Source organism: Maribacter sp. 2-571 (genome assembly GCF_050589625.1).
Classification (GTDB): Bacteria; Bacteroidota; Bacteroidia; order Flavobacteriales; family Flavobacteriaceae; genus Pelagihabitans.
The window spans coordinates 57,672-115,342 of sequence record NZ_JBNGOP010000003.1 but is presented as its reverse complement, the minus strand read 5'-3'; the positions used below and the strand labels follow the sequence as shown (position 1 = coordinate 115,342).

General features: G+C 44.5%; 43 protein-coding genes (2 of these 43 cut by a window edge). 11 read left to right on the top strand and 32 right to left on the bottom strand.

Annotation, left to right across the window (positions count from 1 at the left end):
- Nucleotides 1–2,045, top strand: the 3' portion of a protein-coding gene (locus ACRD7P_RS03100) for a sialate O-acetylesterase (RefSeq protein ID WP_430906032.1). Its footprint begins 1,027 nt before the window's first position; 2,045 of the gene's 3,072 nt are visible here — the last part of the coding sequence; the start codon falls outside the window, past its left edge; the stop codon is at nt 2,043–2,045.
- A gap of 222 nt (nt 2,046–2,267) precedes the next feature.
- On the top strand, nt 2,268–5,864 hold the full coding sequence (locus tag ACRD7P_RS03095; RefSeq protein ID WP_430906031.1) for a phytase: 3,597 nt from the start codon (nt 2,268–2,270) through the stop codon (nt 5,862–5,864).
- Between the two features lie 496 nt (nt 5,865–6,360).
- On the opposite strand, the gene ACRD7P_RS03090 is transcribed toward ACRD7P_RS03095, so the two are convergent.
- From ACRD7P_RS03090 to mutY, 14 genes are all read right to left on the bottom strand, one after another.
- Nucleotides 6,361–7,131, bottom strand: coding sequence for a glycoside hydrolase family 16 protein (locus ACRD7P_RS03090; RefSeq protein ID WP_430906030.1), 771 nt, complete (start codon nt 7,129–7,131; stop codon nt 6,361–6,363).
- Between the two features lie 28 nt (nt 7,132–7,159).
- Nucleotides 7,160–9,268 (bottom strand): glycoside hydrolase family 16 protein, encoded by a 2,109-nt coding sequence (locus tag ACRD7P_RS03085; protein ID WP_430906029.1) that lies wholly within the window; start codon nt 9,266–9,268, stop codon nt 7,160–7,162.
- 11 nt (nt 9,269–9,279) lie between these two features.
- Entirely contained in the window at nt 9,280–11,415 is a 2,136-nt protein-coding gene (locus tag ACRD7P_RS03080) for a hypothetical protein (protein ID WP_430906028.1), read from the bottom strand.
- Between the two features lie 115 nt (nt 11,416–11,530).
- Nucleotides 11,531–12,982 (bottom strand): RagB/SusD family nutrient uptake outer membrane protein, encoded by a 1,452-nt coding sequence (locus ACRD7P_RS03075; RefSeq protein ID WP_430906027.1) that lies wholly within the window; start codon nt 12,980–12,982, stop codon nt 11,531–11,533.
- Nucleotides 12,983–13,016: 34 nt separating this feature from the next.
- Nucleotides 13,017–16,082 carry a SusC/RagA family TonB-linked outer membrane protein gene (locus ACRD7P_RS03070; protein ID WP_430906026.1) on the bottom strand — a complete coding sequence of 1,022 codons (3,066 nt, stop codon included), beginning with the start codon at nt 16,080–16,082 and terminating at the stop codon, nt 13,017–13,019.
- A 240-nt stretch (nt 16,083–16,322) separates the two neighbouring features.
- Complete coding sequence (locus ACRD7P_RS03065) at nt 16,323–19,124, bottom strand: triple tyrosine motif-containing protein (protein ID WP_430906025.1); 2,802 nt, start codon at nt 19,122–19,124, stop codon at nt 16,323–16,325.
- Between the two features lie 363 nt (nt 19,125–19,487).
- The gene (locus ACRD7P_RS03060) at nt 19,488–20,120 is read right to left on the bottom strand and encodes a hypothetical protein (protein WP_430906024.1); all 633 of its coding nucleotides are present in this window, start codon (nt 20,118–20,120) and stop codon (nt 19,488–19,490) included.
- 808 nt (nt 20,121–20,928) lie between these two features.
- Nucleotides 20,929–21,342: a c-type cytochrome gene (locus ACRD7P_RS03055; protein ID WP_430906023.1), complete on the bottom strand. Its 414-nt coding sequence runs from the start codon at nt 21,340–21,342 to the stop codon at nt 20,929–20,931.
- A 213-nt stretch (nt 21,343–21,555) separates the two neighbouring features.
- A complete protein-coding gene (locus ACRD7P_RS03050) occupies nt 21,556–22,062 on the bottom strand; it encodes a hypothetical protein (protein ID WP_430906022.1) in 507 nt (168 codons plus the stop codon).
- Nucleotides 22,063–22,395: 333 nt separating this feature from the next.
- Entirely contained in the window at nt 22,396–22,932 is a 537-nt protein-coding gene (locus ACRD7P_RS03045; RefSeq protein ID WP_430906021.1) for a hypothetical protein, read from the bottom strand.
- Nucleotides 22,920–23,474 carry a gliding motility lipoprotein GldD gene (gene gldD / locus ACRD7P_RS03040; protein WP_430906020.1) on the bottom strand — a complete coding sequence of 185 codons (555 nt, stop codon included), beginning with the start codon at nt 23,472–23,474 and terminating at the stop codon, nt 22,920–22,922. The genes ACRD7P_RS03045 and gldD overlap by 13 nt, the downstream gene beginning before the upstream one ends.
- Entirely contained in the window at nt 23,464–24,792 is a 1,329-nt protein-coding gene (locus ACRD7P_RS03035; protein ID WP_430906019.1) for a gliding motility-associated protein GldE, read from the bottom strand. Before ACRD7P_RS03035 ends, gldD begins: the two co-directional genes overlap by 11 nt.
- Nucleotides 24,793–24,813: 21 nt before the next feature.
- Nucleotides 24,814–25,287, bottom strand: a complete 474-nt coding sequence (locus ACRD7P_RS03030) for a single-stranded DNA-binding protein (RefSeq protein WP_430906018.1) — start codon at nt 25,285–25,287, stop codon at nt 24,814–24,816.
- A 75-nt stretch (nt 25,288–25,362) separates the two neighbouring features.
- Nucleotides 25,363–26,412 (bottom strand): A/G-specific adenine glycosylase, encoded by a 1,050-nt coding sequence (gene mutY, locus ACRD7P_RS03025; RefSeq protein ID WP_430906017.1) that lies wholly within the window; start codon nt 26,410–26,412, stop codon nt 25,363–25,365.
- Between the two features lie 120 nt (nt 26,413–26,532).
- Here mutY and ACRD7P_RS03020 point away from each other — a divergent pair, with 120 nt between their 5' ends.
- From ACRD7P_RS03020 to ACRD7P_RS03010, 3 genes are all read left to right on the top strand, one after another.
- Nucleotides 26,533–26,823: an HU family DNA-binding protein gene (locus ACRD7P_RS03020; protein WP_430906016.1), complete on the top strand. Its 291-nt coding sequence runs from the start codon at nt 26,533–26,535 to the stop codon at nt 26,821–26,823.
- A 273-nt stretch (nt 26,824–27,096) separates the two neighbouring features.
- Complete coding sequence (locus tag ACRD7P_RS03015; RefSeq protein ID WP_430906015.1) at nt 27,097–28,644, top strand: Rne/Rng family ribonuclease; 1,548 nt, start codon at nt 27,097–27,099, stop codon at nt 28,642–28,644.
- A 311-nt stretch (nt 28,645–28,955) separates the two neighbouring features.
- Nucleotides 28,956–29,384: a regulatory protein RecX gene (locus ACRD7P_RS03010; protein ID WP_430906183.1), complete on the top strand. Its 429-nt coding sequence runs from the start codon at nt 28,956–28,958 to the stop codon at nt 29,382–29,384.
- On the opposite strand, the gene ACRD7P_RS03005 is transcribed toward ACRD7P_RS03010, so the two are convergent.
- The 6 genes from ACRD7P_RS03005 to bioA form a co-directional block, all read right to left on the bottom strand.
- Nucleotides 29,381–30,235 (bottom strand): cupin-like domain-containing protein, encoded by an 855-nt coding sequence (locus tag ACRD7P_RS03005; protein ID WP_430906014.1) that lies wholly within the window; start codon nt 30,233–30,235, stop codon nt 29,381–29,383. The genes ACRD7P_RS03010 and ACRD7P_RS03005 overlap by 4 nt on opposite strands.
- Before the next feature lie 77 nt (nt 30,236–30,312).
- A complete protein-coding gene (bioB, locus tag ACRD7P_RS03000) occupies nt 30,313–31,407 on the bottom strand; it encodes a biotin synthase BioB (RefSeq protein ID WP_430906013.1) in 1,095 nt (364 codons plus the stop codon).
- A gap of 217 nt (nt 31,408–31,624) precedes the next feature.
- Nucleotides 31,625–33,061, bottom strand: coding sequence for a flotillin family protein (locus ACRD7P_RS02995; RefSeq protein ID WP_430906012.1), 1,437 nt, complete (start codon nt 33,059–33,061; stop codon nt 31,625–31,627).
- A 5-nt stretch (nt 33,062–33,066) separates the two neighbouring features.
- Entirely contained in the window at nt 33,067–33,648 is a 582-nt protein-coding gene (locus tag ACRD7P_RS02990) for a hypothetical protein (protein WP_430906011.1), read from the bottom strand.
- A 61-nt stretch (nt 33,649–33,709) separates the two neighbouring features.
- Complete coding sequence (locus ACRD7P_RS02985; RefSeq protein WP_430906010.1) at nt 33,710–34,930, bottom strand: beta-ketoacyl synthase N-terminal-like domain-containing protein; 1,221 nt, start codon at nt 34,928–34,930, stop codon at nt 33,710–33,712.
- A 24-nt stretch (nt 34,931–34,954) separates the two neighbouring features.
- Entirely contained in the window at nt 34,955–36,223 is a 1,269-nt protein-coding gene (bioA, locus tag ACRD7P_RS02980; protein ID WP_430906009.1) for an adenosylmethionine--8-amino-7-oxononanoate transaminase, read from the bottom strand.
- Between the two features lie 79 nt (nt 36,224–36,302).
- Between bioA and ACRD7P_RS02975 the strand changes: the two genes are divergently transcribed.
- Nucleotides 36,303–37,787: an ArnT family glycosyltransferase gene (locus ACRD7P_RS02975; protein WP_430906008.1), complete on the top strand. Its 1,485-nt coding sequence runs from the start codon at nt 36,303–36,305 to the stop codon at nt 37,785–37,787.
- On the opposite strand, the gene bioD is transcribed toward ACRD7P_RS02975, so the two are convergent.
- The 12 genes from bioD to ACRD7P_RS02915 form a co-directional block, all read right to left on the bottom strand.
- The gene (gene bioD / locus ACRD7P_RS02970) at nt 37,773–38,390 is read right to left on the bottom strand and encodes a dethiobiotin synthase (RefSeq protein WP_430906007.1); all 618 of its coding nucleotides are present in this window, start codon (nt 38,388–38,390) and stop codon (nt 37,773–37,775) included. The genes ACRD7P_RS02975 and bioD overlap by 15 nt on opposite strands.
- A 1-nt stretch (nt 38,391) precedes the next feature.
- Nucleotides 38,392–38,775 carry a DUF2007 domain-containing protein gene (locus ACRD7P_RS02965; RefSeq protein WP_430906006.1) on the bottom strand — a complete coding sequence of 128 codons (384 nt, stop codon included), beginning with the start codon at nt 38,773–38,775 and terminating at the stop codon, nt 38,392–38,394.
- Nucleotides 38,772–39,938: an aminotransferase class I/II-fold pyridoxal phosphate-dependent enzyme gene (locus ACRD7P_RS02960; protein WP_430906005.1), complete on the bottom strand. Its 1,167-nt coding sequence runs from the start codon at nt 39,936–39,938 to the stop codon at nt 38,772–38,774. The genes ACRD7P_RS02965 and ACRD7P_RS02960 overlap by 4 nt, the downstream gene beginning before the upstream one ends.
- Nucleotides 39,939–39,994: 56 nt before the next feature.
- Nucleotides 39,995–40,555, bottom strand: coding sequence for a hypothetical protein (locus ACRD7P_RS02955; protein WP_430906004.1), 561 nt, complete (start codon nt 40,553–40,555; stop codon nt 39,995–39,997).
- A 10-nt stretch (nt 40,556–40,565) separates the two neighbouring features.
- Nucleotides 40,566–41,147, bottom strand: a complete 582-nt coding sequence (locus ACRD7P_RS02950) for a hypothetical protein (protein ID WP_430906003.1) — start codon at nt 41,145–41,147, stop codon at nt 40,566–40,568.
- Nucleotides 41,148–41,427: 280 nt separating this feature from the next.
- Nucleotides 41,428–41,940, bottom strand: coding sequence for a hypothetical protein (locus ACRD7P_RS02945; protein WP_430906002.1), 513 nt, complete (start codon nt 41,938–41,940; stop codon nt 41,428–41,430).
- Between the two features lie 68 nt (nt 41,941–42,008).
- Nucleotides 42,009–42,287 (bottom strand): FoF1 ATP synthase subunit delta/epsilon, encoded by a 279-nt coding sequence (locus ACRD7P_RS02940; RefSeq protein WP_430906001.1) that lies wholly within the window; start codon nt 42,285–42,287, stop codon nt 42,009–42,011.
- 57 nt (nt 42,288–42,344) lie between these two features.
- A complete protein-coding gene (atpD, locus tag ACRD7P_RS02935) occupies nt 42,345–43,853 on the bottom strand; it encodes a F0F1 ATP synthase subunit beta (RefSeq protein WP_430906000.1) in 1,509 nt (502 codons plus the stop codon).
- 461 nt (nt 43,854–44,314) lie between these two features.
- Entirely contained in the window at nt 44,315–47,119 is a 2,805-nt protein-coding gene (locus ACRD7P_RS02930) for a TonB-dependent receptor (RefSeq protein ID WP_430905999.1), read from the bottom strand.
- A 198-nt stretch (nt 47,120–47,317) separates the two neighbouring features.
- Nucleotides 47,318–49,165, bottom strand: a complete 1,848-nt coding sequence (gene glmS, locus ACRD7P_RS02925; RefSeq protein ID WP_430905998.1) for a glutamine--fructose-6-phosphate transaminase (isomerizing) — start codon at nt 49,163–49,165, stop codon at nt 47,318–47,320.
- 169 nt (nt 49,166–49,334) lie between these two features.
- Nucleotides 49,335–51,191: a DUF4270 family protein gene (locus ACRD7P_RS02920; RefSeq protein ID WP_430905997.1), complete on the bottom strand. Its 1,857-nt coding sequence runs from the start codon at nt 51,189–51,191 to the stop codon at nt 49,335–49,337.
- Nucleotides 51,192–51,196: 5 nt separating this feature from the next.
- Nucleotides 51,197–52,006 carry a glycogen/starch synthase gene (locus ACRD7P_RS02915; RefSeq protein WP_430905996.1) on the bottom strand — a complete coding sequence of 270 codons (810 nt, stop codon included), beginning with the start codon at nt 52,004–52,006 and terminating at the stop codon, nt 51,197–51,199.
- Between the two features lie 104 nt (nt 52,007–52,110).
- Between ACRD7P_RS02915 and panC the strand changes: the two genes are divergently transcribed.
- The 5 genes from panC to radA all read left to right on the top strand — a co-directional run.
- On the top strand, nt 52,111–52,956 hold the full coding sequence (panC, locus tag ACRD7P_RS02910; RefSeq protein ID WP_430905995.1) for a pantoate--beta-alanine ligase: 846 nt from the start codon (nt 52,111–52,113) through the stop codon (nt 52,954–52,956).
- 14 nt (nt 52,957–52,970) lie between these two features.
- A complete protein-coding gene (gene panD / locus ACRD7P_RS02905; RefSeq protein ID WP_430905994.1) occupies nt 52,971–53,321 on the top strand; it encodes an aspartate 1-decarboxylase in 351 nt (116 codons plus the stop codon).
- A 593-nt stretch (nt 53,322–53,914) separates the two neighbouring features.
- Nucleotides 53,915–54,880 (top strand): lysylphosphatidylglycerol synthase transmembrane domain-containing protein, encoded by a 966-nt coding sequence (locus ACRD7P_RS02900; protein ID WP_430905993.1) that lies wholly within the window; start codon nt 53,915–53,917, stop codon nt 54,878–54,880.
- Between the two features lie 27 nt (nt 54,881–54,907).
- Nucleotides 54,908–56,047, top strand: a complete 1,140-nt coding sequence (locus ACRD7P_RS02895; protein ID WP_430905991.1) for an alpha/beta hydrolase — start codon at nt 54,908–54,910, stop codon at nt 56,045–56,047.
- Between the two features lie 288 nt (nt 56,048–56,335).
- Nucleotides 56,336–57,671 carry the 5' portion of a DNA repair protein RadA gene (gene radA / locus ACRD7P_RS02890; RefSeq protein ID WP_430905990.1) on the top strand. 26 nt of this gene lie beyond the right edge of the window, so only the first 1,336 of its 1,362 coding nucleotides appear in the window; its start codon is at nt 56,336–56,338; the stop codon falls past the right edge of the window.

Genomic DNA, 57,671 nt, shown 5'->3' with positions numbered 1-57,671 from the left:
ATATCACCGATTTGAAGGCCACCTATACCGAAAGTGGTGTAACCTTAAACTGGAGCGATGTTGCAGGGGAAACAGGCTATCGGGTTCGTCGGTTTAGAGGGGATGATGTGGACAATATTGGCGACGTTGCAGCAAACACGCTTACATTTACCGACACAAATCCAGAACCTAATGCCGAGTATACGTATGTTGTAAGACCCATGTTAAATGAGGTAGCCGTGGCGACATCCAACAAGCAAACGATCACCATCCCGTCAAAAGACGAAGATGACACCGAAACAGGCGGTATAAGGGTATTGCCACCTCGCAACGATATTCCCAGATCAAATGAATATCAGGTATTTGTTTCGGTCAATGAAAATGGCCCTTACGAAGAGGCGCATGTACATCATACCCTTGCGAAGAACAACACCATCAAACCTGGATATTCAAATACGGGTGACCACTTCTTACGGGGGTATAAGATGGGTTATGTGAATTTTGAGTTTGGTGATCAAGGAGCATGGGTGAAAGTTGTGAAGAAAAATGGCAATATTTCAAACCTGGAAGTTCGTCCCAGTAAAAAAGGAGCAGCGGTCAAGTACGTAACCGAAAACGACAAGCGTGTCGCCAAGATACGCGTGCAAGCCCCTACCACTGCATATCTGAAAACAGCTTATCTTTCCGTAGTGCCACTGTCCGGAGGAAAGGCACAATTAGAAAATACCCTTGGTATTTTTGCCAATCCGTTCATCGACGCCCCCACGAACAATCTCGTTGTAGTACAACCTGGTACCGGCATGCCCAAAGCGTCCAATCTCACTGCGGGGCAAACGGTAGTTTTTAAACCTGGGACACATAATATGGGACTCAATTACAAGGTAAAGGATGGCGTAAACTACTACTTTGCCAACGGTGCTTTTGTGAAAGGTACGTTTGAAAAAGAGGTGGAATACAACAACATAAGAGTTTTTGGCTTGGGGATCCTTTCAGGTGCACATTTACCCAGGTTTATCAACGGAACAAAACAAGCGCAAGCTGCAATTAAATGGTTAAGAGGCAGTAGCAATCTAAAGATCGAGGATATTACCATTGAAGACCCCTCGCACCATTCCTTGACCATTGGTGACGGTTCTGCCGCTGCACCTAATGAAATACGACGGGTTAAGATCATGAGTTGGCGCCCCAATGGAGATGGGATACATGTATCGGGTTATGCCTTGGTCGAAGACTGTTTCACCCGTACACAAGATGATGGTTACTATGTTGCCAGCTCTATGGACGACGTTACGATACGGCGCATTTCATCATGGAATGACGGGAATGGTTCTGCCTTTATTTTTACCGCTTACGCGGGCGGAAAAAATTGTGTTGTTCGTGATGCCGATATCCTTTACCATCGCGGCAACGTAAACAATACATCGGGCGGAAATGTCATTGATTTGCAAGGCCTGAAATCCGACGCTGTTATCGAAAATATTCTGTTGGAAAATATACGGGTAGAGGACAAAGACCTAAATAAACGACTTTTTGACCTGAAGATGCAACCAGGCAAAAATTCGGGTGAGCGCTTGGTAAGTGCAAAATTCAGGAATATCACATTTAGGAACTGGACCGTGGCGGCCGATGGAGGACTTAAAAGCAGGTTCTTAGGGTATAGCAATACCATTTTCCCCCAGAACATCACCTTTGATTGTGTTTCCATTGGTGGCCAGGAATTAACCGACCTGAAGAACTGGACCAAAAAAGACCTCAAGTTAAACGAAATACAATTTATGGGTTGCAATGGCAATGGTAGTACGAGACTGCAAGCAGATAATGTGGCGGCCAAGGACAAGGAGTTACAACTATATCCAAATCCGGCCCAAAGCACCGTGACCTTGGACAGCCAAGAAGACATTCTTTATGTGAATGTTTATACGCTTTCGGGAGCATTGCTGAAACAGATTACCACCTTCGAAGACAGGAGTATCGATGTGTCCGAGTTGAAAGATGGCACTTACATACTGTCCGTTGTCTACGTAAATGGCCATAAGCAAAGCGGCAAAATCATCATACGGCATTAAACAATACAATAGGGGGTGGTGAACTATCGTTTACCGCCCCATTTTTGTTTTTATCGATAAAGAGCCCCCTAAATAGTTGTTGAAATATCAAACCAAGATAGTTTTTCAATAGCTTCTATAGACCTTTCATTTTGCGCTTTCTGACATAGCCCCCACCCGGATATTCCGCATTATGGTTACCTAAATACTATTAAATACGTTCCTTCTTAATCCTATAAAATCATGAATACGAAAAATACACTCCCCATTTTACTGTTTCTATTGCTATTTACGTCCCGCAATGCACTTGCGCAAAACATTCCAGTGATACGTCCAACCATAACCTCGGAACCCATGTTGGGAAATGGGGATAAGGCAGATGACCCCTGTATCTGGATCCACCCCTATACACCAAGCAAAAGTGTGGTCTTAGGAGTGAATAAAAGTAAAACGGACGTCGGCGGCATCTACGCCTTTAAATTGGATGGGAAATCTGTAAGGCAAAACACTTGGCAAGAAGGAATCAATCTTTTTGAAAAAGGCGAACGCTATAACAACATTGATATCAAATACAACTTTGATACCGGTCAGCAACTTTGGGATATTGTATGCGTTTCAAACAGATCGGATGAGGAAATAGATGTTTTTAAGGTCAACAAGAATACCAGTGGCGATTTTGTTACCCTAGAAAAAGTCGGTGAAATAGCGCTGGGAAATGGCTTCTTGTCCGGAGGCGATGCCCCCTATGGCCTGGCCATGTTCCATAACAAAGCCAAAGACATCCATTACGTTATTGTTAGTGATAAGGCGGGAAAAGTAGCGCAATATCGATTGGAACCCAACCTGTCAGGTGCGGAAGAAGACCGTATCAAAGGGGTACGGGTAACAACGGTAATAGATGTTAGTGGCAACGGAACTGAAGTTGAGGGAATTGTGGCGGATGACGAGAAAAACGTCATCTATATCGCCGCTGAGGACAAAGGTATTTATCGGTACCCTACCAACGGCGACGGTGTACTTATGAATGAAAGAGTGACCGTCGCTACCGTCTCCGGTAATGCCAACCTTGCTGCAGATGTGGAGGGGTTAACGTTGTATTACGGAAACTCGGGAAATGGATATTTAATAGCATCGGTCCAGGGAAAAAATCAGTACGCGGTTTTCGAAAGAGCCTTTGCAGATAGTCAGGCAAAAAACAAATACCTCAAAAGCTTTGCACTGACCGATGTTCAAAATACAGATGGCATTGATGTCACCAACGTGAATTTAGGAGGCGATTTCGCGAAAGGCATGTTTTTGGCCCACGATGGAGTGGCAAATCAAATTTCACGTTACAAATTTGTAAAATGGGATGCCATAGCAAACGCCGGTAATACGCCTTTGAACATACAAACCGATTACGACCCAAGATCAAGCGATTCCAATGCCACAGGAAATGCGACGGACAAAATACATGTAAATCAAGTAGGTTACGAAACCTTACATCCCAAAGACTTTAGGACCAATTTTTCAGCGGCTTCTTTCCAGTTATTGGATACTGATAACAACGTAGTGTTTACGGGAAACATGTCTGATTCCAAATACGATAAATACGCCAATGAAAACGTCTTCAAAGGTGATTTTTCAGATTTTACCACCCCTGGTAGGTACAGGGTCAAGGTAAATGAACAAACCTCTCCTGCTTTTGTTATTGGTGATCGAGTGTACCAGGAGTTGTTCCGTACTTCGTTAAGGGGGATCTATTCCAGCCGTTGTAGTTATGCCGTTCAACATGAGGTTGTAGGGCATCCTAAATGCCACTTGCATGCCGGCAAACAGCGATATGTAGATGGTAACTACATTGCGGACAATAGAAATGTTGAAGGTGGCTGGCATAATGGAGGCGATTACAGAAGATCCACGATGAGCCATGCCCAGGCGGTCAATAGAATGTTGGAAATAGCAGAGTTGTTTCCCCGTGAATTTGATGAAATCCCCTCTTCTTTAGCTTCAAATGAGCGTATTTCCGGTATGCCCGATTTGCTGATTGAGGCAAAATGGGGGCTGGATTGGATGATAAAGATGATGAACGATGACGGCGGTGTTTCCATTGGTCTCGGCCCGGTTCAAGACAGTCATCCAAGCCGGGTTCCTCCTCAGAACGATGATACGGAATACCTGATCGGGGATGTATACTCCACAAACACGGGTAAAGTAGGGGCCGTATTGGCCAGAGCAAATCGTGTATTTAAAGACTACGACACGCCATTTGCGAATCGCTGTCAGCAAAAGGCAATAGCAGCATGGAATTTTTTAAACGCGAATGGAAGGACAGGATCTGCGGATACGGTCGAGGCATATCGTTTTGACTTTACCTACCAGGAAGATTTCCTTTGGCTCTCCATGGAATTATACATCAACACAGGGGAACAGAAATATCACGACAAATTTGTTGCTATCTATAACAGCTACAGCAAACTAAATTATCCCTTCCCGGAAGAAAACCCAAATACACATTCTATGCGTATCGAGAATCTTTTACAGGTACTGCAGCGCTATTGCCTTATTGAGAATAGGGCCGTTAATGCTACCATTAAAAATGATATCATCAATGCGATGAAGGCGCAACTTGGTTCTTACATGGCTCAAAATACTTCGGACGGTTATGGCAATATATTGCCAGAGAAGTATTGGGAGCACCGGCATACCATTGGAAACATGCTTCACAAAGCATGGACTTTGATGGGTGCTTATCAGATTACAGGAGATATCAAATATAAGAATGTAGCGTTAGATCAATTTCATATCCTATTGGGTAGAAACGCGCTAGGCAAGGTGTTCATTACCGGTGTAGGCAGTTCTCCTGTGACAACCCCGCATTTTAGGCCTTTTAGTATTAGTGATGCTGCACCTAGCGGGCTTCCGGTCAAAGGCCCTTCGCACGACAGAAGTTATCTCAACAGCAATTACAATGACAACGTACCCCCACCTGCTAAGGCGTATATAGATGCATACAATAAACACTGGGTAAATGAACCGGATATCGAAGTTATGGGTTACCTAATCGCCTTTTCCGGATATTTTTTGCAGGATACCCAAGATTCTGGAACGCCCGGCGGTGACAGACTGGTCGTAAAGGCAAAAGGCGACAGCGGTAAAGAAATGTTTCGCGTACTGGTCGAGGGTACTCAAATAGGAGCTACACAACAAGTGACCAAAAGCTACCAGCAATTTGAGTTCATTCTCCCTACGCCAAATGCACCCATACGAATCGAATTCCTAGATGGATCCATTGAAGAAAATGGTGAAGACAAAAACCTGCAAATAGATTTTATCTCCATAAATGATGCCATTTTACAAGCAGAACAACAAGCAGTAAACACCGGAAGTTATAATAACGAGACCAATAGCTGTGGAGGGGCGCTTTCTGAAAGATTGCTATGTCAAGGTTTTATCGAATTTCAAAGTGAAGATAGCGATGGCGATGGCGTATTTGATGTAAATGACAACTGTCCCACAACTCCCAACGCCGATCAAGGAGATAAGGATGGTGACGGAATAGGTAATATTTGTGATCATGATGCTAGTAGACCCCTATTGGATATCAGTGGTATTGAAAAACTAACATTCTATCCCAATCCAAATAAAAACAGGATTTTGAAGTTGGAAATACCCAAGGAAGAAACGACTATTTTAGCGGCACGCATTCTTGATATGAATGGCAGACTAGTTTATGAAACGATCAACACTTCCGAAAAAAAGCTGTTAGAGATCGATTTAAGTTCAATACCATCCGGAATGTACATTATTGAGGCAATCACCACATCTAAGCGACATACGGGCAAGCTAATTCTTAAGTAATCGCATGGAAACCATACTATGGTTACATTCGTATTGATTGATTTGGTCTTGGCAATTGCGGATTTTTTCGCATCGCCATGGAATGGGGAAGAGCCTCATAGCGAACCTAAATTGGGAAAACGAACTACGCTTCAAGTTGAAGGAGATAGAAAATATGGAGAAGATAACTGTCTCCGGAAACGGGGGTATGGTAAAACAGTTGAAAGAGATTTTCGCTGTAAACAAGTGGTGAATGCGCCGGCACCTTCTTTAAAAGGAAGTGTACTAGCGCATTTTTTTGATTGCAAAAAGGAAAGGACCTTTGAACCCGCTTCAGCGCTAAAAATCTATTTCGGATGGAAAGTATACCGTTTTAACTTTGAAATTGGATCAAAACAAAATGAAAAATGGTACTCGGGGGGAACACCTGGAAACCACTAGGTCATCAGGCCTGTTCTAGTACCATTTTTTCAACTATTCGGGCTTGGACACTATCGTAAAATTAGCTTGTCGCAATTTAATTTTTGAATACCTTAATATAGTCAATAACGAATTCTTGGGGCAGTATGTCATTATCGATATCATGCCCGCCAAAATCGCCGCCAATCGCCGCGTTTAGAATGAGATAAAAAGGTTGGTCAAAGGGCCATATTTTTTCATCTTTTTTATCGGGTTGAAATGTGTACAACAGCACTCCATCCACAAAAAATTCGATCTTATCGGGTGTCCAGTTGGCTGCATAGACATGAAAGCCTTCCTCTATATTCTCAATAGTACTTTTTTTGGTGTTTACCGTTTTACCATGGCTATCGGCAGTATGCAGGGAGTTAAAGATCATATCGGGTTCGCGCCCTACGTATTCCAGAATATCGATTTCCCCACATAATGGCCAACCGACCTCTCTGTGGTTGGATCCAAGCATCCAAAAGGCCGGCCATATCCCTTTTCCTATCGGTAGTTTGGCCCGTGCCTCTACCCTACCATACTGGAACTCGAACTTCTTCTCGGTAGTGATTTTTGTAGAAGTATATACCGAGTCTTTTTTATCCACGGTAATGTACAGATACCCATTTTCCAATCTGTGGTTGGATTTTGTGTATACCTGAGGTTCGTTATTCCCCCAGCCACACAGATCGGGACAACCGTCACCCAATTCAAAATTCCAATATTCCTTGTTCAAGCCAGTACCTGAAAAGTCCTCCTCCCAAAGCAATACCTCTTGCGCATTGCATGAAATAATGAGAAGTAAAATCAAAGGAAAGCGTACGAAACGCATAATGTATTTCATAGTTACAACTAATTTGACGAACAGCGCTTTATTGGTACATTCTGATATAGTCAACTTCCATGGTCGACTGGGTAAAATTCGAATCGATATCGCCACCAAAGGTGCCTCCCATGGCCACATTTAAAATGAAAAAGAAGTCCTTGTTAAAGGGCAAGGTACCGTCATTGGAAACGGTATGGTATACGGTACCGTCTACCGCAAATTTAATTTCGGTCTGCGTCCATTCCATTTCATAAATATGAAATTCCTCGGATACGCCCGAGACCAACGTCGATCCCGTTCTGGCATTGCCCGCAAAATTATTGGGATCGTGGGTACTGGCAAAAACAATGTCCTGTTGGTTGCCCACATGTTCCATAATATCCATTTCACCCGCGGCTGGCCATGGGTTGGTCAAGTAATCCCCTCCCAACATCCAAATTGCGGGCCAGGTACCTCCGCCCGTGGGCAGCTTGGCCCTTGCCGCTACCCTACCGTAGGTAAACTCCTGAAGTCCCTCACTTTTTATCCGTGCCGAGGTATAGGCGGAACCCATTGGACCTGCAAGCCCGAAGTCAAAGAAAATTACGATCCTATCGTAATCGAACCCCGGAGCGGCACTTAGGTCATAGGTCAATTCTTCCCATTGGTTTTCGACCGTTGTGGTCGCATCTACCTCTACAAATTTTGAACCGTCCGATGAATCTTCAAGCTTAAGTCGAACAACGGCCCCCGATTTAGGGGACCAGGTCTTTAAAAGCAATCGGTTGTTTACAGAAAAATCCAAAGGCGCATCCAAATCAAAAAATGTTCCCGCAAAGGTGGCTGCACCCGCATTCTTCGTGAACGATGCCACGTTCGCGGAAGTATTGATGCCAGAAATATCGGGATTACCGACCACCGCGGAGCTTGCCCCTTCGAACCCATTGAATTCTGGAGCTGTTCCCTCAAAATCCTGTACTTCCTGAATAGGATTTGCACCAGCATCGGCCTGTCGGAAACTATCGTAATAATAAACATCGGCCGCACTGCCTCCTCCGGTCGCCCTAGCGGTTATCTTCAAAAGATCGTTTTCAACAACAACGTTGTCGGCATTACTGGTATAGCTTTGGGCCTCTTCATTGCCCCAACCGTTATCGCCCGTTCCTAAATCGTAGGTCCAATTTGCAGGATCGGGAGCCCCGTCAACGTCGAACTCATCCGACCATACGAGGGTATTAAAAACGGTTTCCAACGCTTCTCCGCTTCCGGTATCCCCTTGGTCTTCCGGTACAAAAACGCTGTACCAGGCAAGTGGGTCGTCACCATTGAAAGGTTGGCTGATTCCACGCAAGGCCAATCTGTTCTCAGAAAGCTCCAATATTTCGTACTGCCCCGGTATCACCGACCAATAGCTTAAAAAGCTACTGCCGACATCCAACGTACGGGTTCCATCTTCGTTTTCGATGATTACAAAACTCGTATCAAAAACTGCTTGATCCGTGATATCGCGGCATTCATCCGCAAATTGTTGGGGGGTAGCATCCGGAAAAAATCGGTTTACCTCGGTCCAGTTCATAAATATTTCATTCCCTTCCCCAGGTTCCAAGGTGTACCCGTAATTATCGTTTTCATCATAACTGAACACCAAAACATCATCATAAAGACAGGAATTTAATTGGTTTGGGCCTGCACTGAAGAATTCGGGAAAACTATTTGTCAAGGGACCTACTCCAAAATGACCGCCTACGGTCCGGTCCCAGACCCATCTTTTGGCACCATCGCCACCGATCAGCCTTAGGGTTTCCTCATCGATAAACAAACGCACATCCATATCCACATTGACCGTGGTACTTGAACTTACGCCTCCTTTACCAAAAGCGATGACCGTAATGGGCGTGGAGAACTGCCCGGACCGGGTATATCTAAAACTGGCCGATTCTCCATTTGAAATTACGACGGGGTCTTCCCCTTGATTGAAAATGACATGAAAATTAAGCGCATTTTCGGCTGATGGCGTAACGGTTACGTTACCGGATTGGTCGTCCGCCACCAAAGTGTTTACCGTGAGGTTGGAAGGTACTATAACGGCATCCAATGTGGGTTCGTCTTCTTGACACGAAATTAATAGGGTCAGTGCCGTATAGAAGCCGATACAATAGCTGATTGCTCTTTTCATGGTCATAGGTTTTAGTTGCTCAACGCGATATCGTCAAAATAATAGGTGCTACCGTCACCGGCAAGCCCATCGATAAATTCAAAGAAAATGACTACCCGATTGTATGAGGCGTCAGCATCAAAAACGCCGCTGAAATCAAAAGTGAGTTCTTCCCACTGGTCGGTGACCGTGGTATTGACATCCACCGCTATTTGAGTGACCCCGCCCTCGGAGTTTTCCAAGGCCATTCTTATAGGAATATTGGCCTTTGGCGAGTATGTCTTCATCCGAAGGGTTTGCGAGGCTGAAAAATCAATGGCCTCCTCCAGGTCAACAAAAGTACCCGCAAAAAACTGGGCGCCATTGGTTTTGGTGATCCTCATAACCTGTGTACTGGTGTTGATACCGCCGGAAACGGAATTCGCTTCAATAGCCGAATCAGCACCCTCAAAACCTACAAAATTGTATGTCAGCGTAGTCGATTCAAAATCCAAGGGAAGGCGCACAACGGCCGCGCCCATGTCCGGTGCCGATTGCACAATCGCATCTACATAGAACGTACCCGACGTATTTCCGGGACCATCTACAAAGAGTACCATGGTCGCATACTGTCCTTCCGGCACGAAAGCTTCGCCCACCCCTTGGGAACCGTCAATAAAACTCTTGGTTGCATCATTGGCGAAGTCGAACGTAAGATCTTCCCAACCGGTACCGCCATGGGTAACAACGACCTCATTTTCACGTTCGCCATTGACCCCATTTTCAAATTTTAATAGCACGGGTACTGAAGTAGTGGCCCAAAATTTCATGCTAATGGTCTTGTCGGTCATAAAATCCACCGGTGTACCCAAATCAAAGGCACCTCCTTCAAATGCATTCCCACTGTTGGTGATCGCTCCAACCTTTGATGCCTCCGTATTGGCACCTGATAGGTCCGGGTTGTCCACTACCTCATAGCTTGCACCGTTAAAGGTTCCAAAGGCATAGTCCACGTCGGGATCGTCAAAATCCATAGGGAGTTCCAAAGCTGCCATTGCTCCCAAGGATTGTTCCAGGTCGTCCAGGTAGAACGTACCCGCGCTAGTACCCGGCCCGTCCACGAAAATAACAATGGTAGCATACTGTCCATCCGGAACGAAAGCTTCGCCCACACCCTGGCTGCCGTCAATAAAACTTTTGACCGCATTGTTGGCAAAATCGAACGTTAAGATCTCCCAACCGGTACCTCCGTGATTTACGGTAACTTCATTTTCTCTTTCGCCATTGACACCACCTTCGAATTTTAGTAAAACAGGCACAGCGGAAGTTGACCAAAGCTTCATAGCGATGGTTTTGTCCGTACCGCTAAAATCGACGGGAGTACCCAAATTAAAGGCCCCGCCCTCAAAGGCATTTCCCGAATTGGTGATGGCCCCAACCTTTGATGCCTCCGTATTGGCACCGGATAGGTCCGGATTGTCCACCACTTCGTAGCTTGCACCATTGAAGGTTCCGAACGCGTAGTTTACGGTAGCATCGTCAAATGTTATCGGCAATACAATGGGGTTATCCGATCCGGTAATGGTTACCGTTTCCGAAAGTTCGATGGTAGCCGATCCGGCTCCACGTGCCACGACCCGAACGGTATAATCCCCGGTTTCCGCATATATTTTGGTAGCGGTTTCACCGGCCATAATCGTAGTAGGCGTTTCCTCTTCTACATCGCCAAAGAAAATATCGAACACCGTGGCATCATCGGCAGAAGGAGTTACGGTTACCTCAAAGGGATCTGTTTCCGATACGGTAATAGTTGCCGCTAAATTGGTTGGTGGCGTAAAGGATATGGTGACGATTCTGACCAGTTCACTTTTCAGACCTGTAGCCCCTATTGCTACAATACGAAGGGTAAAGGTACCTTCTCCATAGATCTTGCTTATGGTTTCGCCCGGCGATGCGGTGGTCGCAGTTTCATTTTCAACATCGCCAAAGAATATTTCGAACGACGAGGCCCCGGTACCCGTTGGGGTTACGGTGACCGTTCCAGTATCGTCATCGGAAATATCAAAAACGGCGTTTACGTTTGTGGGTGCGGAGATGTCCTGTAGTGCAACGGAGGTCGTTTCATCTTCATCACAGGCCGCGAAGAGCACTACGAATAGGGTTATCAGAAAATTTTTAGCATTTCTCATTTTTCAACATTTAATTTTATTGGCACCGCCAAAGGGTTTAGGATCCCGAGGCTTGCCCCGTATTTAAAAACTTGTTCTTCACGAATACCGCGCGGGCTTGCCCCGAGGTGGTTTGTTAGTAGCCCGGGTTTTGGTTCCATCGGTTACCGGCCAATTCTATTTCTATACTGGGAATCGGAAAAATTTCGTTTTTTCCTGACGTAAATCCGTCTATCTCCGCCGCGGCACGATCTGTTCGTACCAGATCGAAGAAATGATGGCCCTCGCCGACCAGTTCCACCCTTCGCTCTTGATAAATAGCTGCGGTAAGGTCACCTCCTGTTAGCGTCACATTTCCCAACCCTGCCCGATTTCTTACCCGATTTAGGTATTGCTGTGCGGTAGCGTCGCCAAGACCACCGCGACTATAGGCCTCGGCGGCCATAAGAAGGACATCGGCAAACCGGATCGCCCTATAATTGTTGGGGTTGGTCAGGTTTGCATCACCGGTATTCAAATCCCCCTGGCGGGCGATATACTTTCTGTTATAGTAACCGGTGTGTTCAAAACCTTCCACAAAGGAAACGTCGGTGTTGGCGGACGCCCAAGCCTCAATATCCAATATGGCGACCGCTCTTCTCACATCGCCAGCCTCAAAGGCATCAAAAACTTCTTGGGTGGGCACGTTAAAGCTAAAACCGGATTCGAAAAGCGGTCCGGAGTAATTGCGGATGCCATTAAATCCTACGGCCACGTTGCCCTCGCTACATTGCAAACAACCAAATCCGGCACCCTCAACATCGGTATACTGAACCTCAAAAACCGATTCTATGTTGTTCTCGTTGTCATTTTCAAATATAGTGGTGTAGTCGGCTACAAGATCGTAACCTCCGGAAGCGATCACTTCATCCAATACGGTAGCCGCTTCTTGAAATTTGCCTTGATACAAATAGGCTTTTCCTAAAAGTGCTTGGGCCGCACCCTTTGTGGCCCTACCGAGCTCATCCTGGGTATTGGGCAGGTTCGCGGCGGCAAAAATCAAGTCTTGTTCTATTTGGGCATATATTTCGGAAGCCGCTGTACGTTCTATGGTGTTCTGGTCGCCGAACAGTAACCGTTGATCTACGGCCAAAGGCACGTCGCCAAACCATTTTACCAATTCAAAATAATAATAGGCCCGTAAAAAAGTTGCTTCCGCCAATACCACCCCTTTGTTGGAAAAATCGGTTTTATCCTTAAATTCCAAAATATAGTTGGCGCGGTTCACTCCCGCGAACATCCAGTTCCAAACATCCCTTAATTGTTGGTTGACCGGAGTGTGTACCATATCGTCTATCTCTTGAATGCCTTGTACGTCCGTGGCGCTTTCACCTCCGGCCAAGGTATTGTCCGAAGCAATTTCCCCCAACAGCACATTCAGATAGGTCGACTGTAACAGGTCGTATGCGGCAATGAGCGCACTTTCATAATCCTCTTCCGAATTAAAAAAGTTCTCGGTATCCTCATTAAAGGATTCTACCGCTACAAAATCGTCCGTACAGGCATAAACTGCAAGGCTGGAAAGGAGGATAAAAAGAATTCTTTTCATACGTCTTACGTTTTTATTGCTCGTTTTCATCCTTTTAGAATTTTAGATTTACACCCAACAAATAGGTTCTTGGCACAGGATAAAAACCCTGGTCTATACCGGCCCCTATGGGCGAACCGTTTCCGTTTGTACCTCCGGAAGGCCCCGAGGCACCACTGGGATCGTATCCCCGGTATTCGGTAAAGGTGTATATGTTGTTGGCGGACACATAAATTCGTAGTTGGTCCGCTCCAAAACGTTCCATGGCCTTTTGGGGAAGGGTATAGCCCAATTGGGCGTTTTGAATTCTGACAAAGGAACCGTCTTCCACAAAAAAGTCCGAAAAAAGGGTGTTGGAAGTCGCCCCGGTAGTTACCCTGGGATAGGTGTTGGTGCTTCCTTCCCCTGTCCAGCGATCGATGGTGAACACCGATCTGTTGACCAGCGGTTGGTTCCGTTCATAGTTTCGTACGATTTCATTTCCGATGGATGCAAAAGTATAGGCCCCAAAATCGAAGTTTTTATAGTTGATGGATAGGTTCAGTCCCATGGTAGCATCGGGAATCGGGTTTCCAATATCCACGCGGTCATCGGCATCGATCTGTCCATCGCCATTTTGGTCCCTAAAGCGAAGGTCTCCCGGGCCGGCGTTCGCCTGGGTAGCGTGCGCATCTATCTCGGCCTGATTTTGGAAAATTCCATCGGTCTCCAATCCAAAGAAATACCCTATAGGTTTCCCTGCCTCCATTCTGGACGGTGGGTCTTGGCCGACACCAAAAGAGCCGCCCTGTAAAAATCCTGCCTCATTATTGACCTGCGTGACCTCATTTTCTAAAAAGGTAACGTTGTAATTGATGCCATAGTTAAACGCCTTGGCACGGTCGCTTTGGTAGCCTATGGCGAACTCCACACCTGAATTTACGACGGTACCGCCGTTTACCACCGGCGCTTGGGCACCTGGGGCGGAGGCCCCTAAAATTCCCGATACCTGTGGTTGTAGTAGGAGTCCTTCCGTTGTTTTATTGAAATAATCCGCCGTAAGGTCAACCGTATTATCGAACAGTTTGATGTCCACCCCGACATCAAAGGTTTTTTGTTCTTCCCATTGGATCGACGGATTGGGCAAGACGCCTACGGCCTGGCCGAACACCAACTCCCCGTTCACTACATAAGCCGCTTCACCGCTCAATACTCCCCTAAAGCCGTTTGAAGGGATACGATCGTTACCCAAAATTCCATAGCTACCCCTAAGCTTAAGAAAGTCGATAATGTTACTCTTACTTAAAAAATTCTCATCGGAAACGATCCATCCCACGGAACCGGAAGGGAAATACCCAAACCTATTTTCAGGCCCGAACTTCGTAGAACCATCGCGCCTAATAATACCGGATAACAGGTATTTGCCCTTATAGTCATATTGGACCCTGGTAAAGTAGGATAAGAGTCGTTCATCAAATTTGCCGCTGAGACCGCTATCTATTAAACCATTTCTTCTATCCACGGTATTGGCGATATCGGCTTCGGCAAATGGGACTTCGTTTTCAAAGAAACCAGTGGTACTGCCGGAGAACAATCCTGTTGTTTTAAATACCGAAGTACCCAAAGTGGCCTGTACGTTGTGCACCTCCCCAAACTGCTTATTGTAATTGATAAACGTATCAAAGGTGTAGTCCCTAAAAATATCCTTGTTTGCGGTCAGGGAGTTTCGTCCTAGGTTGTTGAACACTTTTCCGGAACCAAAGAAAACCGTAGGGGAAAAACCGCGTCCCTGCACTTCTGCATAGTTGAACTGAAGACTACTCTCGACCTTAAAATTATTTAAAAAGCGATAGTTCAACGCAATTTTACCGCTCAATCGATCTACACGGTTGCTATTGAAGGTATTGGCTATTTGCGCCAAGGGATTGATCACTTCGTTTCCCAGTCCTTCGGCCAGCGTAAAATTCCCTGTCACGTCCTTTACCGCAAAGGTAGGGGCGTTGTTCAACGCATTGAACAATACCGACCCGATCGCGTTCTCCGACAGTGTTTTTCTTTCCGTACCCGTATATAAAAGGTTTGTAGTCAATTTTAGATTTTCAAGAATATCGGTGTTGAAGTTGAACCTGGTGGTGTACCGTTTAAAGTTTGCCTTGTTACCGCCCACGATACCATCTTGAGTTAGCAGTGAAGCTCCCAAGGAATATGTTGATTTTTCGCTACCGCCATCCACGGTAAGGTTATGGTTAAATATTGGTGCGGAACCAAAAACTTCGTCCTGCCAATTGGTACCTGCGCCCAATTGGGATAGGTTCGGAAATGGATTGGGGCTGCCATTTGCGGCAAAGGCTTCGTTTACCAGCAAGGCGTACTCCGTAGCGTTGAGCACCGGAATGGTGCGCGAAGTTTCCTGAAAACCTCCGAAAGCATCATATCTGAAGCGTAGTTCCGAATTTCTTTTACCCGTCTTGGTGGTAATCAAAATTACCCCATTTGCCGCCCGTACGCCATATATACCTGCCGTTGCATCTTTAAGCACATTTATACTTTCAATATCCCCCGGATTTAATACGCTCAGGTCTTCAATAACGTTTCCGTCCACGAGAATCAAGGGCCTATTGTCGCCGTTTGTGGATATTCCCCGAATACGGATACTGGAGCCACTACCTGGCGAACCGGACTCTGCCGTAATATTCACCCCGGCAACTTGGCCTTGTAGGGCCTGTTCCACTCTTGTCGGGTTGAGCTCTTCTATGGTTTGGGCACCTATAACGGCCACCGCTCCCGTGATTTCCTTTTTGGTCTGTGTCCCATAGCCAATGACCACCACCTCGTCCAGAGCCGCAACATCCTCCTCTAAAAAAATTTCCAGGCCGCTTTGTGGACCATCGATCGGGTATTCTTGATTTTTAAAACTAATATAGGAGAACACCAGCACATCTCCGATAGCTACGTCCGATAGTTCAAAATTTCCATCAAAGTCCGCCGTGGTGCCCGTATTTGTATTCTTAACAAACACATTTGCCCCTGGTAAAGGCTGGGAAGTGGTTTGGTCGTACACCGTACCGGAAACCTTCACGCTCTGCGCTATGGTAGTGGTGCATAAAAACAGGAATGAAATAAAAAATAAGAATTGTTTCATTTGGTGCGTTCTTTACGAAAATCAAAACTATCGTCACCAAATCACAAATCCTTAATATTCACCTATATAAAAAACATACAACGCTATTTTTTTGGGTAATTTTTGATAAAATCATAATGAAAGCCTGTATTTAACGCAGGTTTAACGAATCAAAAGCCAAATGAAAAAAGACGACATTACCACGCTATTTTCATGTTTGTATAGGTAATGTAGTGGTAAAAAAGAAGTTTGTTAAGTGCCTTAGATATTGAGCAAGTACTCGGTGAGGCTATTTTCGTGCTCCAATTGCATTTTTTTTCGCAATCGGTAACGTTTTACCTCAACGCTTTTCACTGAAATGTTAAGCAATGGGGCAATTTCTTTGGAAGAAAGGTTCAATCTCAAATACGCACAAAGTTTTAGATCATTGGACGTAAGGTCGGGGTGCAGTTCCTTTATTTTCTTAAGAAAACCGGTATCCGCATTATTAAAGGCTTTTTCAAAAAACTTCCAGTCATCCTCATTGTCAATGTTAAGATCGATCATTTTAATGACCGACCCCACGGCGGCATTGTTCTCGGTCTTGGTCAATTGTGATTTTATGGAATTCAAAAACTCGTTCTTTTTGATCATGCTCATGGTCGCCACGGCCAACTCCCTATTTTTGGCCTCTATTTCATTTCTTAACTTTTCATTTTTTATCTGTACTATTTTGCGTTTGGCCTTGTTTCTTTTACGTTTCAGTTTTCGCTCGTTCTCGCGCATTATTTTCGCCTGCTGCTTTTTATAATACCTTTTGTACAGCTTGTGTACCATCACCGAAAATCCTAAAATAGCCAAAATATAAAACGCTATGGCCACTATGGACCAATACCAAGGTCTTTCAATTGAAAAAGTATACGAAATTTCATTGTCGGTCATCGTATTTCCCACTTTTGCCCTTGCCACGAACGTGTACTCCCCAAAGGGTAGGTTTTCAAAGGAAACTTCGGGAACGGTGGTCCATTCGCTCCAATCTTCGTGCATTCCGATCAGCCTGTATTGGTACGCTACCGCTTTGTATTTGTCAAATTCGGGAACGCTATAGGAAAATAGCAGGCTGTTTTCTTGGTTTTTCAATGAAGCAACAGTGTCCAAAGGGATGTTTTCGGGAGAATCGCCGTAACGGTACTTTTTTACCTCATTAAAAAGAACGGTGTATGTACTCGGTTTGAGTTTGGACCTGTTCAAGGTAACATACCCGTTAGAAGCGCCGATAAGGTATTTTTCGTCACCAAGAGTGCCGATGTTCTCAAAACCCGAGACACCCAAATTATTGCGCAGGCCCCTCGGCACCGCTATAACGGTTCGGTTATAGCCATCATCGAACTTGGAGGGTTCCGCGAACATGATGTCCTGTTTTCCAAACCGCCACAACTTTTTATCCGATCCATCTGTAATTAAGATACTCGGTTCATCCCCTTGATCCTCGTGAAAAATATTGGTGAGGGTGGTATCTACCACAAATTGGTTCCGTTGTGTATCGATATCGAAAACGGCATGAACGGTAGCGTATACAAGTGCATCGTTGAAGCGTACCAAGCTGGATGCTTTTCCCTTTCCCTCTTCTTTGGATAGCAGTTTTGCATTTCTGAGGTCGTCATCGATCTTTAATCCAAATACCCCTTTAAACTCATGGTTGACATATATTGTATCCTTACCGGAGAATTCAAAAAAGCGGCTGGAATTATCGAACCCTTTCAGTTTGTTTCGGAACGTCCATAGCCCGTCCGATTTTTCCAAAACGCTTAACCCTCCATAGTTGCCCTGTAGCAAATAGTTTGGTTTGCCCGCTATCGGCTTAATATTCCATGTACCGGGAAACTTGGAAATCATTTTTGCCATATCCCCTTCAATGACAAAGGTACCTTTATGATGCCCACAGAAAAGCGCTTCCCCGATTTGAGGAAGACACCACACCTGGCCTTCGGTACCGGGAACCAGCTTAAATTTGGGAGCGCCCTCTTTTTCGGTCCAAAACAACCCTTGATTGGTACCCAAGTATAATTTACCATCAAAAACTTTTGATGCATACACCACGCCCAATTTGCCCACATTGTCGATATATTCATTAAAATGGGAATCGAGGTTGATTACGCTCAAGCCGTTATCGTGCCCCAACCATACATTGGAATCTTTATCCTCGAAGATGGCCAGTATGGTATTGTTGTTCAAACCCTGTTGTTGGTCTATCTTTCTGATCAGACTGCCTTCTTCTGATATTTGATACATTCCGTTGGAGATGGTGCCCAATATAAAACTACCGTCCCCAAGTTGTAAACTGCTGTAAATATTGAGCGATGAAAGACCGGTATTGGCGGGAATGTCCCAGGCGACAAGTTTGCCATCCTTTTCCTCACGGTACCACTCGGCATCCGAAGTAAGATAAATCAACCCTTTAGTATCCTCGAAAAGCCCGATTACCGTTTTGTTTTTAATGCGTTCATCTTGGGTAATCGCGCGAGCAGTATTTTCGGTGATCTTGAATATCCCTTGGTTTTTTCTTTGAAAATACACCCCACTTTCTAAATTGAACAGCTGCGCTTTATCGGTCTCCGCTTCAACAATTCGAAACTCCTTTCTGGAAAGCGGGTAGATATAGATCCTGTGGAGCGACTGGAACAATATGCGATCTTCTACGGCAACGATGTTCCAAAATTCCTCGTCCTCCAAAAGGGGCCGGCTTAGTTTATCCACCAACGAGGTGTAGTTAAGTTTCCCTGTGGAATCCTTTGTCCAATACCCGAATTCCATATAGCATCCCGTGTATATCTTGTTCCCGACCACCTTTACATTTCTGATAGAGGAACCGTTCGGCGAGGCGTATTTGTTCCACCGAACACCATCAAACTCCATGAGGCTATGATCATTGGCCACATAAATGAACTTGTCCAGCGATTGCGAAATGGCCCAATTTTGGTTTTCGCCCTGATAGTCCGATGGCGAAAATGTTTGGATAGGAGGCAGTTCTTGGGCCAATAGCCCAAAAGGAACCAATAATAGCATCATCAAACAGAATCTCACTTGGGCCGAATTAAATAAGGATTCTTAAATATAACTGATTTTCAGTTTAGGGGCCCTCCCGAAAAGGACATGGCGTAGGCGGTACCATTGGAATTCGATGTATTTCTGAAAAAACGCCATAGCGGTCAGTAACTAGGCGGATATCCATTTGAATCAATATCTTTTTTTGTGATAAGGGTGTTGCATATTGTTGTTTTGCCTGAGACTTTTTATTCCTAAACAAAAACGCCATAAAATAGCTGTTGCCATTGAAATTGATTACCCATAAGTCCGTTGTTATTATCCATGAGTTAATTGGGTGCATCATACGATGGAGCGTTGTGAAATTTAATCGCGGCCATCCAGAAAGTTATGTTTTTCCTCTTACCAAAAGTAGTTTGAACCGATATATAGGCCAGCAACGACGATGACCGTAATTAAAAAAATAGTGTACGCAATTTCTAGCTGTAGGTAGTTCCTAGAGATGCTTTTGCTCATAAAATAGTTAAATCTGGTAAGGTTCCCTATTTGTAGGTTTTGACTCTTTAAAACCTTCTGCATTGACAATTCATACTTCTCAAATTCCGGTACTTCAAAAATCATGAAGTTGTTTTCTTCTAAATTCGGATATTTCTTTTTGACAATTTTATTAAAGACCTTATACATAATATAGCTAAAAGGTTTTGCTGCGAGAATGGCAAAAATCAATGAAATGGAAAGCCCAATGATCAGAACAGGTATAATTTGTTCATTAAAGGATGTATTTCCTTTAAAATAACTCTCAAATACGATCAAAGCAGATATTATTGCAGTGTTTATCCTAATTAAAATTGCCGCTTTTTTATCCGCGATCGCTATCGAATTCATTATGAGCCTATTTTGATTTTTCAAATAGACCCCCATTGATTTTCTTGGTTCTTTTTTAGTGTCATACATGTCTTGTCCTGGATTGTGTTCTGCTTTTGAAGTGAATTTATCAGGACCTACATCAGTTGAATGTTGTGCTTCATTGTTCATTATTGTTATGGTTTCGGTTTTTAAAATCCTATTAAACTAAACATTTTTCCTTTTTGTTGGATGATACCATCTGTGAAATTGATTGTCATTCCGTTTATAAACAGCTTTGTTCTGCATTTGGAATAGTTTTTTGTTTCTACATAACCACCTGAAGAAATGCCTGAAATTCGGACAAAAACCTTCGAAAAGCGAGGCGGAGATGCTCGTGAAGGCTTCCCTGTGTGTTCAGCAGTATGGCCCGAAGCCATCCTATAGAATCTGTTGGATAGCTCCGTAAAGCACCGGAAACCATAATCGGCCATCTAACCGGCCAAGAAAAAAGCCCCTTAAAGGAGCTTATATGCAATTTATATTCCGAGAATTATGGGCTTGTCTATCGGCCCAAGAGAAATCATGGATGATAAAATGTAATAATTCAAAGTAAAGCGTTTCAGTATACTGCTCAATAAATCTTGCAATTTCTAAGTCCGAATGGTTGTTATACAAATACCCTGTCTTCCTTTTATTAAATCTCAGAGCAGTTTCTAAGTCGTACTTTTTTCCATCAATATCAATACAACATTCAATACTATGGTACATCTGATTCTTATAGTATTCAATGAAACAATTTGGAAACATGATACGATAAAAATTATCGGAAACCTCAATTATCGAATAGTCGACAGTCCAATTATACCTTTTAAACTCCAATACAATCTTACTTTTCATTTGCTATGACAGACAAGGTGTTAGACTAAATTACAAACCAAAATCTTGCTACCGACCTTCACGGCGGCTGTATGAGCCTTAATTTTTATTTGGCGCAGTTTTATTTCGTCCAGTTGTACTCAATTAATTGTCCGATTTCTTCTTCATTCAGAATATCACCCCACATATTTTTATGAAAATCAATTCCCATTTCTGAATACTTGGTGCTATCTATTTTTTCCTCCATCTTCGTCAACCATTCCCGTATTTTTATTGAATCCATTTCTGCAAAAGCGGGTCCAGTCATTTTTCTGCGCATCGAATGGCAAGCGGCGCAATGGGTTCTGAAAATTTTTCTTCCGTTAAGAGCAGTTTCCGTGAAGTTTGATTCTGTTCCGCAGAATAAAACAGGGTCGGGAGTTGCACAAACCACGGTTTGCGGCACATTATTTTTGTAAATAACAAATCCAACGACAATGGTTAAGACCATAAAAGAAATAGTCATAACAATTACTTTATTGGTGAACTTTTTCATGTATTCTTAAATTGCTTACAATGGTTGTACGAGCAGAGACAAGGAAACTTTTCGTTTCCGTCCGGTCAGTTGGCTATAGCCTTTTGTTTCGTAGTTATTTTTTTCATTGCGAACTTAACGCAGCGTTATCACGAATTCCATAACGAAAATAGAAATCATATAGTTAAATCAATAAGCTTTGGCGGACTTGATAAGTAAGCCCAAGCCAAAAATTTACTCACTTTTTCCCCTATTTGCCATAGCCATTTTGGTACGTAGTTTTTTTATTTCCATTCTTTTTAAGTCTAAGCTAATAATCTCGAACCTCATGTATGGTCTTGGGTTAGGAATTTCTAACTCAGGATAGTCTTCTTTTACTTTTTCCCAAAATTCTGCTTTAAAGTTCTTAGGGTAGTACATTTCTATTATTCCAGATGTATCGCTATAAGTCCAAGTCCCCTCAACAGTTTTATATATTATCGGACAAACCGCATCTTGTATTACGGCCTGAAACTCACATTTATTGTGGGCCATAAACCTGATTTTTGAATTCTGACGGAAAAGTGTTTCATCAGTTTTAAGACAGGATCGATTTACCTCTTTTTCGAGCCGTTCTCCATCTTTTGAACGTTGGAAAGTCCAACAACCATATAAATCAAATTCGGTAATTACATTTTCCTGCCCATATGTAGAGAGTCCATTCACAAGAAAAATCACTAGAAGAAAGGCTGATTTTTTCATATCTGTTGAAACAACAAAAATTGCTCCAAGAATTACTCAAAATAGTCTCGTGTGCCGTTTTTTGGGTGTTTATAATAAAACTTACTAAATAATAACAGATAGAAAATTCCGCTTAAATTCTCTTTTGCGAGCTATGCCTAGCAATGAATTGTACACGGTGTTGCGTAATGTTTTCTGAATCTAAATACTTTTCGAACCTTATAAAGAAACATAACCCTTTCGTTTAAAACCTAAGCCCGTATTGTTTTTAGTTTTACTGGATTAGTTGTTGCTCTAGCATTCTATTTTAGGTCCATTTGTTCGTGAAATATTCCGATGAAGTGAATTTCATCTTCAATATTTTGGCCGTGAAAATACCTTGTCTCCCAAAAATTCCAAATCAAAATAGTAATATGGTTCTCCATCATTGGAAACTACCCTGGTAAAACCCTCTTCATCCGTAACCTCGAAATTGTTTTTATTAGAAACATAAATAATGGTTTCTTTTTTCTCATACAGTTTGTAACGAAGGTTGATAAGTTCCATATACAGAGTTGGGCTTGTATACGCAATCACTTTTTTATCGGTCTTAAGTTCAAATATTACTTCGCACTCTGAATAACGAACTATAATCCGTTTCTGATATCTCGTGTCTTTTCGCAAAATAACTTCCTGCTCGTATTCGCGATGTTTAATATGGCAGTGGTCGAAAACAACTCTAATCCGATTTCCGGAATTTTTCAGTTCCTCTTGATAATCATTTTTGGATTCGCTCGAATTTTGATTCACACTCCTTTTTTTCACCCAAAGCCCAAAGAAAACAAGAGCGATTGCGACAACCGCATAAAACCAAAAACTAAGATTATTAAATATAAAGTTTACTCCTTCCACCTCAAACTCTCCATTATCGTAAGGATGTCGTTCTGCAAATACACGGCAGCGGGGTAAATGGAGTCATAATTGGGCCGCGCGTAGAAGTAAAGCGAACCGGTCACAAAATGATCGGTGCTGTCCGTGGCATAAAACTGTGCCTGGGACGCCGCATCGCCACTGACCGAAAAAAACTGCCCGTATACCCGTTCCTCCTCGTTCTGGAATACTTTTGTATCGATCGCGTCGGCCTTTACGGCATGCTCATAGCTGAACTTTTGTGCGTCGACCAATAACTTCTCTAAATTAGCGTCTACTTTTTTATAGTTCAAATAAATCGTCCCCTTCATAGCGGGGTAATCCAAGGTCAACGACTCGGAAGTACGGTCCTTTACCTTGGCCAATCGGTTCTTCTGAAATTGAAAATGCCCCACACTTAAGGTATCCCATTGCGCTTTTGGATATTCCAATCGCAATACGGCATTCGGTTTTGGAAGGGTCTCTTCACCACAGGCCATCAAAAAAAGAACAACGAAAAGCATCAAAAATTTATTACACATCATGGGGCAACGTAATTTTAATTTGTTTGAGCCGTTTTTTATCCAAACTTTCTACAATGAACTGATACTCGTTAAACCAGACCTTCTCCCCCTTTTTGGGGAAGCTACCGGCAATTTCCAACACAAAACCGGCAATGGTCTCCGATTCGCCCTTTTGCTCCTCAAAGCCCTCTTCATCCGCTATTTTCACCACCCTATAAAAATCCTTTAGCGCGGTCTTCCCGTCAAAAACATAATTGAAATCGTCCAACTTGGAAAAAATAAGGTCCTCATCGTCGAACTCATCGCTGATATCCCCGACAATTTCCTCTATAATATCCTCTAAGGTAACAATACCCGAAGTACCGCCATACTCGTCCACTACTACCGCAAGGTGGTTCTTCATTTCCTTGAATTCCAACAAAAGATCGTCGAGCTTTTTATTTTCGGGAACAAAATAGGGTTCGCGTATCAGGGACATCCAGGCAAAGGTTTTGCGGTCGATGTAGGGCAACAGGTCTTTCACATAAAGCACCCCTAGAACATTGTCCATATTTTCCGAAAACACGGGAATACGGGAATACCCGTTTTTTTTAATTTCGGCAAGCACCTCGGAAAACTTCATTTCCTCGTTCAGGGCAAAAATATCGATCCTTGGACGCATCACCTGTTTGGTGTCGGTATTCCCAAAGGAAACGATGCCCTCCAAAATTTTTTGCTCCTCTTTGGTGGTATCCCCTTCCGAGGTAAGTTCCAGTGCCTGGGATAGGTGATCGACGCTCAAATTCGATTTTTCCCGTCCCAGTCGGGTATGCAAGAACAGCGTGGCCTTGCGCATGGGCAGACTAAGGGGCGAGAACAACACGTCCAACACCTTTAAGGGAAAGGCCATAAAATGCGAAAAATCCATGCGATTGCGATTGGCATATACCTTGGGCAGTATTTCCCCGAACATCAGGATAAGAAAAGTAGCTACGATGACCTCCAATAAAAAACGCACCGACAAAAAACCGAACAATTTAAAGGTAATGCCCGAAAACAAGGTATCGCCAATGGCACTGAACAGCAGTACGATTCCGATGTTAATGGCGTTGTTGGCTATGAGGATAGTGGCCAATAACTTCTTGGGGCGCTCTAAAAGGGTGACGATGACATCGGCCTTGGTCGTTTTTTCTTCCTGTAGCCCCTTAACGTCCGTAGAGGATAGCCCAAAAAAAGCAACCTCGGCACCCGAAATGAGGGCCGAACAGATCAACAAAAAGAAAAGTACCGCCAATTTTACAAAAAAGGCACTCGTAAAGGCGATCAAAGGTAATAGCGAACTGTAGGGGTCGGGATCCAACGTTTACGGAGCTTTTCGGTTTTAGAAAGGTAAATCGTCCTCCTGTTCAGGTTGGGCCGATGGTATGGGAGCGGTCTGTTTCGGTGTTTGCGCCGGCATACCCGATGATGCTTTTGGAGCTGCAACCTGCTGCGATTGCGCGGCGGCCATACTTTCTTTTTTGGTGGTCAGAAAGGTAAAGTCCTGTACCTGTACTTCCGTAGAATAGCGCATATTACCATCCTCACCTTGCCATTGTCTGGTTTTTAGGCGGCCCTCAACGTACACCTTGTCCCCTTTGCTCAAATACTTTTCGCAAATTTCAGCAGCTTTGTTGCGCACAACAATATTATGCCAGTCGGTATTGGTAACCCGCTCTCCCGTTTGCTTATTCGTATAGGTTTCGTTGGTGGCCAATGGAAAACGTCCGATACATCCCCCGCCCTCGAAATAGTGCATTTTCAACTCATCACCGAGGTGTCCGATTAACATCACCTTATTTAACGTTCCGCTCATACCAGTTTTATTAAGGAACTCATTTAGCCTTTTTTAATTGGTAAAAAAACCGAAATGGATTCCGGGTCAAAAATACTAAATTTTGAACGTTTTTAGGAAATTGGCGATCAAAACGGGCACGGCATAATCGGGCACACGTTCAAAAGGGATCGCCCCGCTAACGGTTTCTTTGCTGCGTATGATCCAAAAGCGCGTGTGCAGGTGTTGGTGCGATAATTTGTGAACTACTATTTTCTCGTTGAAAAGCGATATTTCGGGGGTTCCCTTAATGGGGACAAGGGCTTCGGTCCGACTTTTAATGGCTTCCAGATCCACCTCGTTCTCCGTTTCGAACAATGGAAACTCCCATAAATTTTGCCAAATGCCTTTCCCCTCCCGTTTGCGCAACAAGGTTTCGGGCGTATCACCGTCACAGGCCAATACCGGCACCAGATAATTGAAGTACCGATTGCGCACCTTGGTTTTCTTCAGTTTTACCGGAAGCTCACGCACCCTGTTCTTTGCCAGGGCCGCACAACTGTCGTTTAAAGGGCAGTGCAGGCAATAGGGCTTTTTTGGGGCACACTGTATCGCCCCGAATTCCATAATGCCCTGATTGTAGTCCCGAACGTTTTCAACGGCCATTACCTCGCGGGCCAATTTTTTAAAATACGCGGTTCCCTTGGGGGTGTTTATGGGAAGGTCTACCCCATAATAGCGGGCCAACACCCGATATACATTACCGTCTACCACCGGTTGTGGCTCGTTAAAGCAAATGGAAGCAATTGCACTGGCCGTATAGTCGCCCACCCCTTTTAACGCCAATAGTTCCTTATAGGTATTTGGAAACCGCCCTCCCAGTTCAAAAGCCACATGTTTTGCGGTAGCGTGCAGGTTACGGGCACGGGAATAATACCCCAGACCTTGCCATAATTTGAGCACTTGCTCCTCCGACGCGTTCGCTAGATCTTCCACCTTGGGAAAATGCGCTATAAACTTAAGGTAATAGGGCGTGCCCTGTGCCACACGTGTCTGTTGTAGCATAATTTCAGAAAGCCAAATATGATAGGGATCGGTGGTACGGCGCCAAGGAAGTGATCGTTTATTCTCCGCATACCAAAGCAAGATATTTTCTGAAAACGACATAAGATCCATTCGAGATGCGCTAAAGTAGTGGTTTATAGACTTAAAATTAGTCGTTTGATAATAAAGATTCAATTTAATTTATATATTTGCAAGCCTTAAAACAAACTATATAATTTAACGATGACGAAAGCAGAAATTGTAGCAAAGATTTCGGAGAAATTGGGAATGGAAAAAGGAGAGGTTCAGGCGACGGTCGAAACCTTTATGGAAGAAGTGAAAAGTTCCTTGGAAAATGGTGACAACGTTTATTTAAGAGGTTTCGGAAGTTTTATCATTAAGACCAGAGCGGAAAAGACCGGAAGAAATATCTCAAAAAACACTACGATCAAGATAGCTGCCCATAACATTCCGGCCTTCAAACCTGCCAAGGTGTTTGTCGAAAGTGTGAAAAGTAACGTTTTAGTAAAATAATCAATAATTTAAAAGGATAACTTTATGCCTAGCGGTAAAAAACGAAAAAGACATAAGGTAGCTACCCACAAGCGAAAGAAGCGCCGGAGAGCTAACCGACACAAGAAAAAGTAGTTGTTTTCGACTACTTTTTCGTTTTAATACGTTCCTTGACATAGAAACTCCCAAAAGAGTTTCGGCAGGTAGGTACTATCTGTTTATGGTATTGTTTAATCTATTTATCCCACAAGTCGCAGTTGCGACAACCAATGGGATATTTATAAATATATTCAGGTGAATAGAGAATTAATCGTAAGATCTAGTTCAGACGCCGTTGATTTTGCCCTGCTTAAAAATGGAAAGCTCACTGAATTGCACAAGGACGAAGATGACAACAATTTTTCGGTAGGTGATATTTTTTTAGCCAAAATCCGTAAACCTGTCACCGGACTAAACGCCGCTTTTGTAAATGTAGGCTACGAAAAAGATGCCTTTTTACACTACCACGACCTTGGGCCGCAACTGGCCTCCATGCTAAAATTCATAAAAGGTGTAAGCACCGGAAAACTTAAGGATTATAATCTAAAAAGTTTTCCTTTTGAAAAGGATATCGATAAAAATGGAGTGATTACGGATGTGATAAAGGCCAACCAATCGTTGTTGGTACAAATCGTAAAAGAACCCATATCCACCAAAGGACCACGAATAAGTTCCGAACTTTCCTTTGCCGGAAGGTATCTGGTGATGGTGCCCTTTTCCGACCGGGTTTCCGTTTCTCAAAAAATAAGCAGCAAAGAAGAAAAAGACCGTTTAAAACGCTTGGTAATGAGCATCAAACCAAAAGGTTTCGGTGTTATTATCCGTACGGTCGCCGAAGGCAAAAAAGTAGCTGAACTCGACAAAGATCTAGAAAACTTGCTGACCAAATGGACAGCAATGTGTAAAAAACTATACAGGGCACAAACTCCTTCCAAGGTATTGGTCGAAGTAAACCGGGCCTCGTCTATTTTAAGGGACGTTTTCAACGACTCCTTTACGGGAATCCATGTCGACAACCAAACGCTTTGCGAGCAAATACAGGACTATGTCCAAGAAATTGCTCCAGGAAAAGAATCCATTGTAAAGCTATACAAGTCTACCGTTCCGATTTTTGAAAAATATGGCATCGAAAGACAGATCAAAACTTCTTTCGGTCGTACGGCCTCTATGAGTAAGGGTGCCTATTTGATTATCGAACATACCGAAGCCTTGCACGTCATCGACGTCAATAGCGGAAACCGTTCGAACAAGGCGAAAAATCAAGAAGATACCGCATTAGAGGTAAATTTGCTCGCCGCTTCGGAAATCGCCCGACAATTGCGATTAAGGGACATGGGAGGAATCATTGTCATCGATTTTATCGATATGGTAAAACCCCAGCATCGCAAAAGACTTTTCGAACATCTTCGGGACGAAATGAAAGATGACCGCGCCAAACATAAAATATTGCCTCCGAGCAAGTTTGGACTCATCCAAATTACCCGACAGCGCGTACGCCCCGAAATGAATATCAAGACTACCGAAGCCAATCCCAACAAAACGGGAGGTGAGGTAGAAGCACCCATCGTGCTTATCGACAAAATAAACTCGGATCTTGAAAAACTATTGAAAGGCCCCGCAAAGGACAATAAAGTTACCTTGAACATACATCCGTTCATAGCCGCTTATTTGACCAAAGGAATACCGTCCATACGTTTCAAATGGTTTTTGGAACATAAAAAATGGGTGAAAATACAACCAAGGGATGCCTACACGTATCTTGAATTCCGTTTTAAGAATAAAGACGGAAAAACCATTTATTAAAAAAAGCGACCTCGACCAGGTCGCTTTTTTTTTGACCAATTTTTCAATTTGGGTAATACCATTTCCGATGTTAAATTACGCAAATAAAAACCCGGGATTTTTTGGGTAGGCGAAAAAGAGAATCCAAGCATAGCAGTAGCCATGGGCGGATTTTATTTTGAAGCGTACACGGAAAAGAACGGACGAAGAAGGGCAATTTTTTAGCAAATGGAAAAAGTTTAAACGAGTTCAATATCTTTGCGATAACTACCAAAGCGCTCCCGTTGTCCAAAACCGTAAAAGCATATTCCGTTACCGAAGCCACCAAAAAGATGGAATACTTTTGTGCGTACCAGGATCGTTGCCACAAAGAAACCCTACAAAAACTACGGGAGCTACGCATGATTCCGGAGGCGATAGACCAAATTATGGCCCACCTGATCCAAGAAAATTATTTGAACGAAGAGCGTTTTGCCAAAAGTTTCGCCCAAGGGAAATTCAATATTAAAAAATGGGGCAAGAACCGTATCGTCAACGAATTGAAACAACGCAACATCTCTGTGTACAACATTAAATCAGCGCTTGCCGAAATTGATGAAAACGCTTATTTGGCCACTTTTAACAACCTGGCGGAAAAACGGGTCGCCACACTTAAAAACGGTACCGGCCAACAGCGACGTAAAAAACTCGTCGATTATCTTTTGTACCGGGGCTGGGAACCACAACTGGTCTACGAAAAGGTAGAAGAACTCCTTGGCTAAATCGCCTTATGGGTCTGCCGTATGGCCCGTTCGTTCTTGTAATCGATCCAGGCCTGTTTTCTTAGCTTTCGCATTAAAATGTCGTAGTGGCGCATTATAAAAATGTTATAAAGCCCTTTTGCAAAATTCAACGGGTTTTTGGGCCATGACCGCAAGCTCATCGAAAAACCGGGGGTATGGTACTTCATATAATGCCAATACGCTTCTGGCATATAGAGCATTTCCCCATGTTTTAAAGCGGTACGATATCCGCTGACCCGTTTCAAGGCCGGCCATTTTTGCAGATCGGGTTTCGAAAAGTCGATTCCCTCATGCGTAATGATGGCATGCGGTACCTTATACAGGTACTTTGTTTGGGACTGTGGAAAAAGAAGGCATTCTTTTTTACCTTCAAAATGGAAATGAAAAATATTCGACATGTCAATGTCGTAATGCATGAACGTGTACGAATCGGTACCTCCAAAAAACAACATCGGAAGCTTTTTTTTAATTTTTAACCCGAAATCGGGATAGTCAAAATCGTTCTGAAGGGGCGGTACTTCCTTAAAAATATTCCAAAGGAAAATACGGTATTTTGTGGGTGCCTTTTTTAACAGTGCGATATACTCGGCGAGTTTCATTTGGGCATGTGGTTCATTAAAACCATCTTCATGGCGCACCGGGCGATCGTCATAGAGGGGTACTTTTTTTTCGCCGGCCACTTTTGCCATATAGTCAAGGCTCCACTTTGAAATGGCTGGCCAGTGATCTACGGCATTTTCGACCACAACAGGCAATTGTGGCTTAAAATAGTTTTCTAAAAAGGCTTCCTTGGTCAGGGTACTTACCCTCGGAATTTCAGTTAAATCCAATGGTATTCACATTATTTCAGGAAGCTAAAATAGTTAACCTTCCCAAAAGTATCTCTTAAAAAATCGATAATATGAGACTATTCCGCAAGCTTGGCATCCTGTTTTGCCGTTTCATTCCGGGCAATGGTATGCCCAGGTCTCGTCCATTTTGGTTTTTCTCCCAAAGGAACAAGCTCTGAATCTGCAGCCTCGGTAGTCGTTGGTTGGGCTACTTTCACAAAAGGTTTTTGTGGGTTTAATCCCAACAGTTTGAACATTTCCATATCCTCGTTCACATCGGGATTCGGAGTGGTCAATAGCTTATCACCGGCAAAAATAGAGTTGGCACCGGCAAAAAAGCACATGGCCTGCCCTTCCCGGCTCATTTCCGTTCTACCTGCCGACAAGCGCACTTGGGTTTCCGGAAGCACGATCCGGGTGGTCGCCACCATACGGATCATATCCCATATCGCTACAGGCTCAATTTCCGCCATCGGCGTTCCCTCTACCGCCACCAAAGCATTAATGGGAACCGACTCAGGTTGCGGGTTCAATGAGGTGAGTGCCACCAACATGCCGGCACGATCTTCCAAACGTTCCCCCATTCCTATAATCCCACCACTACAAACGGTTACGTTGCTTTTGCGTACGTTGTCAATGGTTTGCAAACGATCTTCGAAAGCCCTGGTAGAAATAACGTCCTTATAATAATCCTCAGAAGTATCCAAGTTGTGATTGTACGCGTATAAACCGGCCTCCGCCAAACGTTTCGCCTGATTTTCGGTAAGCATGCCCAACGTACAGCATACCTCCATATCCAATTTATTAATGGTACGGACCATTTCCAATACTTGATCGAATTCTGGACCGTCCTTTACGTTTCGCCATGCGGCGCCCATACATACCCGTGAGCTTCCCGAGGCCTTTGCACGGAGCGCTTGCGCCTTTACGTGCGAGACCTTCATCAGATCGTTCGTCTCGATATCGGTATGGTAACGGGCCGCTTGCGGACAATACCCACAATCCTCGGGACAGCCACCCGTTTTAATGGAAAGCAGTGTCGATACCTGTACCGTATTCGGATCATGGTGCTCCCGATGAATGGTCGCCGCTTCGTACAACAGCTCCATAAGGGGCTTGTTATAGATTGCCATAATCTCCGCTTTTGTCCAGTCGTGTCTTGTCTCGCTCATGTAGTAAAGTGTATTCTTTCGTTTCAAAAATAATCTTTCTGCTGCTCAATTCGAAAATTACAAATCTTAAATTATAAAAAGTTACGCAAGGCCACTACCCCAACAAATACGGAACCCGATCGATGTATTCGAAAAGCTAATGCGTCCAAAAAAACAAAAGCACAAAAAAACCGGGACATTTTCGGCCCCGGGTCTATTTCATGGTAGGAAACTTACTTTAAACTTCTTTGTCCTTTTTAGTACTGGCTTTTTTGGAAACCTCCGTCGCTTCCGTTTCCTCGGTCACCTCCTTGCCCTTTAAGTATTCGGGCAATTGCATTCCCGCCATATTGAACATTTCCTGTAATGGCGGTACCGATTTGTACATTCCCGATATAAAGTTGGCGGTAGAATTTTTCCCCTCCCCATCTTTGGATCCGGAATCCCAAACGGTAACCTTATCGATTTTGATATTTTTGATCGCTTCTGCCTGTGTTTTCACCAATTCGGGCAATTTATCGGCCACCAAGAGTAATACGGCATCTTTTGGATTGTCGCCCGCCGCTTTTACGATTTCGTCCAGACCTTGGGCCTGTTTGGTAAGCACTTCGAACAATCCCTGCGCCTCGGCCTGGGCCTTGAACAAAATTGCATCTGCCTCCCCTTTTGCCCTGCGGCGTATTCTTTCGGCCTCGGCTTCGGCATCGATCTCTACTTTTCGCTTATCGATTTCGGCAGGTACCACAATATCGGCAGTCTGAGAACTTCTTACCCGTTCGGCCCTGGCAATCTCCGCATCTTTTTCAGCGGCATACGACTCCTCAAGCGCTTTTGCGGATTGTACTTTTTCCGCTGCAATGGCCGTGCGTTCCGCTTCCGCCTCCCTTTGCCGTCGTAACGAATCGGAATTCGCAACGTTAATTTTCGCAATGTTTTCCCCTTCCACCGCTTTTGCATTGGCAGCGGCTACCTGGGTACGTTCGTCCTGTAAGGCATTGGCTTCCCCAATGGAACCATCACGGGTTTTCTCCGCTACCGACTTTCTCGCGGCATTGATCGCGTGTGCGGCGGCCTCTTTTCCAAGGGCTTCGATATAGCCCGACTCGTCCACGATATCGGTAATGTTCACGTTGATCAGTTTCAGCCCTACTTTCTTCAGTTCCGACTCCACACTCTGGGAAATATTGGTCAAAAACTTGTCCCGATCGGAATTGATTTCCTCGATATCCATGGAAGCAACTACCAAACGTAATTGCCCAAAAATAATCTCCTGTGCCAGTTCCTGAATTTCATTTTGACCAAGGCCCAACAACCGCTCGGCCGCATTTTGCATAATTCCGGGCTCCGTAGAGATGCCGATGGTAAAACGCGATGGAACGTTTACCCGAATGTTCTGCTTGCTCAACGCGTTGATCAGGTTAACCTCAATGGAAATCGGTGTAAGGTCCAAAAACTCATATTCCTGGATAACGGGCCAAACAAAGGCGGCCCCACCGTGGATACATCGTGCAGAATTGCCTCCGCCCACTTTTCCGTACACGACCAGTATGCGATCGGACGGACATCGTTTATACCGGCGTATAAAGGATATGATGATAATAAAAAAGAATAAAATAGCGAAACCAATCGCTAGCAGGGCGGCACTTCCGCCCAGTTCCAAAGGAATCATGGTCATAATGGTCATTTATTTAAGAGTTCAACAATTAATATTCCGTTATCGGTCACTTCTTTTACGCGTACTACGTTGCCCAATACCAAGTCGGTATCCGCATCGGTCAACGCATCCAATTCCCTGAGGGTACCTTGCACCGTAATGCTTACTTTTCCAATATTGCTCCGTTGGGCACCTATGGTCAAATACACCTCGCCTATCTGATTTAGGGCATTCTTTAATTTTAGGGTACCACTGCTCTGTAGTTTTCCCAAATAGTAAAAAAGCGCTGCCATGGCCACCATCATCAACAATCCGCAAAAGACCGATACGATGACCGTAACCGTTTTTGAAAGGCCCCCGTCCAAACAGGCAATTCCCGACCATCCGAAAATGGTTAAAAAGCCTACGAGGTTTTTAAAGGATAAAAATTGAAATTCGATACCGGTATCCGCTTCAATATCCATATCCACATCGCCACCTTCAAATCCGTCGGTATCGCCACCCAAAAATGTGCCTACCAGTAATACCAAAAATACTACCGAGGCGATCAAGGCCGTAATCCAATAGACTTTTTCAAAAATTGCAAGCGCGGTGAACCATTCTTCCATAGGTATTTGTTTTGATTGGTTATTATTGTGGCCTAAACGGGCTATCGAACCCGTTTTGAGTTCATTTTCTTGAAAGCAATACGCTCACGGCATTCCCGCCAAAACCTACGGCGTTGACCATGACCTTATTTATCTGTGATGGCTTGGAAATCGGTTCCAGAAAAGGAACTTCGATTACTTTTTGATGTAGCAACATCAACACTGCAAGCTCTATGTTCAACAGACCCGAAGCACCAAATGTGTGGCCTATTTTCCACTTATTAGTAGTCAAAACGGGAATTTTGTTACAGAATACTTTCTCAATAGCAGTAAACTCCGACAGGTCGCCTTTTATTGTACCGGGAGCGTGCATTACGATTACATCCACCTCGGAAGGGTCTGCAGTGCCCAAGGCCATGGCCATAGACCGCTGAAAACAAAGCGCATCGGTAGAAATGGAAATATTGTGTTTTAAGGGTTCGGTAGCATATCCTACCCCAGTGATGACGGCCAATGCATTATCGGACCGCCCTTTCTCCAAACAGGCTACCGCGGCCCCTTCGCCCAAGACCATGGTATTCCTTTTTTTCTGAAGATCCAATGCCCTACAAGGATATGCGTTGTCAGCTGTGCGCGGTATATTTACCTTGCCCATATCGGAATCGGCATAGATTTTCAGGGCTTTCATCTGTGCGATGGTGAACGCCGTAAGCGGGGCCTCGCTGCCACCCACCAAAAATTGGTCCGCCATACCGCTGCGGATCCATGCCACACCGTTGAGCAAGGCATGCAAGGCCGTGGAACAGGTAATGGAATGGGAGATTTCGGGACCCGAAGTTTGAAGATCGTGCGCTATCCAGGACGAAATGTTTCCCAGGGTAGTGGTCGGTGAGGTAAGCGTGGGCGTTCGCCCGTTTTTTAAAAACTCCGCATGGTATTTTTCAAATAGGGCGGTAGCGCCCCGTGAGGATCCGATATTTACCCCAAAATCGTTGTTCCCGCTCCAACCGGACTGGGAAACGGCTTTTCTACCGGCATACAGCGCAAACAGCACCGAATCGTCCAAATTTCCGTACATCCCGTTCGATGCTCCGATTGCTTTTGTTTCGGCACGCCCATCCGCAGTAAGCGGTGCCACCCAAACCATTTCCGCGCCGTAGCGTTTTTGGACCATGCAAGATGCCTCGGTCCCGTAGGCTTCCCAAACCGATTCCAAAGTAGTTCCCAAGGGTGATATGGAAGCGATTCCCGTAATTGAAATTTCAAGGGTATCCGAAACGGGTTTGTTGGTGTTTAGCGGCATAGGGCTGATGAAATGTGGAAATTGTCAAACAATTTCAAGTGCCTTTTTAATGGTATCATAAATGTGTTGCAGTTCGCTATCGGTAATAACATAGGGCGGCAAGGTATATATGGTATTCCCCAAAGGTCGCAAGTTAACACCATTTTCCATAAAAAATCGGTATAAGCGATCCCTTAAGGTTCCGTACCGGCCGGTTTTTTCCTTTAGGTCTATGGCCAAAATAACCCCTAAGGTTCGTACCTCACTAATCTTTTCGTGTGTTCGTATTTCCGTTGCAAATGCTTTATGCGCCTTTTCGATGGCCGTACGCCGGACAACTATAGCATCACTGTTCAGTAGGCGCAACCCAGCCAAAGCCGCCGCACAACCTATGGGATGCGCGCTAAACGTATGCGCATGGAAGAAACCTTTCGCTACCTCATCACTTAAAAACGCTTCGTATACGGCCATGCTACAGCTCGTAATGCTCAATGGAAACATTCCGGCCGTAAGCGCTTTGCTCAAACAAATGATATCGGGCCGCTGCTCCAAAAAATTGACGGCAAAATTTGGCCCCGTTTTTCCAAAACCGGTCATTATTTCATCTGCAACGGTCAAGACCCCTGCAGTGCGGCATTTTGCGATAAGCTTGTCAAGCCCCTTTGCGGAATGGAATTTCATTCCGGCGGCACCTTGTACCAACGGCTCAAAAACAAAGGCGGCACAAGCGTTGTTCTCAAGAATAGTCTCCAGCCGTTCCAAAACGGAATCCATAGTGTTTTCCTGCGGTACCGGAATACGCACCACCTTTAACAAAAAATCCTCGAACGGTCCGTTGTAGGACGATAGTCCCGAAGCGCTCATGGCACCGAAGGTATCGCCGTGAAAACCGTTTTCAAAGGCGATCAGCGTATCTCTTTTATCCCCTTTGTTATGATAATACTGCAAGGCCATTTTAATCGCCGCCTCGATAGCGGTGGAACCATTATCGTTGAAAAAGATTTTCTTTTGGTTATCGGGCAGGATGGCCATAAGCCGTTCCGAAAGTTCAATGGCGGGAGGATGGGTAAATCCGCTGAACATTACAAAATCGAGCGTCTGCATTTGTTCGGTCATCGCCCTTACGATATCGGGATGTCCGTGACCGTACATGGCGGTGTACCACGATGCGATACCATCGATATACGAATTCCCATCATCATCGAACATCAGGGCGCCCTTGGCCTTAACGATCGGTAACATATCCGGGTGCAGCCGATGTTGTGTCAACGGGTGCCATAAGTGCTTTTTGTCGCGTTCAGAAAGATTTTTCAAGACCGTTTATTTCTAAAATACCAGAATTCATCTATCTTGCAAAGATGGGGATTTCATTGCAAAAAGACATATGGGCAGCATGCTTATAACCCGGTCGAAGGAAACCTTTTCCAACTTGGGCACCACCACGGTTTTTGGGCTTTTGCTCCTTGTCGCCTCCTTTATCCGCTTTCCCTTTTTTTTTCGGGACTATATCGACCGGGACGAAAGCACCTTTATTTTAATGGGACAGTCATGGGCCGATGGAAATTTGCCCTACACGCAATTATGGGACCTAAAACCGCCCTTGACCTTTTTGTTCTTCGCCGGTATCATTTATGCTTTTGGGAAAAGTTTTTTCGCAATTCGCTTTTTTGGCACCATTGCAGTGGCCATAACCGCTTTTTTCACCTATAAGATTACCGGAACGACCGCCTCCAAAAAGACCGCTTTTTGGGCGGCCATAGGCGCTGTGGCCCTACAGAGTCTGTTCGGAAGCATACAGGGCGTAATGTCGGAACACCTTTGCATGGCCTTTTTTGTGCCAGGGCTCTATATTTTGATCGTCGGGAAGCGGGCATGGTCGTTCCTGGGGGCCGGAATACTCATGGGTATCGCCATAATGATCAAACTGAACATTGCCTATGCAGTATTGCCCGTTTCGCTCTATTACTGTTATGTGCTTTTTAAAAAAGGACCTATCAGGAAAAGTATATTGCTTATAGGCGCCTATGGCTCGGGAATATTGCTGGTCGTTTTGGGCACGTTATTGCCCTATCTGTGGAACGATATCGGCGCGGTATGGTGGAATTCCGTGGTACTTGCAGCTCTGGAATACGCAGGATCCGATAGGGATACCTTGTTAAAATTGGCCCCTACCTTTTTAATTTTGATTTTCTTTTTTGGTTTTGCCTGGAAAAAAGGCCTGTTGGATTTCAACCACAAAACCGTTCAGCTACTCTCCCTTGCTATTTTTGGAGTGTTGTTCTCCTTTGCAAAAGTAGGACGGATCAACAGCCACTACCTGATTCAATTGCATCCCTTATTGGTTATTTTGGTAGCCGTTTGTTGGCAAAAGGGAGTTTCCCTTAAAAATAAGAAATGGAAAAAATTGTTGTTGGTATTACTGCTATGTCTGCCTGCGGAAAGTTATTTGGAGTACTATCGCATCGCACATCATAAGATAACAAAGGGTACTTTTTACAATGGTGAGGGTATTGCGGTACCGACCTATATTCGGCAACACTTTCCCAAAGAAAAAAACATACTGTTCCTCGGTTACCATATCGGATATTGGCCCCTTGATGTTTTGCCTCCGACCAAGGCAGCTACACATCCCAGTAATATTTGCAGGAGCATGATTTTTCCTTATTTTGAAAATCCAAGAAAAACGGGCTTGGAAGAGTTGAACCATATTATGAACGAAATACGGCCTCAAATCATCGTTACCCGAACCGGGCGCTTAAAATTCGACAAGTCGCTAATTCTTGAAAACGAATATATCGACGACTATATCGAAAAACATTACGCCCCGATCAAGGAAGTTGAAAAAGCTACCATCTATAAACGGCTAGAGGGTCTGTAACACATTGCGGAACCGGTCCGCATATTTGCTTACCGTAGTTTTATCGAAAGTGGGTTCCTCATCGATCCTACCGATCAACGAAACACCCGTTTTATGAAGGATAATCTGTTCGGTATGTGGGTTGGCGTTGCCGCTAAAAATAAGTGAAACATCGTACCCCTTCGTTTTTAACCATTTTACCGTGAGCAAGGTGTGGTTGATACTCCCCAAATAATGCCTTGACACTACCACTACTTTGTAATTGGGCATAATAATGTCCAATATCGTATCCTCCGCATTCAATGGCACCAAAAGGCCGCCCGCGCCCTCGATTACCAAATGGTTTTCCGTTTCGGGCTCGCGCAATTGGTTCACATCGATGGTAATCCCGTCGATTTCCGCTGCTGCATGCGGACTCATAGGGGACGTAAGGGCATAGGCACTTTTGTGTATTTCGGATGTATCGTTCGAAAGGAGACCGGCCACTTTATGGCTGTCCGAATTATCGAGCTCCCCCGCCTGTATGGGCTTCCAATAATCGGCCTCCAAGGCCTCGGTAATTATGGCAGAAGCAATGGTTTTACCGACATCGGTAGAGATTCCTGTAACAAAAATTCGCTGCATGTTATTCCGGTTTTGTAATCATGCCACAATTTAGGCATTTGTATTTTCTTTTTTCGAAAAAGGGGAACAGTTTGTAAAAAATACCCTTCCTTCCATAATAAATTTCAGACTTTTCAGCTTTGCAATTGGGACATCGGATCGGAAGCCCATCATCATCTTGGGCATAGGCACGAACCTCATTGTAAATGGCCAGGGCCCTGTCCTTTTCATTGGTGTACACCTGCAGTTTTATTCCGCCGATGGCGGTACTGATCAACGGATCCGAATTAACGGTATTCTCGTCCCTGAGAAACACCTGTATCCCTTCCGACTCCAATTTTGCCTTAACGATCTGTACATCGGAAGCGAACTCAAAGGAAGCAATGGTAAAAAAGGTATTGTTCATACGGCGTTTTTGAATTCGGACAGCAGTAATAAGGCCTTGGCAATTTCGGTCTCGGAATTATAGGCATGCAGGCAGAACCGCAGGCGTTCCCAGCCCTGTGGTACCGTAGGTGCCAAAATGGGCATAACATCGATTCCGGCGTCCCCCATTGCGCCCGCCACTTGCTTTACCGCTATGGTACCGGGTATGATCGCGCTTTGAATTGCGGAAGTGCTAGTTACGAATATCCCTTGCAACCCCAAACGGTCCCGTTCTTTTCCGAAAAAGGCAATTCGCTCTTGCAATCGTTTCCGAAACCCCGCTCCCAAATCACCACACAACAACCGGTACGCCGCCAAAACGGTGGCAACGGTATGCGGTGGTAGGCCCGTAGTATAGATAAAGCTCCGCGCAAAATTGACTAAATAATCGATAAGCTCCTTGCTACCCAAAACTGCTGCACCATGGCTGCCCAATGCTTTACCAAAGGTAATGATACGGGCAAACACCTTTGCTTGCGATCGGCTTTGCTGTACCAGACCCTCGCCGGCATCACCAAAAACGCCTACGGCATGCGCTTCGTCCACTACCAATCTACAGTTATTGGCTTCGCAGCACTTTACCAAGGCCGAAATATCTGGCGAATCGCCATCCATAGAAAAGACCGATTCGGTAACTACATACACCTCCGTTTCGTGGAACGCGCTTTTCCGGGCTCTCTTTAGGACCTCTATTAGACTATCGATATCATTGTGTATAAACTTATAGCTTTTGGCATTTCCCATACGAATGCCGTCGCGGATACTGGCGTGGACAAACTCATCGAACAAAACGATATCGCCACGCTGCGGAACCGAGGAAAAGAATCCAAGGTTGGCATCGTACCCAGAGTTGAATACCAAAGCCGCTTCGCAGTTGTGAAAGGTTGTTAGTTCGTTCTCCAGTAGCCCGTACAGCGCATGGTTTCCGGACAACAATCGCGATCCAGTAGCGCCGTTGTCGTTTTCCTTTAAATCATGGAGAAGCGCTTTCGTGCTCTCCGCCAATTCGGGCATTTTGGAAAAACCCAAATAATCATTGGAAAAAAAATCTACGCTTTTACCGGTTTCCGGAAGCTTCCGAAGCATTTTTGCCTTTGATCGTAACGCTATTTTTTTGGATAGTTTTTCAGGAAACTTGACCATGTATCAAAAATAGTCCCTTTCCGGTAAAGCCCCTCACCGGACCGATATAAAATGACCTATTCGACTACGGAAAACTCCAAATCGAGGGTACCGTCACTTGGCCTCACATATTCAATGGACACTATTACCGAATTCTCGTTAAAAGGAGAGGTAAAGTAGAGAAAGTCAAAATCGAGCTGAAAGGTTCCGGACTCCACAAGAACAACTCCTACTTCTGAAACATAGGTATCCCGAGTTTCGTTCAATTCGGCCACCACCCCATTTCCAAAGTAATACGACCCTTCGCCTTTTGAACCTATGACCAACTCTGGATCTAAAAAAATCGGTTCAAATCGTTTTGAAAAGTCAGAATATTGGTAGAGGTCAAAACCATAGGAGAACGCTTCGGCGCCGGTCGTTTCAAAAACATCCAACGGACTAGAAAAACCATCCTCGTTCAAGTATCTGCTAAAAGCGACTTCAAACCTCAGCGTATCACCGACCTGATACTCTTTATCGTTGGTAAAGGTAATAACGTCCCGTACTTGCAATCGGACCGTTCGATCGTAATAATCGTCACTGGAATAACACCCGATCAACACGATGCCCATGATAAGGCACATAACTATTTTTTTCATTGTAAATTCCTTAAAAGCGATAGCCGATTTTGATTCCTGTTCTGACCAACGCCGCATTCAAAACAATAAAGTTAACATCGAAGTTCGTGCGCAAGCCCAGCTGCGCTTCCAGCACCAGCTTATCGTCAACCAAAAGAAAACGATAGCCATACCCCATGCCCAAACCACCTCTGGTATACGAACGCACACCGATATCGTAAACCCCATTACCCTCTTCGTTGACCGAACGTATTAACCGACCACTTTCGTCTACCCTGCTGAAAGAACCTAAGACTTCCAAAAAATGGCTCTTTTTTTGATTTCCGTTAAAATAAATTCGAGCAAAGGGCATTATTTCGTTTTTGGTCCGTAAGAACCTGCCTTGATAAGAATCGTCTATGGTGAAGTCCTCAAAGGGTTCCCCATAAACGGCGGCGCCCAATCCAATAGCGAATTTTCCGCCCAAAATACGTTCATAAGCAATATCGGCACTGCCTAAAACGGGCAGCAATAGATTGGTACTTACCTGATTTTTATAGTACGCTGGGTCTTGCGCCTTCAACGCTAGGCAAGCTACTAAGAAGAGGATAAAAAAAATCAGGGAGCGTCTCATATTCGGTATTGGCTTGGTGGGCTATTATGCCTTTTCCCTTGTGCGGAAAGGCTATTTACAAGGTAACAACTGATTAAGGTTTCACCCTACTACAAATAGAAAGCAAATTAGATGGCCCCATTTAATAATTAGAGCCTTTTAAGGCACTAAAAACCATTGAAATGAAAACGATAAAAGTTTTGGAAGCATTCCCTTTTTTAGGTTAGGCGAAATATTGCCGAATACGTAATGAAATCACGTTTGTGATCATATCTTGATTTAAGTAGTATTGGGGCACATCCTATTCCCTTACATCTTCAATCCATTTCCCTTTATTGGCCACACGGGCATCATATAATTTTATCCCCAACTGTTTTGCAAAGGTTTTTGCATCTTTCATCGCTTCATCACCATTCGCAAACAGCATAATGTTAAAATGTTTATTGTGGTCGTACCAAAGGTTTACCTCAAACTCCCCCTTATTGTTTTTAAATACCGCTACATACTTCAACGCTTTAAAAGCTTTCCACTTACCAAATTTAAAAGGCCCAACCCCAAAAACCTCTTTATAACAGCCCTTTTTAAAATCAAAATGAATATCCCTTACCATTGAAAATCCAATTCCACCTACTAAAAGAAATAGCGCGACTTCTAAGACACTTACCGCACTTTTTACTTTTTTTGATGGGGCAAATAAATCGACCTTACTGAAAAACTGATAGAAAAAGAGTATGGCCATCGTATAACAAGTTGCAGCAATCAAGAGTTGCCACAAAGATCGGTTCCCTTCGGATATGATGATGTTTTTCTTCATAAAACGTCATAAAAAATGCCATACGGGAGCCGTATGGCATTTCACAAATTTTTGAATCGGGATAAAGGCTAATCCGCCAACACGATAACCCTGTTATCTTTCATTTCTATCGTTCCACTGGTAATGGCCAAAACGGTTTTACCTTCGTCGGTTTTACTAAACCGTGAAGCATAGGCCTCATCGATATCGATATTTCCGTCCACCTTCACATCGCCTGCCTGCAATAAGGAAACGATAGGGGCGTGGTCGGTCAACATTTGAAACTCCCCGTTCACACCCGGTACGGTTACAGAAGTAACCTCGCCTGCGAACAACGTAGCTTCTGGAGATACGATTTCTAGATACATAATATAGGGTATTGAGTAATTCGTATGCGCTACGGGCTACCGTATTCGCAAAACATATTAAGCTTCCGCAAGCATTTTTTCACCTGCTTCGATCGCTTCTTCGATTGTTCCTTTAAGGTTGAACGCCGATTCCGGAAGACGATCTAACTCCCCGTCCATAATCATGTTAAATCCTTTGATGGTTTCCTTAATATCCACCAATACTCCGGGGATACCGGTAAACTGCTCAGCAACATGGAACGGTTGGGATAGGAAACGTTGTACACGCCTTGCCCTACCTACGGCCAATTTATCTTCTTCGGAAAGCTCTTCCATACCAAGGATCGCAATAATATCCTGCAATTCCTTATAGCGCTGCAACAGCTCTTTTACGCGCTGCGCACACTCGTAATGTTCTTTCCCTAAAATTTCTGCAGTCAAAATCCTTGAAGTGGAATCCAATGGGTCCACTGCAGGATAAATTCCGAGCTCCGCAATTTTCCTTGATAGTACCGTAGTGGCATCCAAGTGGGCAAAGGTCGTTGCCGGTGCGGGATCCGTTAAATCATCCGCCGGTACGTATACCGCCTGCACCGAGGTAATGGAACCTCTTTTGGTAGAGGTAATCCGCTCTTGCATCGCCCCCATTTCGGTAGCTAGCGTCGGTTGGTACCCTACTGCCGAGGGCATACGGCCCAATAGTGCCGATACTTCGGAACCTGCTTGTGTAAATCGGAATATATTGTCAACGAAGAACAGTACGTCCTTCCCTTGGCCTTCTCCAGCGCCGTCTCGGAAATACTCCGCAATGGTCAATCCTGAAAGTGCCACACGGGCACGTGCCCCGGGGGGTTCGTTCATCTGTCCGAAAACGAAGGTCGCTTTCGAATCCTTCATCGCTTTTTTATCTACTTTGGAAAGGTCCCAACCGCCGTCTTCCATGGAATGGAGAAAATCGTCGCCATACTTGATGATACCCGATTCCAACATTTCACGCAACAAATCGTTTCCTTCACGGGTACGTTCCCCTACTCCGGCAAATACCGAAAGGCCACCATGCCCTTTGGCGATGTTGTTGATCAGTTCCTGAATCAATACCGTTTTTCCAACACCCGCACCACCGAACAATCCAATTTTACCCCCTTTTGCGTAAGGTTCGATCAAATCGATTACTTTGATACCGGTAAACAATACCTCCGTAGAGGTAGAAAGATCCTCAAACTTGGGAGCCTCACGGTGTATCGGAAGACCATCTTTACCTGCTTTTGGCAAATCGCCCAATCCGTCGATAGCATCTCCGATCACGTTGAACAATCGGCCATATACGTCGTCACCTATTGGCATCTGTATCGCGGCGCCAGTAGCAAGTACATCGGTTCCCCTACTCAAACCATCGGTAGAATCCATAGAAATGGTCCGCACGGTGTTCTCACCTACATGGGACTGTACCTCCAAAACCAATTTTGTACCGTTGGCATTTGAAATTTCCAGTGAATCATAAATTTTTGGAAGTGTTGAACCCGACTCGAATTCAACATCGACCACCGGGCCGATAATCTGTGAAACCTTACCTGTAACTTTGGACATTACGTATGTGTTTATATATTACTTAAGACTACGATTGCGGAAAAACACCTCTGTTTTTCAGGCTGCAAAGATAGGATTTTATAGTTGAAATGAAAATCCTTTCCAGCCCTTTTTTTTGTATTAAAAAAGCGATGGCCCGAAGGGATTGCCAGCTAAACGGAAATGTCCCCGGACCATAGTAATCGTGAAGGAACGGATTCCTTTTAAAAGATGGCAATACCAAGGGCATCTCCTGATACCATTTTTACTTTGAAATGATAATAAGACCGATATTACCGAAATCCATACAGGAAAATTTTCTACAAAAACAAGACCATAAACCTAATTCCGTTACCGGCCCGTTTCTCCCGCCGATCCTTTTCATTGTTTATCTCCAATGCCCACCTGTTTATCTGCAATAAAAAAAGGCACCTAATCTAAGGTGCCTATTCTAATTCAATACATTTTTATAAGCCGTTATACTAAGGGTTTATCGCCCAAGAAACATAGTATATCGCCCCTACCAGCCCGGTACCTACGGCGGTAAAATATTCTTCATTAAGGATATTCGATCCTCCTACTTTAAAAATAGATTTTATACTTGGTACGGAGTAATTGATCTGGGCATCGACCACGCTAAAAGACGGTACGTCCCCATCGGCAAAAGTAGCCTGCCATAAAAAGGAATCGCTCCATCTATAGTTTACGTTAAAACCAAAATTTTTGAAGAGTTCCGTATTTCCGAAGGACGCTTTCACCTTATGTTTTGGGGTGTTGAACCTCGGTCTAAAGTCAGGGAAGGCCGCTTGGTTAAAATCTAGTTCGGAGAAGGTGTAGTTGACACCAACATCAAAGTTCCCTAAAATTTTGGTATCCACACCGGCGGTAACCCCATAAGACTTGATTGGTGCCTGTGAATTGGTGTAGGTCTGGTACACTTGGGTATCCCCGTTCTCCAAAGCGCTCAAAGCAAGGGGCTTACCGGTGTTATCCACTTCGGTAAACCCTACGTCGCCGTAAAGCGGAACAGAAACCAAGGTGGTGGAGATAAAATCGTTGTAATCGTTATAATACCCGCTAATATCGATAGCGGTTTTCCCCATTTGCGCCCGATACCCTACTTCATAGGCCGTGATTTCCTCAGGCTTTACCAGTCCAACATTTGCAGCCTCTGGAGCTCCCGCCTGCAGGGAACTGACACTGAAAGCATTTTCGTAAGCATCCCTACCTACGATTGTTGCTGTTGGAGAGCCAGTAAGCGCAGCACCGTTTTCGGAAGGATTCAACCCGAAAGTACGCACGTCGCGATCCAGGTTATCCGGTGCCGAACCGACCAATACCGCTCGACCACTATTAAGTCCGATAAACAAATCTTGCGTCGTCGGGTTACGGAACCCTTTTTGTACCGAACCTCTAATATTATGGTTGCGTCTTTCGCCAAAGGTATATACCAAAGATCCTCTTGGCGAGAAGAAACCATCAAAAAATTCATTCTTGTCGTAACGAACGGAAGCCGTATATTTCAAACGTTCATCCATCACCTTTCCTTGTATCTGCGTATACGCACCGAACTCGCTGTAGGTAATCGGCCCATCAAAATCGGTAAAGATGGTTCCATTGGAATTCAATTCATACTCTCGAAAGGAACCACCGACCTGTAGGTCTACCTTATCGTTCAACAAGTGGCTAAAGTTGTAATTTCCATCGGCATGGCGCAACTTGGTGTTATCGATAAACTTGGCACCACTACTCAGGTCCCCATCGGAAATAACACTGTTGAACGCCGCTTCAAACTCGGGAGTCCCCGGAATTAGACGACCCGTATCGGCAGCTGCCCTAGCGGCGGCATGTGCGGTGGCATCATCGGCCAATTGACCCGTACCTACGCCCAAACGCGCTCCAATGTAGGTGGAGATGTAATCTCCGAACCAAGAGGGTTCCGCAGGGTTGTTAGGGTTTGGCGCGTCTCTTTTCCACCTTCTGTTCACGTTGATGGCCGCAAAACGGGTATCATATGAATTTCCAGAGTTCTCGATCGTGGTATACCCGCGAACAAAAAAGTTATCGTTACGAATTTCTATCTTGTGCTGTTGCAAAATAAAATCTCGAATCGCATAGCGGTTTGCACCCTGGTAGATGGTATTTCCCCTACCTACTCTACCGTTGTAAATAATTTCCAGGTCATCGCCAAAAGGCTTGTAGTGCACCGACCCGTCGAACTTAACGCTCTGCGCTCCATAATTATTCAAATCTTGTTCGGCATAACCCGTTCTCGATATTAATGCGGAACCAAGCGTGCCGGAAGGCAGACCGGCAAACTCATCAAAGTCTATCACATTGGACACCTCGTCCCCGTAAATATTCAAACCGTCATAACCGGGATCGGTTCGGGTAAGACCGGGATTCCCCAAATCAATATCGTTTACGGCATGCCAATCCTCCCCTTGCAGATAGGAAAAATTGGCCTTCAACGCAAACTTATCGCTAAACGCGTGCGCCGCACGAATTCCAAAATCGTAATAACTGTTATCGCCCGCCGCTGTTTGGGAAGTGATCCCCGTTTTAAAATAAGTACTTATTCCTTGATAATCGAAAGGATTTTTACTCGTCATGAACAAAATACCGTTGAATGCGCCGGCACCATATAGTGCGGAAGAGGCACCCGGGAGTATTTCTACACTGTTCACTTCCAATTCGGACATTCCCACCAAGTTACCGAGCACGAAATTCAGCCCGGGAGCGGAGTTGTCCATCCCATCGACCAATTGCATAAAACGGGTATTGTTAAAATCGGCAAAACCACGGGTGTTGATCGACTGGAAAGTTAAACTATTGGTATTGACATCGACACCTTTCAGGTTCTGTAATCCTCCATAAAAGGATTCCGCCGTGGTCGATTTAATTTCCTTAAGTCCGAACCGCTCTACGGAAACCGGCGATTCAAAAATACGTTCCGGCGTTCGGGAGGCGGAGATGACCACCTCGTCCAAAAAGGTTTGTGCCTCGGAGACCACAATGGAAAGGGTCTGGTTGTTTTCGGTAACCTCAGCGGTCGCGTCAGTGTATCCGATACTCGTTACTTTCAGTTGAAAAGGGGGCACTTCAGAAGTCTCCAAAACAAAATTACCATCAAAATCCGTTACGGTTCCAATGGCTTTTCCCTCAATGACCACGTTGGCGCCCGGGACAGGCTGATCGTTTTGGTCGACTACTTTTCCGTTTATTACGGTCTGGGAAAAACCAAGAATTCCCGACAGTAAAAACGTTAACAACAGTACTGTTCTCATATTCGTTTTGAGTTATATTAGTTTGTAAGGCAAGATACAGATTTTTTTACATCGAAAATCATAAAACAAAAAAAAGGATGCATGCATAGTATTTTATTCCTAACAACACCCCCGTAATTCTGAGATATCTTCAAAAAACGAAACAAAAAAGGCCACGAAAAAAATCGAGGCCTTACATTTATTTGGTTATAATTCTGACTATTCGACCGTAACCGATTTTGCCAAGTTCCTGGGTTGGTCCACGTTACACTCCCGCATCACTGCAATATGGTAAGAGAGCAATTGAAGTGGTATGGTGGTCAACAAAGGCGTTAGGCTTTCCAAGGTCTCCGGAACCTCCACAACGTGATCGGCCAGACTACGTACCTGTTCGTCACCCTCTGTAACGATGGCGATGATCTTACCTTTTCGGGACTTGATCTCTTGGATATTGCTCACTACTTTTTCGTAATGACCTTTTTTGGTCGCGATAACGATGACCGGCATTTGTTCGTCGATCAGGGCGATAGGACCGTGTTTCATTTCAGCCGCGGGATACCCCTCGGCGTGTATGTAACTGATCTCTTTTAATTTGAGGGCCCCTTCCAGGGCAACCGGGAAATTATATCCCCTTCCCAAATAAAGACAGTTATTGGAATCTTTATATACATCGGCGACCATCTTTATCTGTGCGTCCGATTTTAAGGCGGTCTCTACCTTGGATGGAATGGTTTCCAATTCGGTAAGAAACTCGTGGAATTTTGATTCGGAGAACTCCCCTTTTTCTTTGGCGAGCTTTAAGGCAATCAGGGTCAACACGGTAATCTGTGTAGTAAAGGCTTTGGTAGAGGCCACCCCAATTTCGGGGCCGGCATGGGTATACGCTCCGGCATCGGTGGCCCTGGCGATAGACGACCCTACTACGTTACACACTCCAAATACAAAAGCGCCCTTTTCTTTTGCCAGTTTGATAGCGGCAAGGGTATCGGCGGTCTCCCCCGACTGGGAAATAGCGATCAATACGTCTTTTTCGGTGATGACCGGATTTCGATATCGGAACTCCGAGGCATATTCCACCTCCACCGGTATCCTGGCCAAATCTTCAAAAATGTACTCCGCAACAAGTCCCGCGTGCCAAGAGGTTCCGCAAGCGACGATAATGATACGATCGGCCTTCAAAAATTTTTCCAGGTTTTGATCGATACCCGCCATTCGGATCAGGCCCTGATCGGCCAACAAACGCCCTCTGTAAGTGTCCAAAATGGCCCTAGGCTGCTCGTATATTTCCTTTAGCATGAAATGGTCGTAGCCGCCCTTTTCAATTTCTTCCAAATTTAATTGTAGCTCTAGAATATTGGGGTATGCAATGGCATCGTCCTTTATCTTTCGAAGTTTGATCTCTTTGCCCAAACGTACGATCGCCATTTCCTCGTCCTCAAGGTAAACGGCATTGTTGGTAAACTCGATAAAAGGGGATGCGTCCGAAGCAATAAAAAATTCGTTGTCGCCCACACCTATGGCCAACGGGCTACCGAGTTTGGCCACCACGATCTCATCGGGTTTTTTCAAATCAAAAACTGCGATGGCGTACGCACCTACCACTTGGTTGAGCGCTATTTGTACGGCCTTGCCCAATTTCACATCTTCGGTTTTTTGTACTTCTTCGATCAAGTTTACCAATACCTCCGTATCGGTATCGGAGTTAAAGGTATAGCCGCGTTTTACCAGTTCTTTTTTTATCGATTCATAATTTTCGATGATTCCGTTGTGGATGATTACCAAATTTCCAGAGTTCGAATAGTGTGGGTGCGAGTTTACATCATTAGGAACACCATGGGTAGCCCAACGCGTATGGCCTATACCTAAGTTCCCTTTTACCGAAATAGAAGATTCCGCCTTCTTCGAAAGATCTTCGACCTTTCCCTTCGTTTTGGCCAGGTTAATATCGGTGCCGTCATAAATGGCCACACCGGCACTGTCGTACCCACGGTACTCCAAGCGCTGCAAACCTTTAATAAGTATTGGATAGGCTTCTCTATATCCTATATAACCGACTATTCCACACATAAAATTGAATTTAAAAAGGATTTACAAGTACGTCGCAAATGTAAGGGAAACACCGCCTACGTTTAACAAACGTCGTTAACGTACGTATATTTTCTTTGAAGTTATTTTGTTTTACTGTCTCGATCATAATCGAAAACCATTGCGTTACATCGCAATCGACATCCCCCTTTTAGTCCGCCTCGGTATAAAAAATTTCCAGTTGTAAACGCTGGGCTTCCGGAACGTCTGGTCCACTACCGAAAAGTACCGTGCCCACCGGTGTATAAGTGGGCTCTATTGGAAGTGCAATATCTGTCTCACCTTCCACCAGCGCCGATGCCGTCCTAAAATTTCCTATGGTGGATATGTCAGGGGTAAGCATGAGCCCCAAGGCAACGTTCTCTTGGTCCCTAAGGATTAAATCGTTGATATGATCGGTAATCCTAACGGTGTATTTTATGCCTTGTCCGTCTTCACGCTCCAAGAGACCGTCGTAATTCAAAAAACTACCAAAAAGTGTATTGGCCGCGGAAACCTCGGTGCTAAGATCTATAATAGGGATTCCGGTTTCCAGATCAAACAGGTACAAACGGAACGGTTCTCGAAATGCAACATCATCCATAGGTTCCGTCACCGCTGCATCTCCCAAGGTCGTTCGATCTACATAAAAAACCAAGTTCGCCTCGTTAATGATCCAGTTTTGCGCCTTAATATTGGTTATGGCATCTGTCTCCTCTCCCGTATCATCACTGAACAAATTAATCTGGGAATAAGAACCGGCACCACCTTTTAAATAGATTCTAGAGGCGTTCGATTCGTTAAAGTTTTCAATGACCTCCGCAGGAAAGTCATCTTGAATAATCGTATTTACCGCATTGCCAACCGTTCCTTGAGGAGTTGCCCGAAGTAAATTCAATACTATGGTGCGTTCATTTATTATGTTGTCATCAGCATCGTCCGGATTTTCACTTTCAAACGTATAGGTTAGCTGCACTTCGGCCTGGTTCAAGTTCAGCAACAGCATTAGTTCTTCCCCTATTGGTTCTAACGCAATATGGATACCCCGTAAAAATTCATTGAAATTGGCCTGACTACGTAGTTCCGAACTACCCTCTTTGTCGATTAAATTTTCCTGAAAAAATTCAGCGCTCAAAACGACACGTATGCCCGGGTCGGCCTTGGTTACCGACAACGCCTCGTTTTCCTCGGTATCGGGATCGTCCTCGTTGTCAAATACATATTCAAGATTGCTGATGGTCTCCAAGGTATCGGTCTGATATAGCAAATCTCCCAAAAAATCCTGATCGAACCGTTGAGTATTGAAATATTCCTGCTGCTCGGTAAAGTTGCTTTGCGGATCAAAGTCTCGAAGAAAGAATTCGGATTCGCTTACCGTTAATCGGAATCCTGCCTCCCGATTTCCATAGATACTATCGATATCGATTGTTTTGGGAAAGTTATTCTGCAACGTCTCCTCATCTACATCATCATCTACTCCATCATTATCGGTATCCTTCTCCAAAGGGTTGGTTCCTAAAGCACGTTCTTCTGCATTGGTAAGACCATCACCATCGTTATCGTTATTGGGATTTTCTGGTTCGATATCCAAAAAATCGTCCACTCCATCATTGTCCATATCCCTTACCGCTTCGGTCTGACTCAAATACGGGATGTAAAGAACCACTTCCGTTACCGTTTCCGCCTCGGGAATTTTATCAGGGTCATTGTCTTCTTCGTCCTGGGTGCTCGCACCAAAGGTCGGATTTCCTTCGGGCAATAGCAGTTGAGAAGTGATCTGTGCTTCCGTTCGCCCGTAAACAGCATCGTTAAAGACACCCAACTGGTACAGCGGCAACCGATTGGTCTGTACTGCGTTAATTTTTTTATTGACCGCAAACACCGGGTAAGTCTCGTTACCGGTAGAAAAGGGTTCGCTTCCTACGACGGTACCCCCTAGAGTGGTAAGATCCTCTTCACAGGAAACAAGGGCCAATAGCAGCAAGCCTACCAACAAGGCGGGCGCTTTTATTTTTTTCAGAAAAATCATTTGGGTTACTTTAAAACTTCCGTTTCATAAAAGTTGGCATACGCGTCCTCAAATTCTTGCAAGGGAACATACGGCAACACTGGTACTTGAAGGTTGGAAATGTGTTGTTTTAACGCTTCTGGAACTTCTTCCGAGGCTAAAATAACCGCATCCGAAAAATCTACGGCCACTTTTAACAAATTATTATAATCGGGCGAGGCCAAAGGTTGGATTTGCTCCTCTGGAATTCCATCAAAGGCGATTTTTTGCATCATCCCTTGGTCGAGCATCCCATCAAAGGATTTTTTATAGACCGATGTTACAATTTTACTTTCGGTGAACAAGGGTTCGTCCGCGTAATATTTTTTAAGATACAAAGGTAATAATGAGGCCATCCATCCGTGAACGTGGATAATATCAGGGTTCCAGTTCAACTTTTTTACCGTTTCTACTACACCCTTGGCGAAAAATATGGCCCGTTGGTCATTATCGGGGAAAAGAGCGCCCTCTTCGTTACTAAAAGTGGCCTTTCTTTTAAAATACTCGTCATTATCGATAAAGTATACCTGAATGCGTTCTCTAGGAATGGACGCTACCTTTATAATCAAAGGCATGTCCATATCATTGATGACCAAGTTCATACCCGACAAACGAATCACTTCGTGCAACTGATGCCTACGTTCGTTGATGTTGCCGTACCTGGGCATAAAAATACGGATTTGACCGCCTTTACTGTTCACCATTCGGGGTGTTTCGTAAGACATCAAGGACACCTCATTTTCAGGAAGGTAAGGAACTAATTCTGAAGATACGAACAATATCTTTTTGCCATTCATAGAAGCTGTATATACGTTAACCGTTCTTACGGAGTTGCAAAACTACAAAAATTATGCAGATTAGCCGTATTTATAGTAAGTTTGCTCGCTTTTAACCATGAAATATGCCTTTGATAGAAACCAAAAAAGCCCTAAGATCCGCGCTCTCCAACCGAGCACCGGGCAGCCTACTGGGTTTGGTCCCGACCATGGGAGCCTTGCACGATGGCCATTTGGCACTGGTACGAAAGGCGGTATCCGAAAATGATGTGGTAGTGGTCAGTATTTTTGTCAACCCCACCCAATTCAACAATGCAGGGGACCTCGAAAGCTATCCACGCGACCATGAAACCGACCTGGCCCTTTTAAATTCCGTATCGGAACAGCTTTTGGTTTTCGTTCCCCCGGTAGCGGAAATGTACCAAGAAGGATTGCATGCGAAAACGTATGATTTCGGTGGGCTGGAAAAGGTTATGGAAGGTGCCTTTCGGCCCGGCCATTTTAATGGGGTGGGTACCGTTGTGGAAATGCTGTTGCGCGCTGTGGCCCCACAGCGAGCGTACTTTGGGGAAAAAGATTTTCAGCAACTACAGATCATCAAAAGTTTGGTGGCACAGCTTGAGCTGCCCATAACGATCATTGGCTGCCCAATTGTCAGGGAAGCCGATGGATTGGCGTTGAGTTCACGCAATAAACGCCTTTCCGAGGGCGTTCGCAAAGAAGCGCCTTTTATCCATGCCACCTTGAAAGCGGTGAAAACCCAATTTGGCACGAAAAATGCAAGTTCTATTGAGGAATGGGTAAAAGAATCGTTTGAAAAACATCCCCATCTTGAACTAGAGTACCTGACCATTGCGAACGAGCGAACATTGCTGCCCGACGCAAAAATTCAGGACGACCAAAAATATAGGGCGTTTATAGCCGTTTATGCTGATGATGTGCGCCTTATCGACAACATTGCCTTAAACTAACGAACACCACATTTATGCAAATTCAAGTTGTAAAATCGAAAATACATCGCGTAAAAGTCACCGGAGCGGACCTCAATTATATCGGTAGCATTACCATTGACGAAGATTTGATGGATGCGGCCAACATCATCCGGGGAGAAAAAGTACAGATCGTGAACAATAACAATGGCGAACGCCTGGAAACCTATGCCATTCCCGGTCCCCGAAACAGTGGGGAAATCACCTTGAACGGAGCGGCGGCCCGAAAGGTAGCTGTTGGCGATGTGCTTATTTTGATAACCTATGCGTGGATGCCAATAGCGGATGCCAAAACGTTCAACCCGTCATTGGTGTTTCCCGATGAAAACACCAACTTGCTGAAATAATACCGCTTCAGTTCTTTGGAAGGCGGAGCACTGCCCAAAAGCTTATTTTTAATTGGTATTTTTGAATGAAGAGGGTAACTGTACGGCATCCGTAAAATGAACCACGATGTATTTAAACCCGCTTTATGCATTAGAAAATCTATTACAGCTTCCAGCTACTTCAAAATATGGTGCTGCGCTACATTTTTAAATGTAACCGTAGCGGTGCTATGCTTACATTCATAAAATGTCATATTTTATCCCAGCTAAAAGCTTCATTACGAAGTTCTAATGCATAATCCGGGTTAAAATGCTTAGGTTTATACGAAAAACATGAAACGCAATTTCAACTTTGCGTCAAAGCAGCAGTTGGCAGTAAGCTATTTTGTAATCCATAAAAATTGCCTGCCGCCAAGTGCAACCACATACCTGTCAAAGGTTTGTAGGCCCGATTACTTGAAAGAAAGTCTTGCATCAAACTACATTCTTTCAGCTAATGATTGTGACCAATGAAAATAGCCGACCGTTTTATGCCCGTTAATACCGTATTCGTTCTAACACGTGCGATTGGGACCATACCGAACCATTTTGCATCCAACTAAGCATCGTACACCTTGAGTTTCCCGATAAAAAAGACATTAAAAACGGTAGTTCCCATAGCACTGGGCATCTTTTTGGTTTGGTTTTGGTACTCCCGTACCGCTCCCGGCGATAGGGAACAAATTGCCTTCTATATTAAAAATGCCGACCTGTTTTGGGTGTCCATATCCATTCTTCTGGGCATATTGGGCCACGTTTCACGAGCGATCCGTTGGAGCTATCTTTTGGAACCGATGGGATATCGACCACGGCTCCACAACAACGTCCTTATCATTTTAATGGCCTATTTTGCAAATTTGGGCATCCCCAGAACGGGAGAGTTTTTAAGGGCGACCGCACTGGCCACTTACGAAAAGGTACCTTTTGAAAAAGGGTTCGGAACCATCGTAACCGAAAGGGTAATCGATGTGTTCATGTTGTTGGTGGTGGTGATAGCCACCTTACTATTGCAGACCAATGTAATCCTTGGCTTTTTTGAAGAACGGGGTTTCGATTTCAATGGGATACTCCTCCTTGCCGGTGTAGGCTTGGCGCTACTGTTGATCATGATCTTGGTATTCAAAAAATCGAATCATCCTTTTATCCTAAAGATCAAAAAATTTATGGGCGGGCTTTTGGAGGGTGTTCTCAGTATTTTTAAAATGAAGCGGAAATGGGCCTTTGTGTTTCACACTCTTTTCATTTGGGCCTGCTATATCGGAATGCTCTGGGTAATCAAATATACCGTTCCGGAAACCATGTCGCTAAGCCTGAGCCAACTCATGGTGGCCTTTGTTGCCGGGGCCTTTGCGATGGCAACCACAAATGGCGGGGTAGGACTATACCCCATCGCGGTAAGTAAGGCTTTGGCCATCTTTGGGATCACCGCCGTGTCGGGCGATGCTTTCGGATGGATCATGTGGATTTCCCAAACCTTGATGATCGTTGTTTTCGGTGCAATATCTTTTCTTGTTTTGCCGTTATTGAACAAAGAGAAATAACCCGCTTTCCCAACCAAAAAGTGAATCATGCGATATGTTTTTACCCTGTTTGCCCTTTTTATAGCATTTGGCGCAAACGCACAAGTCACCCAAGAAATTTTTGAATCCTTTAAGTTACAGGAGCGCCGTGAGGTGTTTTATTACATCCCGGAGGATTACGACCAAGAAAAAAAATACCCCTTGGTCATCGTTCTGGATGCGGAGCACCTTTTCGAACAAGTGGTGGCCAACTCCAAATACTATAGCACGTTTCACGGAATGCCCGATATGATCGTAGTGGGCATCAACCAACTTGAAAAAAGCGTTCGTTTGGACGATTGCGCTTATGACGAAAATGGATTGCCATCAGAAAAAGGGAAAGAGTTTTTTGAATTTTTGGGCATGGAACTGATTCCTTATTTGGACCTGAACTACAACACCGCCCCTTTTAAAATGATTGTCGGATATGACATCACCGCAAACTTTATAAACTATTGGTTGTATAAGGAAAATTCGTTGTTCAATGCGTACATCAGCATTTCCCCTACCTTGGCTCCCGGCATGGAAACCAATGTTCCCGCCCGTTTGGCCGACCATAACAAGCGTATTTTTTACCAACTCATCATGGAGACTGAAAAAAACGACTACTCCGCCAGCATTGAAGCAATGAACAAATCGATAAAGGCAATAGAAAAAGAGACCCTGTTTTATTACTATGACGAATATGCCGGCGCCGACCATATCTCCATCGCGGCCTATGGGATCGGCAGGGCCTTTGACAACATTTTCGGAATGTTCAAACCTATCAGTCCAAAAGAATATCGACAACAGATATTAACTTCTGAGGAACCGGTATTTCAATACCTGGAAAACAAATACAACGGCATCAAAGACCTATTTGGACTTCAAAAACCGGTAGAGCTGAACGATATTATGGCCATTTATGCAGGAATCCGCAAAAAGGAGGACTATGAATCCTTAAAACCCCTTTCCGAACTGTGCAAAACCGAATTTATGGGCACTATGTTGGGCTTTTATTTTGAAGGAGAATACTACGAACAGATGGGAGAACCCAAAAAGGCCTTAAAAACGTTTGAAAAGGCTTTTGGAATGGATGAGATCGACTTCCTTACCAAAGAAATGGCCTTGGAAAAAATAGATGCGCTAAAAGCCGATTTCGGATATTAGAAAAACGTTTTGCCGTTCCGATCACCATTGGAGGTAGTCGGCCCGTCTCTACATTACCTTGTTACGGTCATACACTAGGGAATCCCTTCCTTTAGGCTAATTTGTTACCGGAATTTATAAGCATCGTTAAAGGATGTGGCGCAAAGGGTTATTCCATTTCAACTTTGAAATGGCAGCTATGGAAATTGAATTACTTTTTAGGTATTCAAGGTAAAAAAGAAACCATTTAACAGTGCTATTTCAAAGTTAAAATGGTATTACCTTCGCGAAAAGCTTTTTCGATTCGCCATGGCCAAGCAAAAAACTACCTTTTTCTGTCAAAATTGCGGTACCCAATATGCCAAATGGGTAGGGCAGTGTTCCGCATGTAAGGAATGGAACACCGTGGTGGAAGAATTGGTGCAAAAAGAGGAAAAAAAGGTTTGGAACACGACCGCCGAGCCCTCCCGTAAACGGGCAAAACCCGTTCGCATCAATGAAATCAGCACCACCCAAGAAGCGCGTTTGGATACTTTTGATATCGAGTTCAACCGTGTCCTTGGAGGGGGTCTCGTACCCGGATCTCTGGTATTGTTGGGTGGGGAACCGGGCGTCGGTAAAAGTACGTTACTCCTTCAGATAGCCCTAAAGCTTCCTTTTAAGACCCTTTATGTTTCCGGCGAGGAAAGTCAAAAACAGATTAAAATGCGCGCCGACCGTATTCGGCCCGAGAGCGAAACCTGTCTTATTCTTACGGAAACCAAAACACAGCATATCTTTCAACAAATTGCCGCTACAAAGCCCGACATTGTGGTCATCGATTCCATACAGACCCTACACTCGGATTATATAGAATCGGCCGCGGGCAGTATTTCCCAGATACGGGAGTGCACCGCGGAACTGATCAAATTTGCAAAGGAGACCAATACGCCGGTAATACTTATCGGCCATATTACAAAGGACGGCGCCATAGCCGGACCCAAAATTTTGGAACATATGGTCGATACCGTGCTCCAGTTCGAAGGTGACCGTAACTATGTATACCGTATACTCCGTGCGCTTAAAAATCGATTTGGATCTACCGCCGAACTCGGTATTTACGAGATGCAGGGCGCGGGACTTCGCCAAGTGAACAACCCTTCGGAAATCTTGATCTCTAAAAATGACGAAGCATTGAGCGGCACTTCCATTTCGGCAACGGTAGAAGGCATGCGGCCCCTAATGATCGAACTTCAGGCGCTTGTCAGCACCGCGGTATACGGCACGCCACAACGCTCTACCACCGGATACAATGCCAAACGGTTGAACATGCTTTTGGCCGTTTTGGAAAAGCGGGCCGGCTTTAAACTGGGCGCAAAGGACGTTTTTCTAAACGTTACGGGGGGCATTTCGGTAGATGATCCTGCGATAGACCTTGCCGTAATCGTCGCCATTTTATCGAGCAACGCGGATATTCCCATACCCAAAGGGGTCTGTTTTGCGGCAGAAGTAGGGTTAGCGGGGGAAATTAGACCAGTACAGCGTGTGACACAACGTATTTTGGAAGCGGAAAAACTCGGGTTTACGACTATTTATGTCTCCAAAAACAATAAAATAGGTCTAAAAACGACCAAAATCAATATTGCTCTCGCCTCCCGCATAGAGC

Excerpts from the sequence above, each read along its gene's own strand:
- ACRD7P_RS02915 (WP_430905996.1), bottom strand. The coding sequence starts at position 52,006 with ATGAATGGCAAAAAGATATTGTTCGTATCTTCAGAATTAGTTCCTTAC.
- ACRD7P_RS02895 (WP_430905991.1), top strand. The coding sequence starts at position 54,908 with ATGCGATATGTTTTTACCCTGTTTGCCCTTTTTATAGCATTTGGCGCA.
- ACRD7P_RS02995 (WP_430906012.1), bottom strand. The coding sequence starts at position 33,061 with ATGACCATGATTCCTTTGGAACTGGGCGGAAGTGCCGCCCTGCTAGCG.
- gldD (WP_430906020.1), bottom strand. The coding sequence starts at position 23,474 with ATGATGTGTAATAAATTTTTGATGCTTTTCGTTGTTCTTTTTTTGATG.
- atpD (WP_430906000.1), bottom strand. The coding sequence starts at position 43,853 with ATGTCCAAAGTTACAGGTAAGGTTTCACAGATTATCGGCCCGGTGGTC.
- ACRD7P_RS02990 (WP_430906011.1), bottom strand. The coding sequence starts at position 33,648 with ATGGAAGAATGGTTCACCGCGCTTGCAATTTTTGAAAAAGTCTATTGG.
- ACRD7P_RS03070 (WP_430906026.1), bottom strand. The coding sequence starts at position 16,082 with ATGAAACAATTCTTATTTTTTATTTCATTCCTGTTTTTATGCACCACT.
- ACRD7P_RS03030 (WP_430906018.1), bottom strand. The coding sequence starts at position 25,287 with ATGAGCGGAACGTTAAATAAGGTGATGTTAATCGGACACCTCGGTGAT.
- ACRD7P_RS02955 (WP_430906004.1), bottom strand. The coding sequence starts at position 40,555 with ATGAAAAAAATAGTTATGTGCCTTATCATGGGCATCGTGTTGATCGGG.
- ACRD7P_RS03050 (WP_430906022.1), bottom strand. The coding sequence starts at position 22,062 with ATGAAAAAATCAGCCTTTCTTCTAGTGATTTTTCTTGTGAATGGACTC.
- ACRD7P_RS02985 (WP_430906010.1), bottom strand. The coding sequence starts at position 34,930 with ATGCCGCTAAACACCAACAAACCCGTTTCGGATACCCTTGAAATTTCA.
- mutY (WP_430906017.1), bottom strand. The coding sequence starts at position 26,412 with ATGTCGTTTTCAGAAAATATCTTGCTTTGGTATGCGGAGAATAAACGA.
- ACRD7P_RS03055 (WP_430906023.1), bottom strand. The coding sequence starts at position 21,342 with ATGAAAAAGTTCACCAATAAAGTAATTGTTATGACTATTTCTTTTATG.
- ACRD7P_RS03010 (WP_430906183.1), top strand. The coding sequence starts at position 28,956 with ATGGAATACTTTTGTGCGTACCAGGATCGTTGCCACAAAGAAACCCTA.
- panD (WP_430905994.1), top strand. The coding sequence starts at position 52,971 with ATGCAAATTCAAGTTGTAAAATCGAAAATACATCGCGTAAAAGTCACC.
- panC (WP_430905995.1), top strand. The coding sequence starts at position 52,111 with ATGCCTTTGATAGAAACCAAAAAAGCCCTAAGATCCGCGCTCTCCAAC.
- ACRD7P_RS02940 (WP_430906001.1), bottom strand. The coding sequence starts at position 42,287 with ATGTATCTAGAAATCGTATCTCCAGAAGCTACGTTGTTCGCAGGCGAG.
- ACRD7P_RS02975 (WP_430906008.1), top strand. The coding sequence starts at position 36,303 with ATGCTTATAACCCGGTCGAAGGAAACCTTTTCCAACTTGGGCACCACC.
- bioB (WP_430906013.1), bottom strand. The coding sequence starts at position 31,407 with ATGAGCGAGACAAGACACGACTGGACAAAAGCGGAGATTATGGCAATC.
- ACRD7P_RS03090 (WP_430906030.1), bottom strand. The coding sequence starts at position 7,131 with ATGAAATACATTATGCGTTTCGTACGCTTTCCTTTGATTTTACTTCTC.
- bioD (WP_430906007.1), bottom strand. The coding sequence starts at position 38,390 with ATGCAGCGAATTTTTGTTACAGGAATCTCTACCGATGTCGGTAAAACC.
- ACRD7P_RS02945 (WP_430906002.1), bottom strand. The coding sequence starts at position 41,940 with ATGAAGAAAAACATCATCATATCCGAAGGGAACCGATCTTTGTGGCAA.
- ACRD7P_RS02960 (WP_430906005.1), bottom strand. The coding sequence starts at position 39,938 with ATGGTCAAGTTTCCTGAAAAACTATCCAAAAAAATAGCGTTACGATCA.
- ACRD7P_RS03075 (WP_430906027.1), bottom strand. The coding sequence starts at position 12,982 with ATGAAAAGAATTCTTTTTATCCTCCTTTCCAGCCTTGCAGTTTATGCC.
- ACRD7P_RS03085 (WP_430906029.1), bottom strand. The coding sequence starts at position 9,268 with ATGAAAAGAGCAATCAGCTATTGTATCGGCTTCTATACGGCACTGACC.
- ACRD7P_RS02930 (WP_430905999.1), bottom strand. The coding sequence starts at position 47,119 with ATGAGAACAGTACTGTTGTTAACGTTTTTACTGTCGGGAATTCTTGGT.
- ACRD7P_RS02965 (WP_430906006.1), bottom strand. The coding sequence starts at position 38,775 with ATGAACAATACCTTTTTTACCATTGCTTCCTTTGAGTTCGCTTCCGAT.
- glmS (WP_430905998.1), bottom strand. The coding sequence starts at position 49,165 with ATGTGTGGAATAGTCGGTTATATAGGATATAGAGAAGCCTATCCAATA.
- ACRD7P_RS03060 (WP_430906024.1), bottom strand. The coding sequence starts at position 20,120 with ATGAACAATGAAGCACAACATTCAACTGATGTAGGTCCTGATAAATTC.
- ACRD7P_RS02950 (WP_430906003.1), bottom strand. The coding sequence starts at position 41,147 with ATGAGACGCTCCCTGATTTTTTTTATCCTCTTCTTAGTAGCTTGCCTA.
- ACRD7P_RS03095 (WP_430906031.1), top strand. The coding sequence starts at position 2,268 with ATGAATACGAAAAATACACTCCCCATTTTACTGTTTCTATTGCTATTT.
- ACRD7P_RS02920 (WP_430905997.1), bottom strand. The coding sequence starts at position 51,191 with ATGATTTTTCTGAAAAAAATAAAAGCGCCCGCCTTGTTGGTAGGCTTG.
- ACRD7P_RS03080 (WP_430906028.1), bottom strand. The coding sequence starts at position 11,415 with ATGAGAAATGCTAAAAATTTTCTGATAACCCTATTCGTAGTGCTCTTC.
- ACRD7P_RS03020 (WP_430906016.1), top strand. The coding sequence starts at position 26,533 with ATGACGAAAGCAGAAATTGTAGCAAAGATTTCGGAGAAATTGGGAATG.